The 57,671-nt window shown below is 50.9% G+C and carries 47 protein-coding genes, 1 tRNA gene and 2 pseudogenes (1 of these 50 cut by a window edge); 27 read left to right on the top strand and 23 right to left on the bottom strand.

What is annotated here, in order from left to right; translation table 11 throughout:
* Positions 1 to 9: 9 nt before the first annotated feature.
* The 10 genes from ACJHW7_RS00835 to ACJHW7_RS00880 all read left to right on the top strand — a co-directional run bounded on the left by ACJHW7_RS00835 (position 10) and on the right by ACJHW7_RS00880 (position 10,156).
* On the top strand, positions 10 to 486 hold the full coding sequence (locus tag ACJHW7_RS00835; RefSeq protein ID WP_000203025.1) for a YbjN domain-containing protein: 477 nt from the start codon (positions 10 to 12) through the stop codon (positions 484 to 486).
* Positions 487 to 836: 350 nt separating this feature from the next.
* The gene (gene potF / locus ACJHW7_RS00840) at positions 837 to 1,949 is read left to right on the top strand and encodes a spermidine/putrescine ABC transporter substrate-binding protein PotF (protein WP_000126069.1); all 1,113 of its coding nucleotides are present in this window, start codon (positions 837 to 839) and stop codon (positions 1,947 to 1,949) included.
* 94 nt (positions 1,950 to 2,043) lie between these two features.
* Positions 2,044 to 3,177 (top strand): putrescine ABC transporter ATP-binding subunit PotG, encoded by a 1,134-nt coding sequence (potG, locus tag ACJHW7_RS00845; protein ID WP_000996007.1) that lies wholly within the window; start codon positions 2,044 to 2,046, stop codon positions 3,175 to 3,177.
* A gap of 9 nt (positions 3,178 to 3,186) precedes the next feature.
* Positions 3,187 to 4,140, top strand: coding sequence for a putrescine ABC transporter permease PotH (gene potH / locus ACJHW7_RS00850; RefSeq protein ID WP_040234632.1), 954 nt, complete (start codon positions 3,187 to 3,189; stop codon positions 4,138 to 4,140).
* Positions 4,137 to 4,982: a putrescine ABC transporter permease PotI gene (potI, locus tag ACJHW7_RS00855; RefSeq protein ID WP_001061658.1), complete on the top strand. Its 846-nt coding sequence runs from the start codon at positions 4,137 to 4,139 to the stop codon at positions 4,980 to 4,982. The genes potH and potI overlap by 4 nt, the downstream gene beginning before the upstream one ends.
* 59 nt (positions 4,983 to 5,041) lie before the next feature.
* Positions 5,042 to 5,530, top strand: a complete 489-nt coding sequence (locus tag ACJHW7_RS00860; protein ID WP_000389260.1) for a YbjO family protein — start codon at positions 5,042 to 5,044, stop codon at positions 5,528 to 5,530.
* Positions 5,531 to 5,570: 40 nt separating this feature from the next.
* Positions 5,571 to 6,698 (top strand): 23S rRNA (uracil(747)-C(5))-methyltransferase RlmC, encoded by a 1,128-nt coding sequence (gene rlmC, locus ACJHW7_RS00865; protein WP_040234633.1) that lies wholly within the window; start codon positions 5,571 to 5,573, stop codon positions 6,696 to 6,698.
* Between the two features lie 279 nt (positions 6,699 to 6,977).
* A complete protein-coding gene (locus ACJHW7_RS00870) occupies positions 6,978 to 8,321 on the top strand; it encodes a PTS sugar transporter subunit IIC (protein WP_000399304.1) in 1,344 nt (447 codons plus the stop codon).
* A 21-nt stretch (positions 8,322 to 8,342) separates the two neighbouring features.
* Positions 8,343 to 8,663 (top strand): PTS sugar transporter subunit IIB, encoded by a 321-nt coding sequence (locus tag ACJHW7_RS00875; protein WP_000655511.1) that lies wholly within the window; start codon positions 8,343 to 8,345, stop codon positions 8,661 to 8,663.
* 11 nt (positions 8,664 to 8,674) lie between these two features.
* Complete coding sequence (locus tag ACJHW7_RS00880) at positions 8,675 to 10,156, top strand: sulfatase (protein ID WP_040234635.1); 1,482 nt, start codon at positions 8,675 to 8,677, stop codon at positions 10,154 to 10,156.
* Positions 10,157 to 10,206: 50 nt separating this feature from the next.
* Here ACJHW7_RS00880 and artJ read toward each other — a convergent pair whose 3' ends face one another.
* The 6 genes from artJ to ACJHW7_RS00910 all read right to left on the bottom strand — a co-directional run bounded on the left by artJ (position 10,207) and on the right by ACJHW7_RS00910 (position 14,830).
* Positions 10,207 to 10,938, bottom strand: coding sequence for an arginine ABC transporter substrate-binding protein ArtJ (gene artJ / locus ACJHW7_RS00885; RefSeq protein WP_021556635.1), 732 nt, complete (start codon positions 10,936 to 10,938; stop codon positions 10,207 to 10,209).
* Positions 10,939 to 11,228: 290 nt separating this feature from the next.
* Entirely contained in the window at positions 11,229 to 11,897 is a 669-nt protein-coding gene (artM, locus tag ACJHW7_RS00890; protein WP_000464491.1) for an arginine ABC transporter permease ArtM, read from the bottom strand.
* Entirely contained in the window at positions 11,897 to 12,613 is a 717-nt protein-coding gene (gene artQ / locus ACJHW7_RS00895; RefSeq protein ID WP_001001688.1) for an arginine ABC transporter permease ArtQ, read from the bottom strand. The genes artM and artQ overlap by 1 nt, the downstream gene beginning before the upstream one ends.
* Before the next feature lie 6 nt (positions 12,614 to 12,619).
* Positions 12,620 to 13,351, bottom strand: a complete 732-nt coding sequence (gene artI / locus ACJHW7_RS00900) for an arginine ABC transporter substrate-binding protein ArtI (RefSeq protein ID WP_000756569.1) — start codon at positions 13,349 to 13,351, stop codon at positions 12,620 to 12,622.
* A 17-nt stretch (positions 13,352 to 13,368) separates the two neighbouring features.
* Positions 13,369 to 14,097 (bottom strand): arginine ABC transporter ATP-binding protein ArtP, encoded by a 729-nt coding sequence (artP, locus tag ACJHW7_RS00905; RefSeq protein ID WP_000027205.1) that lies wholly within the window; start codon positions 14,095 to 14,097, stop codon positions 13,369 to 13,371.
* A 217-nt stretch (positions 14,098 to 14,314) separates the two neighbouring features.
* Positions 14,315 to 14,830 (bottom strand): lipoprotein, encoded by a 516-nt coding sequence (locus ACJHW7_RS00910; protein WP_021556636.1) that lies wholly within the window; start codon positions 14,828 to 14,830, stop codon positions 14,315 to 14,317.
* Between the two features lie 623 nt (positions 14,831 to 15,453).
* Between ACJHW7_RS00910 and ACJHW7_RS00915 the strand changes: the two are divergent.
* From ACJHW7_RS00915 to amiD, 3 genes and pseudogenes are all read left to right on the top strand, one after another.
* Positions 15,454 to 16,689 (top strand): annotated as a pseudogene (locus ACJHW7_RS00915) (pentapeptide repeat-containing protein); the annotation flags it as partial.
* 774 nt (positions 16,690 to 17,463) lie between these two features.
* The gene (locus ACJHW7_RS00920; RefSeq protein ID WP_001160737.1) at positions 17,464 to 17,787 is read left to right on the top strand and encodes a heavy metal-binding domain-containing protein; all 324 of its coding nucleotides are present in this window, start codon (positions 17,464 to 17,466) and stop codon (positions 17,785 to 17,787) included.
* Positions 17,784 to 18,614 (top strand): N-acetylmuramoyl-L-alanine amidase AmiD, encoded by an 831-nt coding sequence (gene amiD, locus ACJHW7_RS00925; RefSeq protein WP_021556638.1) that lies wholly within the window; start codon positions 17,784 to 17,786, stop codon positions 18,612 to 18,614. Before ACJHW7_RS00920 ends, amiD begins: the two co-directional genes overlap by 4 nt.
* On the opposite strand, the gene ACJHW7_RS00930 is transcribed toward amiD, so the two are convergent.
* The 8 genes from ACJHW7_RS00930 to aqpZ form a co-directional block, all read right to left on the bottom strand.
* Positions 18,611 to 19,624 (bottom strand): NAD-dependent epimerase/dehydratase family protein, encoded by a 1,014-nt coding sequence (locus ACJHW7_RS00930; protein ID WP_001338420.1) that lies wholly within the window; start codon positions 19,622 to 19,624, stop codon positions 18,611 to 18,613. The genes amiD and ACJHW7_RS00930 overlap by 4 nt on opposite strands.
* Before the next feature lie 98 nt (positions 19,625 to 19,722).
* Positions 19,723 to 21,153: an SDR family oxidoreductase gene (locus ACJHW7_RS00935; RefSeq protein ID WP_021556639.1), complete on the bottom strand. Its 1,431-nt coding sequence runs from the start codon at positions 21,151 to 21,153 to the stop codon at positions 19,723 to 19,725.
* 10 nt (positions 21,154 to 21,163) lie between these two features.
* Positions 21,164 to 22,165, bottom strand: coding sequence for a low-specificity L-threonine aldolase (ltaE, locus tag ACJHW7_RS00940; RefSeq protein ID WP_021556640.1), 1,002 nt, complete (start codon positions 22,163 to 22,165; stop codon positions 21,164 to 21,166).
* A 36-nt stretch (positions 22,166 to 22,201) separates the two neighbouring features.
* Positions 22,202 to 23,920 (bottom strand): ubiquinone-dependent pyruvate dehydrogenase, encoded by a 1,719-nt coding sequence (poxB, locus tag ACJHW7_RS00945; protein WP_000815359.1) that lies wholly within the window; start codon positions 23,918 to 23,920, stop codon positions 22,202 to 22,204.
* A gap of 132 nt (positions 23,921 to 24,052) precedes the next feature.
* Entirely contained in the window at positions 24,053 to 25,021 is a 969-nt protein-coding gene (gene hcr / locus ACJHW7_RS00950) for an NADH oxidoreductase (RefSeq protein ID WP_021556641.1), read from the bottom strand.
* An 11-nt stretch (positions 25,022 to 25,032) separates the two neighbouring features.
* Positions 25,033 to 26,685 (bottom strand): hydroxylamine reductase, encoded by a 1,653-nt coding sequence (gene hcp, locus ACJHW7_RS00955; protein ID WP_000458817.1) that lies wholly within the window; start codon positions 26,683 to 26,685, stop codon positions 25,033 to 25,035.
* A 143-nt stretch (positions 26,686 to 26,828) separates the two neighbouring features.
* Positions 26,829 to 27,728, bottom strand: coding sequence for an L-lysine exporter LysO (gene lysO / locus ACJHW7_RS00960; RefSeq protein WP_040234636.1), 900 nt, complete (start codon positions 27,726 to 27,728; stop codon positions 26,829 to 26,831).
* A 484-nt stretch (positions 27,729 to 28,212) separates the two neighbouring features.
* Positions 28,213 to 28,908, bottom strand: a complete 696-nt coding sequence (aqpZ, locus tag ACJHW7_RS00965; RefSeq protein WP_000488716.1) for an aquaporin Z — start codon at positions 28,906 to 28,908, stop codon at positions 28,213 to 28,215.
* 425 nt (positions 28,909 to 29,333) lie between these two features.
* On the opposite strand from aqpZ, the gene ACJHW7_RS00970 reads away from it, so the two are divergent.
* A complete protein-coding gene (locus ACJHW7_RS00970; protein WP_021556642.1) occupies positions 29,334 to 30,992 on the top strand; it encodes an ATP-dependent endonuclease in 1,659 nt (552 codons plus the stop codon).
* Here the strand turns inward: ACJHW7_RS00970 and ACJHW7_RS00975 are convergent.
* Complete coding sequence (locus ACJHW7_RS00975; RefSeq protein WP_001355621.1) at positions 30,989 to 31,945, bottom strand: VirK/YbjX family protein; 957 nt, start codon at positions 31,943 to 31,945, stop codon at positions 30,989 to 30,991. The two genes, ACJHW7_RS00970 and ACJHW7_RS00975, sit on opposite strands and share 4 nt — an antisense overlap.
* A 150-nt stretch (positions 31,946 to 32,095) precedes the next feature.
* Between ACJHW7_RS00975 and macA the strand changes: the two genes are divergently transcribed.
* Both macA and macB read left to right on the top strand, forming a co-directional pair.
* The gene (macA, locus tag ACJHW7_RS00980) at positions 32,096 to 33,211 is read left to right on the top strand and encodes a macrolide transporter subunit MacA (RefSeq protein WP_000746439.1); all 1,116 of its coding nucleotides are present in this window, start codon (positions 32,096 to 32,098) and stop codon (positions 33,209 to 33,211) included.
* Positions 33,208 to 35,154, top strand: coding sequence for a macrolide ABC transporter ATP-binding protein/permease MacB (gene macB / locus ACJHW7_RS00985; RefSeq protein ID WP_021556644.1), 1,947 nt, complete (start codon positions 33,208 to 33,210; stop codon positions 35,152 to 35,154). Before macA ends, macB begins: the two co-directional genes overlap by 4 nt.
* 72 nt (positions 35,155 to 35,226) lie before the next feature.
* On the opposite strand, the gene cspD is transcribed toward macB, so the two are convergent.
* Positions 35,227 to 35,451: a cold shock-like protein CspD gene (gene cspD / locus ACJHW7_RS00990; protein ID WP_000410785.1), complete on the bottom strand. Its 225-nt coding sequence runs from the start codon at positions 35,449 to 35,451 to the stop codon at positions 35,227 to 35,229.
* A 149-nt stretch (positions 35,452 to 35,600) separates the two neighbouring features.
* On the opposite strand from cspD, the gene yljB reads away from it, so the two are divergent.
* From yljB to clpA, 3 genes are all read left to right on the top strand, one after another.
* Positions 35,601 to 35,675, top strand: a complete 75-nt coding sequence (yljB, locus tag ACJHW7_RS00995) for a protein YljB (protein WP_001406719.1) — start codon at positions 35,601 to 35,603, stop codon at positions 35,673 to 35,675.
* A gap of 98 nt (positions 35,676 to 35,773) precedes the next feature.
* Positions 35,774 to 36,094: an ATP-dependent Clp protease adapter ClpS gene (gene clpS, locus ACJHW7_RS01000; protein WP_000520781.1), complete on the top strand. Its 321-nt coding sequence runs from the start codon at positions 35,774 to 35,776 to the stop codon at positions 36,092 to 36,094.
* Between the two features lie 30 nt (positions 36,095 to 36,124).
* Positions 36,125 to 38,401 carry an ATP-dependent Clp protease ATP-binding subunit ClpA gene (clpA, locus tag ACJHW7_RS01005; protein WP_000934041.1) on the top strand — a complete coding sequence of 759 codons (2,277 nt, stop codon included), beginning with the start codon at positions 36,125 to 36,127 and terminating at the stop codon, positions 38,399 to 38,401.
* Between the two features lie 404 nt (positions 38,402 to 38,805).
* Here clpA and ACJHW7_RS01010 read toward each other — a convergent pair.
* The 7 genes and pseudogenes from ACJHW7_RS01010 to trxB all read right to left on the bottom strand — a co-directional run bounded on the left by ACJHW7_RS01010 (position 38,806) and on the right by trxB (position 44,972).
* A tRNA-Ser gene (locus ACJHW7_RS01010) sits at positions 38,806 to 38,893 on the bottom strand.
* Between the two features lie 253 nt (positions 38,894 to 39,146).
* Positions 39,147 to 39,365, bottom strand: a complete 219-nt coding sequence (infA, locus tag ACJHW7_RS01015) for a translation initiation factor IF-1 (RefSeq protein WP_001040187.1) — start codon at positions 39,363 to 39,365, stop codon at positions 39,147 to 39,149.
* A pseudogene (locus ACJHW7_RS01020) lies at positions 39,293 to 39,445 on the bottom strand (hypothetical protein); the annotation flags it as partial. The pseudogene ACJHW7_RS01020 and the gene infA, both read right to left, overlap by 73 nt.
* Before the next feature lie 204 nt (positions 39,446 to 39,649).
* Positions 39,650 to 40,354 (bottom strand): leucyl/phenylalanyl-tRNA--protein transferase, encoded by a 705-nt coding sequence (gene aat, locus ACJHW7_RS01025; protein ID WP_001241678.1) that lies wholly within the window; start codon positions 40,352 to 40,354, stop codon positions 39,650 to 39,652.
* A gap of 41 nt (positions 40,355 to 40,395) precedes the next feature.
* The gene (gene cydC, locus ACJHW7_RS01030) at positions 40,396 to 42,117 is read right to left on the bottom strand and encodes a heme ABC transporter ATP-binding protein/permease CydC (RefSeq protein ID WP_021556645.1); all 1,722 of its coding nucleotides are present in this window, start codon (positions 42,115 to 42,117) and stop codon (positions 40,396 to 40,398) included.
* The gene (gene cydD, locus ACJHW7_RS01035; protein WP_021556646.1) at positions 42,118 to 43,884 is read right to left on the bottom strand and encodes a heme ABC transporter permease/ATP-binding protein CydD; all 1,767 of its coding nucleotides are present in this window, start codon (positions 43,882 to 43,884) and stop codon (positions 42,118 to 42,120) included.
* Positions 43,885 to 44,006: 122 nt separating this feature from the next.
* Entirely contained in the window at positions 44,007 to 44,972 is a 966-nt protein-coding gene (trxB, locus tag ACJHW7_RS01040) for a thioredoxin-disulfide reductase (RefSeq protein ID WP_000537418.1), read from the bottom strand.
* 544 nt (positions 44,973 to 45,516) lie between these two features.
* Here trxB and lrp point away from each other — a divergent pair.
* The 8 genes from lrp to dmsC form a co-directional block, all read left to right on the top strand.
* Positions 45,517 to 46,011 carry a leucine-responsive transcriptional regulator Lrp gene (lrp, locus tag ACJHW7_RS01045; RefSeq protein WP_000228473.1) on the top strand — a complete coding sequence of 165 codons (495 nt, stop codon included), beginning with the start codon at positions 45,517 to 45,519 and terminating at the stop codon, positions 46,009 to 46,011.
* Positions 46,012 to 46,145: 134 nt separating this feature from the next.
* Entirely contained in the window at positions 46,146 to 50,252 is a 4,107-nt protein-coding gene (gene ftsK, locus ACJHW7_RS01050; RefSeq protein ID WP_021556647.1) for a DNA translocase FtsK, read from the top strand.
* A 154-nt stretch (positions 50,253 to 50,406) separates the two neighbouring features.
* Positions 50,407 to 51,018 (top strand): outer membrane lipoprotein chaperone LolA, encoded by a 612-nt coding sequence (gene lolA, locus ACJHW7_RS01055; RefSeq protein WP_040234638.1) that lies wholly within the window; start codon positions 50,407 to 50,409, stop codon positions 51,016 to 51,018.
* Positions 51,019 to 51,028: 10 nt separating this feature from the next.
* A complete protein-coding gene (rarA, locus tag ACJHW7_RS01060) occupies positions 51,029 to 52,372 on the top strand; it encodes a replication-associated recombination protein RarA (RefSeq protein WP_021556648.1) in 1,344 nt (447 codons plus the stop codon).
* Between the two features lie 90 nt (positions 52,373 to 52,462).
* Positions 52,463 to 53,755, top strand: a complete 1,293-nt coding sequence (gene serS, locus ACJHW7_RS01065; RefSeq protein WP_000886683.1) for a serine--tRNA ligase — start codon at positions 52,463 to 52,465, stop codon at positions 53,753 to 53,755.
* A 238-nt stretch (positions 53,756 to 53,993) separates the two neighbouring features.
* Positions 53,994 to 56,438, top strand: coding sequence for a dimethylsulfoxide reductase subunit A (gene dmsA / locus ACJHW7_RS01070; RefSeq protein WP_000850303.1), 2,445 nt, complete (start codon positions 53,994 to 53,996; stop codon positions 56,436 to 56,438).
* 10 nt (positions 56,439 to 56,448) lie between these two features.
* Complete coding sequence (gene dmsB / locus ACJHW7_RS01075; RefSeq protein WP_000213098.1) at positions 56,449 to 57,066, top strand: dimethylsulfoxide reductase iron-sulfur subunit DmsB; 618 nt, start codon at positions 56,449 to 56,451, stop codon at positions 57,064 to 57,066.
* Position 57,067: 1 nt separating this feature from the next.
* Positions 57,068 to 57,671, top strand: the 5' portion of a protein-coding gene (gene dmsC, locus ACJHW7_RS01080) for a dimethyl sulfoxide reductase anchor subunit DmsC (protein ID WP_000534647.1). It continues 260 nt past the right edge of the window; the window shows 604 of its 864 coding nt (coding positions 1-604); the start codon lies at positions 57,068 to 57,070; the stop codon falls past the right edge of the window.

Consider the following 57,671-nt stretch of genomic DNA (forward strand, 5'->3'; position numbering starts at 1 on the left):
TACAAAATTATGACATCGCTGGTCGTTCCTGGTCTGGATACGCTGCGTCAATGGCTCGATGACCTGGGGATGAGTTTTTTTGAATGTGATAACTGTCAGGCTCTGCATCTGCCCCATATGCAGAATTTCGACGGTGTCTTTGATGCCAAAATCGATCTGATCGATAACACGATCCTGTTTTCTGCCATGGCGGAAGTCCGACCTTCAGCCGTATTGCCGCTGGCGGCGGATTTATCTGCCATCAATGCCAGTTCGCTGACCGTGAAGGCATTTCTTGATATGCAGGATGATAATCTGCCAAAGCTGGTGGTTTGCCAGTCTTTATCCGTTATGCAGGGCGTAACCTATGAGCAGTTTGCATGGTTCGTGCGTCAGAGCGAAGAGCAGATTTCGATGGTCATTCTTGAAGCTAATGCCCATCAACTGCTGTTACCGACTGACGATGAAGGGCAAAACAACGTTACTGAAAACTATTTCCTCCACTGATAACTCCTTTCGAGCACGCAGTCGCTGCCGCAGTGACTGCGCGCTGCAAAATTATCTGCTGTTTTTAACCTTTTCTTAAAGATTATTTCACTTATCTTGTGTCGATTTGGCTTTATCACATAGAGCAAATACGCATAAAAATTTGTTAAATACCGTTTTTTAATCCGAGCTATAGTCTCAAACCCTGGCTAAAGTTATTCTTGCGATGCTTTTATATAGCGAGCAGTGCTGGCCGGGAGAGAGTTCTCTTTTCTTACACCGCGCCGATAAAAAATATGCACGTTTATTGCATATCTTTCAGTGTGACAACTTTTGTTCGTTTGTTAACGAACTTTCAGAAGGAAAGAGATATGACCGCCTTAAATAAAAAATGGCTTTCGGGTCTGGTTGCGGGTGCTCTGATGGCCGTCTCTGTCGGCACGCTCGCGGCTGAACAAAAAACACTCCACATTTATAACTGGTCTGATTATATCGCCCCCGACACGGTGGCTAACTTTGAAAAAGAAACCGGTATTAAAGTCGTCTACGATGTTTTCGACTCTAACGAAGTACTGGAAGGCAAATTAATGGCCGGGAGCACCGGCTTTGACCTGGTGGTGCCGTCAGCAAGCTTTCTTGAACGCCAGCTGACAGCGGGAGTTTTCCAGCCGCTGGATAAAAGCAAATTGCCGGAGTGGAAGAATCTCGACCCGGAACTGCTGAAGTTGGTCGCCAAACACGATCCCGACAATAAATTTGCTATGCCCTATATGTGGGCGACGACCGGGATTGGCTATAACGTCGATAAAGTCAAAGCGGTGCTGGGCGAAAACGCGCCCGTCGATAGCTGGGACTTGATCCTCAAGCCTGAAAATCTGGAAAAACTGAAAAGCTGCGGTGTATCTTTCCTCGATGCGCCAGAAGAAGTTTTTGCTACCGTGCTGAATTATCTCGGCAAAGATCCCAACAGCACTAAAGCGGATGATTACACCGGACCGGCTACCGATCTGCTGTTAAAGCTGCGCCCGAACATTCGTTATTTCCATTCATCTCAATACATTAACGACCTGGCAAACGGCGATATTTGCGTCGCTATCGGCTGGGCAGGTGATGTCTGGCAGGCGTCAAACCGCGCGAAGGAAGCGAAGAATGGCGTGAATGTCTCGTTCTCGATTCCAAAAGAAGGGGCGATGGCGTTCTTTGATGTATTCGCCATGCCTGCGGATGCCAAAAATAAAGACGAAGCCTATCAGTTCCTGAATTACCTGCTGCGTCCTGATGTGGTGGCACATATCTCTGACCATGTGTTCTATGCTAACGCCAATAAAGCAGCCACGCCGCTGGTAAGTGCGGAAGTCCGTGATAACCCGGGTATTTATCCGCCTGCGGATGTCCGCGCGAAGTTGTTCACTCTGAAAGTACAGGATCCGAAAATCGACCGTGTGCGCACCCGCGCGTGGACCAAAGTGAAGAGCGGAAAATAATCCGCAGTCGTAGATGCCGGACGGGCGCACCACACCCGCCGGCAATTCGCACCATCATGGTGCGCTTGCACACATTCAATGCCGGAGAGCAGCCGTGAATGACGCTATCCCTCGCCCGCAGGCGAAAACCCGTAAGGCGCTGACGCCGCTATTAGAAATCCGCAACCTGACCAAATCCTACGATGGTCAACATGCGGTGGATGATGTCAGCCTGACCATCTACAAAGGTGAAATCTTCGCGCTGCTGGGCGCATCCGGCTGTGGCAAGTCCACGCTGCTGCGTATGCTGGCAGGTTTCGAACAACCTTCTGCCGGACAGATAATGCTTGATGGCGTCGATTTGTCACAGGTTCCGCCTTACCTGCGCCCCATCAATATGATGTTTCAGTCTTACGCGCTGTTTCCGCATATGACCGTGGAACAGAACATCGCTTTTGGCCTGAAACAGGACAAACTACCGAAAGCGGAAATTGCCAGTCGGGTCAATGAGATGCTCGGCCTGGTGCATATGCAGGAGTTCGCCAAACGCAAACCGCATCAGCTTTCCGGTGGTCAGCGACAGCGTGTGGCACTGGCCCGAAGCCTTGCCAAGCGCCCGAAACTATTACTGCTCGACGAGCCGATGGGCGCGCTGGATAAAAAGCTGCGTGACCGGATGCAGCTTGAAGTGGTGGATATTCTGGAGCGCGTCGGTGTGACTTGTGTGATGGTCACCCACGATCAGGAAGAGGCGATGACCATGGCGGGGCGCATCGCCATTATGAATCGTGGGAAATTTGTCCAGATTGGCGAACCAGAAGAGATCTACGAGCATCCGACCACCCGCTATAGCGCTGAATTTATCGGTTCGGTTAATGTCTTTGAAGGTGTACTCAAAGAGCGTCAGGAAGATGGTCTGGTGCTTTATTCGCCGGGGCTGGTGCATCCACTGAAAGTCGATGCGGATGCTTCAGTAGTCGATAACGTGCCGGTACACGTAGCGCTGCGTCCGGAAAAAATCATGCTTTGCGAAGAGCCGCCCGCCAATGGTTGTAACTTCGCGGTGGGGGAGGTGATACACATTGCCTATCTCGGCGATCTTTCGGTGTATCACGTTCGTCTGAAAAGTGGGCAGATGATCAGCGCCCAGCTACAAAACGCCCATCGTCATCGTAAAGGGTTACCGACCTGGGGCGACGAAGTGCGCTTGTGCTGGGAAGTGGACAGCTGTGTGGTGCTTACGGTTTAAGGAGCAAAGATGAGTACACTTGAACCTGCTGCCCAGTCGAAACCGCCGGGCGGATTTAAGCTGTGGTTGTCGCAGTTGCAAATGAAGCATGGGCGCAAACTGGTCATTGCGTTGCCGTATATCTGGTTGATCTTGCTGTTTCTGCTGCCATTTCTGATTGTCTTTAAAATAAGCCTGGCAGAGATGGCGCGCGCTATTCCACCTTATACCGAACTGATGGAGTGGGCTGAGGGGCAACTTTCCATCACTCTTAATCTCGGTAATTTTCTGCAACTGACCGACGATCCGCTCTATTTTGATGCTTATCTCCAGTCGTTACAGGTGGCGGCGATTTCGACTATTTGCTGTTTACTGATCGGCTATCCGCTGGCGTGGGCGGTGGCGCACAGTAAGCCTTCGACCCGTAATATCTTATTACTACTGGTGATCCTGCCGTCGTGGACCTCGTTTCTGATTCGTGTCTACGCCTGGATGGGAATATTAAAAAACAACGGTGTGCTGAATAATTTTCTGCTGTGGCTGGGGGTTATCGATCAACCGCTGACCATTCTTCATACCAATCTGGCAGTTTATATTGGCATTGTTTACGCTTACGTGCCGTTTATGGTACTGCCGATTTATACTGCGTTGATTCGTATTGATTATTCGCTGGTGGAAGCAGCGCTGGATCTCGGTGCACGACCGCTGAAAACGTTCTTTACTGTGATCGTGCCGCTGACTAAAGGTGGGATTATTGCCGGATCGATGCTGGTGTTTATCCCGGCTGTGGGCGAGTTTGTGATCCCGGAACTGCTCGGTGGCCCGGACAGCATCATGATCGGGCGCGTGCTGTGGCAGGAGTTCTTTAACAACCGCGACTGGCCGGTGGCCTCGGCGGTAGCGATCATCATGTTGCTGCTGCTAATTGTGCCGATAATGTGGTTCCACAAACACCAGCAAAAAAGCGTGGGAGAACACGGATGAATAATTTACCGGTAGTTCGTTCGCCCTGGCGGATTGTGATTTTGCTGCTGGGCTTTACCTTTCTCTACGCGCCAATGCTGATGCTGGTTATCTATTCGTTTAACAGCTCGAAGCTGGTGACGGTGTGGGCCGGCTGGTCAACGCGCTGGTATGGTGAGTTATTGCGCGATGACGCGATGATGAGTGCGGTTGGTTTAAGCCTGACAATTGCTGCCTGTGCGGCAACGGCGGCGGCGATCCTCGGGACTATTGCGGCGGTGGTGCTGGTGCGCTTTGGCAGGTTTCGCGGATCAAATGGCTTTGCCTTTATGATCACCGCGCCGCTGGTAATGCCAGATGTCATCACGGGCTTGTCGCTGTTGTTATTATTCGTCGCGCTTGCTCATGCCATTGGCTGGCCTGCGGACCGCGGTATGCTCACCATCTGGCTGGCGCATGTCACTTTTTGTACGGCTTATGTGGCGGTCGTTATTTCTTCAAGATTGCGGGAACTGGATCGCTCGATAGAAGAAGCAGCGATGGATCTCGGTGCGACGCCGCTGAAAGTGTTTTTCGTCATTACGCTACCGATGATCATGCCCGCGATCATTTCTGGCTGGTTACTGGCTTTTACTTTGTCGCTTGATGATCTGGTGATCGCCAGCTTTGTATCCGGGCCGGGAGCCACCACGTTACCGATGCTGGTCTTTTCCAGCGTGCGGATGGGGGTGAATCCGGAAATCAACGCCCTGGCAACATTGATCCTTGGTGCGGTCGGAATTGTCGGATTTATCGCCTGGTATCTGATGGCTCGCGCAGAAAAACAGCGGATACGCGACATCCAGCGTGCAAGACGTGGCTGAAGACACTAAAATTTGCCAACCTGGCTACATAATGCCGCGCATGTCGCGGCATTGTTTTCATGGAAGACGAAACGTTGGGATTTTTTAAGAAAACATCTTCATCTCATGCTCGCCTGAATGTGCCTGCACTGGTGCAGGTGGCGGCGCTCGCCATTATTATGATCCGTGGCCTCGACGTGCTGATGATTTTCAATACGCTGGGCGTGCGCGGTATTGGCGAGTTCATTCATCGCAGCGTACAAACCTGGAGTTTAACGCTGGTCTTTTTAAGCAGTCTGGTGCTGGTTTTCATTGAGATCTGGTGTGCGTTTTCACTGGTGAAAGGGCGTCGCTGGGCTCGATGGCTATATCTGCTGACACAAATCACCGCCGCAAGTTACTTGTGGGCAGCTTCGCTGGGGTATGGTTATCCGGAGCTGTTCAGCATTCCCGGTGAATCAAAACGTGAAATCTTCCATAGCCTGATGCTGCAGAAGCTGCCGGATATGCTCATCCTGATGCTGCTGTTCGTTCCCTCGACCAGTCGGCGGTTCTTCCAGTTGCAATAATGTGTATAATCGTCGCCCTTGATGATGTGAAGGTCAATGTATGCAGTGCGCACTTTACGACGCGGGTCGCTGTCGTTCCTGTCAGTGGATAACGCAGCCGATTCCAGAGCAACTCTCCGCTAAAACCGCCGATCTTAAAAATCTGCTCGCCGACTTTCCGGTTGAGGAATGGTGCGCGCCAGTGTCAGGCCCGGAACAAGGGTTTCGTAATAAAGCCAAAATGGTGGTGAGTGGTAGCGTTGAAAAACCACTGCTCGGTATGCTGCATCGCGACGGCACACCAGAAGACCTTTGTGACTGCCCGCTTTATCCTGCCTCATTTGCGCCCGTTTTTGCGGCGCTAAAACCGTTTATCGCCCGAGCGGGGTTAACGCCCTACAACGTGGCGCGTAAGCGTGGCGAACTGAAATACATTCTGCTGACTGAAAGCCAGAGTGATGGCGGCATGATGCTGCGCTTTGTACTGCGTTCTGATACCAAGCTGGCGCAACTGCGTAAGGCGTTGCCGTGGTTACACGAACAACTACCGCAGCTGAAAGTTATTACCGTCAATATTCAGCCGGTACATATGGCGATTATGGAAGGGGAGACGGAGATCTACCTGACCGAACAACAGGCACTGGTAGAGCGTTTTAATGACGTACCGCTGTGGATCCGTCCGCAAAGTTTCTTCCAGACTAATCCGGCGGTCGCCAGCCAGCTGTACGCTACCGCGCGCGACTGGGTACGACAACTGCCGGTTACACATATGTGGGATCTGTTCTGCGGTGTGGGTGGCTTTGGTTTACACTGCGCGACGCCTGACATGCAGTTAACCGGGATCGAAATTGCGCCAGAGGCCATTGCCTGTGCAAAGCAGTCAGCCGCTGAACTGGGCTTAACGCGTTTGCAATTTCAGGCGCTGGACTCCACTCAGTTTGCCACCGCTCAGGGGGAGGTGCCGGAGCTGGTGCTGGTTAACCCGCCGCGCCGCGGCATTGGTAAACCGCTGTGTGATTATCTCTCAACGATGGCACCGCGTTTTATTATCTACTCCAGCTGTAACGCCCAAACTATGGCGAAAGATATCCGAGAACTGCCTGGTTATCGCATTGAACGGGTGCAGCTTTTCGATATGTTCCCTCACACCGCGCATTATGAAGTGTTGACGCTGCTGGTAAAAATTTAAATACATCACGGCAGTAAATTTTTCGGCAACAACTATTCACTCAAAATAATAATCGTGATCGATCGATTAATAATAACCGATCGATCACGGTTATATATTGCTCTATTTTTGCAAATCAAATCACAAATAATCAAATAAGATCTTTAATTGAACTGTTTTGATTACTACAGTGCACTTACCGAATACATACAGAGGCATTGCTTAGCGAAACACAAAATTTCCTGAGACATTATTAACGTCAGCAGAAGGTTCATGCATTGACAACGGAAATGTACGCTTATGGAGGGCGTTCCGACGATGTTTGCCAAATTCATAGATGTTATTCAAACGTTTTTAACTGAACCGGCAATTTTAATTGGTTTGCTGGTGGGTATTGGTTATGCCCTTGATAAGAAATCGCCAATAAAAATTATTACCGGCATGGTCAGCGCCATGGTGGGATTAATGATGGTGTTATTTGGTGGTTTCCAGTTTTCCGCAACATTTAAACCGGTAGCAGAAGCCGTAAGTAAAGCCTATGGTGTTCACGGATATTTAATGGATTCCTACGCAATGAAAGCGGCAACGCAAATTGCATTGGGGGATAATTTTGGTTATGTCGGGTATGTATTTGTACTGGCGTTTTTTACCAACCTGCTGCTGGTATTATTTGGTCGGTATACTGGTGCCAAAGGGATATTTTTGACAGGGAATACCGGTGTTTCACATTCTCAGGCGGTATTATGGTTGATTGTCTTTTGGCTGGGTTTTAGCTGGACTACATCCATTATTATTGCCGGAATATTAACGGGTGTATTCTGGGCGTTCTCCACCACGCTCATTGTTAAGCCCATTGCCAAAGTTACCAAAGATGCTGGTTTTACCATTGCTCATAACCAGATGTTGGGATTGTGGTTTTTCTCCAAATTCGCCCATAAATTTGGTGACCCCGAAAAGCACGATGCTGAAAACCTGAAACTCCCCGGGTGGCTGGCGATTTTTAACCATAACGTAACGGCTATCGCCATTGTGATGACGCTGTTTGTCGGTGGTTTCTTGCTATCAACGGGTATCGATAATGTCCAGTTAATGGCGAAAGGCAAGCCCTGGTACATCTATATCATCAACCTTGGCTTACAGTTCTCCATGTATATGGTCATTCTGCTGCAGGGTGTGCGCATGATGGTGGGCGAAATTAACGGTTCGTTTAAAGGCTGGCAGGATCGCTTTATTCCTAATGCCATTCCCGCCGTCGATGTCGCCGCGCTGTTGCCTTTTTCACCCAATGCCGCAACGTTAGGCTTCGTCTTCTGTACTTTTGGCACCATTTTTTCGATGGGGATCTTATTACTGGTTCACAGCCCAATTATGGTATTGCCTGGCTTTGTACCTCTGTTTTTCTCTGGCGGTCCAATTGGCGTATTAGCAAACCGCATGGGCGGATACCGTTCCGTAATTATCTGTACGTTCTTGCTGGGTATTATTCAGACCTTCGGTACGGTGTGGGCTATTCCGTTAACCGGGCTTGCTGAAAATGGCGTCGGCTGGACAGGAATATTTGACTGGGCAACCGTATGGCCTGCTATTTGTGAAGTTCTGAAATTTATCGCTGCAACATTCCATCTTGGTCCTTACGCGGGTTAATTAAATATTAAGGGTTTAAAAATGAAAGATACAATTAATATTCTGTTTGTCTGTGGTTACGGTGTAGGCAGTAGCGTTATGTTACAAACGGTCGTTAAAAAAGCGCTGACCAAATATGATTTCAAAGTTGAAATGGAACATACCGCCGCAGGTGAAGTAGGAGGATTTACCGACTGGGCGGATATTTTTGCAATTTCCAAAAAATTACTCGATGTGGTTAGTCTTGACCCGAAACAAGGGCAATATCTGATCCCGATAGAGAATATTATGGACGGTGAAACTATTGGTCAGCAAATTTATGAAGTGGTTCAGCAACATTATCCGCATTTAATTAATCAATAAGGTAGGGCGTAATGAGAGCGATTATTCTGCTGTTCGATAGTCTGAATAAACGTTATCTGCCACCTTATGGCGATGCGTTAACCAAAGCGCCTAATTTCCAACGTCTGGCGGCTCATGCCGCCACCTTTGAAAACAGTTACGTCGGCAGTATGCCGTGTATGCCTGCCCGGCGGGAGTTGCATACCGGGCGATGTAACTTCCTGCATCGGGAGTGGGGGCCGTTAGAACCGTTTGACGATTCCATGCCGGAGCTGCTTAAAAAGGCGGGGATCTATACCCACCTGATAAGCGATCATTTGCATTACTGGGAAGATGGCGGCGGGAATTATCATAATCGCTACAGTTCGTGGGAGATTGTGCGCGGACAGGAAGGCGATCACTGGCATGCAAGCGTTGCGCAACCGCCTATTCCCGAGGTGCTACGGGTGCCGCAAAAGCAGACCGGTGGCGGTGTTTCTGGTCTGTGGCGCCATGACTGGGCAAACCGGGAATATATTCAGCAGGAAGCGGATTTTCCACAAACTAAAGTGTTTGATGCAGGCTGTGCCTTTATCCACAAAAATCACGCGGAAGATAACTGGTTATTGCAGGTCGAAACGTTTGATCCGCACGAGCCGTTTCACACAACGGAAGAGTATCTTTCCTTGTATGAAGATAACTGGGATGGACCGCATTATGACTGGCCGCGTGGCCGGGTGCAGGAAAGCGACGAGGCCGTGGAGCACATCCGTTGCCGGTATCGTTCGTTGGTGTCGATGTGCGATCGCAACCTGGGGCGCATTCTCGACCTGATGGATGAGCACGATCTGTGGCGAGATACCATGCTGATTGTCGGCACTGACCACGGCTTTTTACTCGGTGAGCATGGCTGGTGGGCGAAAAACCAGATGCCTTATTACAACGAAGTTGCCAATAATCCGTTGTTTATCTGGGACCCGCGCAGTGGTGTAAAAGGAGAGCGGCGACAGGCACTGGTACAAATGATCGACTGGGCGCCAACGTTGTATGACTTTTTTCAACAGCCAGTGCCGCCCGATGTGCAGGGGCAACCGCTGGCGAAAACGGTCAGTCACGATGAACCAGTACGCAGCTCGGCGATGTTTGGTGTCTTCAGTGGTCATGTTAACGTAACCGATGGGCGTTTTGTCTATATGCGTGCAGCGCTGCCGGGGCGTGAGGATGATATTGCCAACTACACGTTGATGTCCTGCAAAATGAACAGCCGCTATCCGGTGGATGAGATGCGGGCTTTATCGCTGGCCCCACCGTTTCGTTTTACCAAAGGGTTACAGGTATTACGCATCCCGGCACAGGAAAAATATAAGGGGTTGAATCAGTTTGGTCATTTGCTGTTTGATCTGCAAAACGATCCGCAGCAGCTACATCCGATTCATGATGATGTGATCGAGTCCCGGATGATCGCGTTGCTGATTCAGTTGATGAAAGATAATGATGCGCCGCCAGAGCAGTTTCAGCGCCTGGGATTAGCGTAGAGAAGTGATTTTGCCGGAGTGGGTGTTCGCCCACTCCGGCAAATGAATAATTATTGCGGGAACCACTGATCGCTGATTTTCTGATATGTACCGTCAGCTTTAATTGCTGCCAGCGCGTTATTCAGTTTTTCCAGCAGAGCTTTGTTATCCGGACGTACAGCGATACCCAGACCGGTGCCAAAGTATTGCGGATCGGTCACTTTTTCAGTAGCAACGCCCAGTTGCGGATTGGTTTTCAGCCATTCATTAACCACCGCAGTGTCACCAAATACGCCATCAATACGGCCATTTTTCAGATCGATAAAGGCATTTTGATAACTGTCATAGGAGACCGTTTTCACTTCCGGGTGCTGATCCTGAATATATTTCTGGTGCGTAGTACCGTTTTCCATCCCAATGCGTTTGCCTTTCAGGTCGGCAAACGTTTTGTAGGTATCTTTTTTGGCAATCACGACGGCTGAGTTTTCGTAATAGGGCGTGGTGAACGATACCTGCTTGCTACGATCTGGTGTGATATCCATACCGGAGATTACGGCGTCATATTTCCTGAATTTCAGTGACGGGATCAGGCTGTCGAAAGCGTGATTAGTAAAAGTACATTCTGCCTGCATTTGTTTGCACAAGGCTTTTGCCAGGTCGATATCAAAGCCGACAATCTCATTATTAGCACCTATAGATTCAAAGGGTGGATAGGTGGCTGAAACGCCAAAATTGATTTTCTCTGCGGCAGAAGCACCGAAAGTAAAGGAAGCAAGTAATGCGGCAAGAACTAACTTTTTCATGATGGAACTCCCGTCTGTCAATCTTATGATTTTTGGCCGTGTCTGCGGCATGGGATAACAATGCCATCAAGTGAATTTATATGCAATAAATATGATTAAATAATTTGCATGAAATGAAAAAAGACGGACAACTTAGTGAGTTGTCCGTCTTCATTATAAGAATTTATGCACTATGTAGGCCGGATAAGGCGTCCACGCCGCATCCGGCACAGGCACCGTGCTGATGTCTGATGCGACACTGGCGCGTCTTATCAGACCTACAAAACCCCCGGCGAATGTACGCAGCCACATTAATTCCTTCGCTCAAACGCCAGTGCTTTGCGCTCGATCAGACGCATCATCAGCGTCAGCAGGCCGTTAACGACCAGATAAATAATCCCTGCCGCGCCGAACACCATTACATCGTAGGTGCGTCCGTACAACAACTGGCTGTATCCCATCACTTCCATCAGCGTAATGGTGTAAGCCAGAGAGGTACTTTTGAACACCAGCACCACTTCGTTGGAATAAGAAGAGAGCGAGCGTTTAAAGGCATACGGCAGCAGGATCGCCAGCGTATCTTTTTTGCTCATTCCCAGGGCGCTACAGGACTGCCACTGACCTTCCGGGATCGCACGAATTGCACCGTAAAACAGCTGCGTGGTATACGCCGCACTGTTCAGCGACAACGCAATCAGCGCACATAACCACGGTTCTGACAACAAATGCCACAGTGCCGGATACTCCTGCAACGTCGGGAACTGACCCGGCCCGTAATAAATCAGGAAGATCTGCACCAGCAGCGGTGTACCGGTAAACAGCGTGATATAACCCCGTACCAGCCACACCAGCACCGGCGTTTTCAGCGTCAGGATGATGGTAAAAATCAACGCCAGAATCAGTGCCACAATCAGCGAGGCAACGGTTAGCGTCAGGCTGGTGTGCAGCCCTTTCATCAGTTCGGGTAAATACTCAAACATTAGCTGGGCCTCCGCTCAAAACGTGTCGCGCGCAGGTCAATGCGTTTGAGAATGTACTGACTGAGCAGGGTGATCACCAGGTAAATCGCCGCCGCCACAATGTACCAGGTAAATGGTTCCTGGGTACGAGTAGCGATGCTTTTGGTTTGCAGCATTAAATCATTCACACTAATCAAACTGACCAGCGCGGTATCTTTCAGCAGCACCAGCCACTGGTTACCGAGGCCAGGCAGCGCATGACGCCACATCTGCGGCATCACCAGACGGAAAAAGATAGCCGATTTCGACAGCCCCAGCGCCTGGCCGGATTCCCACTGACCCATCGGCACCGCTTTCAACGCGCCGCGCAGCGTTTGCGAGGCATAGGCGGCATACAGCAGTGACAGAGCGATGACACCACAAAGGAACGGGCTAACGTCGAAGTTCTCAATGTCCATCTGCACTGGGATCTGCACGAACCCAAGATTGATAGTGAAGCCATCCGAAAGCGTCAGCAGCAGCTGCGAGGAGCCAAAATAGATAAACAGCACCACCAGAATTTCTGGCAGGCCACGCAGAATGGTTACCAGCGCTGAACCTGCCCACGCGACAGGACGCCATTTTGCCGACTCCCATACCGCAAAGAACATCGCCAGCGCCAGTCCGACAATCAATGCACAAACGGCAAGGCCGACGGTCATCCCGGCGGCGCTTGCTAAAGGAAAAAATTCATTCATCAGGAATTACTTCTGGAACCATTTGTTGTAGATGGTTTCGTAAGTGCCATCTTTCTTCACTTTTTCCAGCGCAGTGTTGAGTTTCTGCTGCAGCTCAGTGTTGCCCTGACGTACCGCGATGCCGAGGCCAGTGCCGAAGTAATCTTTATCGGTCACTTTGTCGCCCACCGCCGCCAGTTTCGGGTTATCTTTCAGCCACTCAGTGACCACTGCGGTGTCACCGAAGACGCCGTCGATACGCCCGTTTTGCAGATCCAGTTTTGCGTTCTGGTAGCTGTCATACGGAACGGTAGTGATTTCCGGGTGCTTATCCATAATGAATTTCTGGTGTGTCGTCCCGTTCTGTACGCCGACTTTTTTGCCTTTCAGCTGATCAACACTGGTGTATTTGCCTTGCTGACCCACAAACAGGGCAGAGTTGTCATAGTACGGGGTGGTAAACAGCACCTGCTTTTCACGTTCTGGGGTGATATCCATCCCGGCCATCACCGCTTCCACGCGACGGAATTTCAGGCTTGGGATCAGGCTGTCAAATGCCTGGTTAGAGAAAGTACAGGTCGCATCAATCTCTTTACACAGCGCCTGTGCCAGGTCGACGTCAAAACCAACGATCTGGTTGTTTGCATCAATCGATTCAAACGGAGGATAGGAGGCTTCGGTAGCAAAACGAATGGTTTCGGCAGCTGTGGCGGAAAGACTAAAACCTGCAATTAACGCGGCAATCAGAACTTTTTTCATTGTTGTTATCCCGAATCTTAGTGAGAGAGATAGTTTTTAAATGCTTCGGTTTGCGGCTCGGTAAAGCAGCTCGCGTCGCCTTGTTCTACGATATGACCATTTTCCATATACACCACTCGGCTGGCGGTTTTACGCGCCACTTCAACTTCGTGGGTGACGATCACCTGGGTAATATTCGTTTCTGCCAGCTCACGAATGATGCTGACGATTTGTGCCGTAATTTCCGGGTCCAGTGCGGCGGTCGGTTCATCAAACAGCAGTACCTGCGGTTCCATCATTAACGCACGGGCAATAGCAACACGCTGCTGCTGACCACCAGAAAGATGCAGCGGGTAACGATCGCTATAAGGTTTGAGACGCAGACGTTCCAGCAGTTTTTCTGCACGGGCCAGCGCCTGATCTTTACTCAACCCCAGTACACGGCAGGGCGCTTCAATCAGGTTTTGCTGCACGGTCAGATGCGGCCACAGGTTGTATTGCTGAAACACCATGCCAACGTTACGACGCAAATCGCGAATCGCTTTGTCAGAGGGTGTTTTAGTGAAATCGAAATGGTTGCCTGCAATGTTGAGCGTACCGGAGCGCGGCATCTCAAGCAGATTGAGTACACGCAGCAGCGAGCTTTTACCCGCGCCGCTGGGGCCAAGTAACACCAGCGTTTCGCCCTGTGGGCAATCCAGCGTGATATCGAACAGCGCCTGATGCGCGCCGTAGAAGCAATTAATGCCGTTTAATTGAATACTCATTGACACTCGTATACTGGCAGTCTGATAGCTATTGAGGTCGAAGATAGTACCTTTGACAGAATAATTATGCAATATTTCTGCTTTAAAAGTTAAAAGCAAAGCGCATTATTCAATAAACATAGCACAAAATAACGGGGGCGGTGGTCGGCGAGCATAAATGTCGGCATTCCTCACGAAATGCCGGACAATTTACGGGGTTTATTGGTTGATCAAGGCGTTAGCGATTCTCGATGGACTGACGGAGCGTACCCGCCGTGGCATGAACGCTACCGCCTAAGTAGCGCACATCGTCGATCACCCAACACTGGCCTTCCTGAATCATTAACACTTCATCCTGCCAGCCCTGGTCACCCTGCTTGAGATCCACGCGCAATGGAATGTTACGGGCATCACGATTCGGGATAGTCGATGCACTGGCAACGTGGGCGCTGTCTGGCAAGGTGGTTCGACTGGAGAACGGATCGCTGCTTAACAATTCACGATGACTATTATCGCGGCTGGCATCGCTAAGTAGGGTTGCCAGTTTGTCACTCAAATAGGGGCGCAGGGCGATAATGTCATTGCTGCGATGTTGAATGCGGTAGTCATAGAATTGTTGGGCCACGCTGTCAGGCCCCCCCTGGACACAGGAACCGGTGCGGGGACCGTTATCTTTATAAGCTGGCGTGACGGTGGTACAGGCACTCAGCAGCAGTGCACATGGAATAAGTAGAGATAGTGAACGGTAGCGCATAATCATTTCCTTATTAGCTTGCTGTCTGCGTCACACTACGACCAAACGCTATCAGATTATTTAATACATTGTTTTTAATACAATTCTGAAACAATCTGAACACCTGATTGGGTTTGAGTCCATTGCTGGCTACCCACTCAAGGTTGCTCGTAGCTGACTTACTTAAATTACCCAAACAATAGACAGTGTAAACCATTTGTGAGGTTGAGCGTGTTATATGGCTGAAATGATCATTTAAGGTAAATATGATAGTTCTGAAATGGTGGTATAAATCCTCCTGTAGAGGTTAAGAGCATCTGCAAGAAGCCAGTTTCACATTTATAACGCGTGATAAATGAACGCGGTTATTGTCTAATCATTACAAATTTTTCACATGCGATAAGAGATCCTGCTATTAAGATGATTGCCAAAATTACGTTGTATTTTTGAAAATGAGCGAAATTTGATAGTCCCAGCTTTGACTTTTGATAATATTATTTATGCTACAGTTGTGGGTATAAAATATAATCTTTTTGGACAAGTGAATTTGAGCGAAGAATAAATCAAGTTGTTTCAGTGTTTCGTTAATTAATATGAGTATAAAAGGTGTTGTGCTTTTACAATAATAAAGCGCGAGGAGTTCGGTGGATTATCGTTTTTCTTGGGTGATTTTTAATATGATAAACAATATATCTGATCAAGCGTCATCATTTTCATGCACACAATTGAATCAAAGTGATAATTTCCTCGATTCACTGAGGGAATTTTTCGCGATATTAAATTCCAGTCGTAAGGGTGAGTTGTCTACATGGGATACCATCTACTTGCATCTGATATTAGCAATAAATGCTGACAGTGATCTCATAAAAAATGATGTGTTGCTCGCGGAAAATATTCCAACAGCGGATTATCAATTTAATACATTTTTTAGTAATGCTTTCGAGACTGATGTTAAAAAATATCTTGGTAAATCAGAAGATAACGAAGTTGAAATAAAAACGGGTAATGAAAGAATCTCTATTGGAATACGTAACAGATCGAATGAAAAACTTGAAAGACAAAAGTTTCTTTTCCCACTGGACTATGAGAATAAATTACAACATCAATTAGACAAGCATTTTACGATTGAATCGCACCCATTATTATACAGGCATACTATGGGTAGTAAGATTGCGAATGTGATTTTTGAAAAATTATACAGTCGTATTGACTTTAACAAAGAACAATATATATCCTTTATAAAGGACGCGTTTCTTCATTTTTATGATTATAGCAGGCGATATGCAATTAATGAAAATATTGCAAAAGACGCTGTAACAAACAATATCGCATTGATGAGCACTTTTTATGACAGTGATAATACGTCAGGTGAGGTTTTAAATAATGATTTTACAGAAGAGTCATTTGAAACTGCGTTAGATGTAGAGCATACAATAGTGCTTGGATTTGCTGATGATAATTTTGAAACAAAACCTGTTCATTATCAGGATTTATTAACACGATTTAGTGCCTTTCAAGATACCGTGTTTAATCTGTTCCCTGAAATGCGCTCTTCGCATTACAACGATATTTGTAGCGTAAGTGTGGATATGACAAAGGGAACGCAATGCATGATTCACTTGATGGTGAATGAAGAAGTTTTCATGTCTCTGCCTGTTCCAGTTGCCACGATGGTACGTGAAGATGCAAGTAATTTAGTCAATCTTAAAACACTACTCAATGATGGTTGCTTTATTAAATATAGTCATTTTAATGACGTGGCATTAATAAAGCAAAACATAAACAATCTCCATTTATCACATACTGTTGTGAATGAAAGTATATTGAAGAAGTGTTGCTTTGAAAACGGCAGTTTAGGTGATGTTAAAATAACAAATAGCAATGTAATAAACAGTGTATTCAAAAATATTTCGTTTAGATCTGTTAAAATTAACAACGTAAATACTCATTCTTTAAAATTTATTAACTGCCATTTTTTCAATGTTGATATGATAAGAGTTAATTTCAGTAAATGTCTTTTTCATGACTGTAGTATGCATGGTGTCAAGATAAAACCATGGTTGCCAGTAAAATGGACAAAAGAATTAATAAATGATTATTTGTATGGCTGTTTACTTTCACTGTATTCTATCTGCGTAAGAGATATATTTAATATGAACGCGGGGAGTAACGTAAAGATTGCAGCGGATGCTTTCCTTGACATTCTTTTCTCTCTTAAAAATAAATATTGCATTAAACTATTAAGCGCTCAGGATCGGGCGTTTATATACGAGTTTGCAAGAATGATCTTTGCATATATTAATGACAAAAACATTGAGAACTTATTGCTTTCTTGTTTTGCCGAGGTCGATCAAAAAGCAATCCAGAGGTATGTTCCTCAGCCACAAGATGCGGAAAAATTTTGGAGTAATTTACAGTATAAGTTGAGTATTTCCGCTCATTAATGTTGTTGGTACAACATAATAAGACAGGTAAGCGGTACCCTATAATGAAACCAATATCGGGTTATGCAACGGATAATCGTAAAGACTTAAGTGGGTGTTTTTGACACAATGAGATGATTTCCTAAACTGATCAAAACCTTCTTTCCAACATGGCATATCAGTCCGATAATGCTTTAGAGATCGAAGGCTTAACAAACAAGGAGATCGATCATGCAATTTTCTACAACCCCTACTCTGGAAGGCCAGACCATCGTTGAATATTGCGGTGTGGTGACCGGCGAAGCGATTTTAGGTGCCAATATTTTCCGTGATTTCTTTGCCGGTATCCGCGATATCGTTGGCGGACGTTCCGGTGCGTATGAAAAAGAACTGCGTAAAGCACGGGAGATCGCCTTTGAGGAATTAGGCTCCCAGGCGCGGGCGCTGGGGGCCGATGCCGTAGTTGGTATTGATATCGACTACGAAACGGTCGGGCAAAACGGCAGTATGCTGATGGTTAGCGTCAGCGGTACGGCGGTGAAAACGCGTCGATGAGAAGAGTCTTCTGGCTGGTCGCTGCCGCTCTGTTACTGGCAGGGTGTGCAGGCGAAAAAGGCATTGTCGAGAAAGAGGGATACCAGCTTGATACCCGACGCCAGGCGCAGGCGGCGTATCCGCGCATTAAAGTGCTGGTGATCCACTACACCGCAGATGATTTTGATAGCTCGCTGGCGACACTGACCGATAAGCAGGTCAGCTCGCATTATCTGGTCCCTGCGGTACCACCGCGATACAACGGTAAACCGCGCATCTGGCAACTGGTGCCGGAACAAGAACTGGCCTGGCATGCGGGGATTAGCACCTGGCGCGGGGCAACGCGCCTTAACGACACCTCTATTGGCATTGAGCTGGAAAACCGTGGCTGGCAAAAATCGGCCGGAGTGAAATATTTTGCCCCGTTTGAACCGGCACAGATTCAGGCGCTTATTCCACTGGCGAAAGATATTATTGCCCGTTATCACATCAAGCCGGAAAACGTAGTGGCACATGCGGATATCGCACCGCAGCGCAAAGACGATCCGGGGCCATTATTTCCCTGGCAGCAACTGGCGCAGCAGGGGATTGGTGCCTGGCCGGATGCGCAGCGGGTGAACTTTTACCTTGCCGGGCGCGCGCCGCACACACCGGTAGATACCGCGTCATTGCTGGAGCTTTTGGCGCGCTACGGTTATGACGTTAAACCTGATATGAGACCGCGCGAGCAGCGGCGCGTGATTATGGCGTTCCAGATGCATTTCCGCCCGACGTTATACAACGGCGAAGCGGATGCAGAAACTCAGGCAATTGCCGAAGCGTTGCTGGAGAAATACGGGCAGGATTAGCGCGGCAGTTTTCCGTGGTCGCGTAGCCAGGCGGCAGTTTTCTCGATACCTTCATCCAGGGTGATGACCGGCTGATAACCTAATTCTTCCTGTGCACGCGTAATATCCAGCGTAAAGTCAAAATTAAGCTTCGAGACGCCGTAGTGGGTCAGCGGCGGCTCTTTTGCTGACTTGCGGCCTAAACGCTCCATGCTGCGGGCGATCATATCCAGCATCGGGTAGGGGACGGAACGAATACGACAGTCAATATTCAACTCGTCGATCAGCTTCTGCACGATGCTGCGCAGTGTGCGATGCTCGCCGTTGGTAATGTTGTACACACGCCCGGAAGGTAGCTTATCGCAGGCTTCCTGGCTTGCCAGCCACATGGCGTGCACTGCATTTTCATAGTAGGTCATATCGACCAGCGCACTTCCGCCGTGCGGTAACAGAATGCTGCCGTAGTGGTGCATCATATGCGCAAGACGGGGGATAAAGACTTTATCGTGCGGTCCGAACAGACTTTGTGGGCGCAGAATAGTAAAGCGCGTTTGTGGATTCGCCTGCGAAAGCATATTGATCACTTCTTCGCTGGCTGCTTTGCTGCGGGCAAACTCGTTGGCGAAGCGGTGAGGGCGAAAATCTTCTTTAATATCGCGATGGTGGTGATAATCGAAGTACAGGGAGGGAGAAGAGATATGAATAAAGTTACGCACACCCCAGGCGACAGCCCATTCACCCAGGCGGCGAGTGGCGCGAACGTTAGCCAGATCGAAAGCCTGTTGTGTCCCCCAGGGAGAGGTAAAGCTGGAGCAGTGCCACAGCGTATCAATGCCCGCGAGCATCACTTTAGCTTGTGATGAGACCAGCTCGGTCAGATCCGCCGGAACAAACTCTGCGCCCATTTTTTCCAGCAATTTACCCATTGCCTCGTTGCGACCGGTCGCTCGCACGCTGATGCCTTTCTGGCATAAAAACTCTACCGCGTTTCGACCTAAGCCGCTGGTGGCGCCGGTAACCAGTACCTTCATATCAATCCACTGTTGTTGAGAAAATGACGTGCGCATTCTTCCGTGATTTCCCCCATGATGCAATGGGAAACATGAAAGAATAACGCAGGTTTTGTCGATTAATCTGTGCTTTGTTCTGCCAGTCTGGCGATTTGTTTTGCCATTCCGCGAAAAATAAACAGATGCGCGGGGATCATCAATAACCAGTAAAACAGCCCCGGCATACCGTGCGGATGCCAGAAAGCGCGGACATCGATAGTACGATAGTCGCCTTTATCTTCCAGGGTAAAACACAGTCGTCCCAGCCCCGGTGCTTTCATGCCAAATAACAACGAAAGTTGCTTTTTCGGTTCAACGACAATGACTTTCCAGCTATCCACCGCATCGCCAGTTTGCAAATATTCGCGCTCCGGACGGCCTTTCGCTAATTTATGACCGATCGCACGGTCCATCAACGCCCGTGTCTGCCACAAAATATTGCCAAAGAAATAACGCTCTTTACCGCCGATTTGGTTCACTACCTGCCATAAAGCCGCAAGGCTGGCGGACGTTTTAACGGTAAACCCCGCCTGTTTGGCGAAATAACCGTACTCAGGTCGCCAGCGGGCAAAGGCCTGAGCGTCGTAGCCCCAGTCGCTGGAGTTGACCAGTTTTTCTTCCTCTTTCAACGTGCTACGTACCGCGTCATCGAAAGCGATCAGCCGTTGTGGGATGAGTGCACGTAGCGCGGTGTCATCCGCCAGCAGATCGTGTTTCAGCCCCTGAATCAACGCCCTGGCGGTGGTGGGCGGTACGGAAGTAATCACATTAAGAAACCACACCGAAATCCAGCGAGTGGGGAGGGGGATGGGGATCAACCAGCGGCGCTTACCGCTCACCGCCATAAAATGTTCAAACTGTTGCTGATAACTGAGCACCTCTGGTCCGGCGGCTTCGAAGATGCGGTGTTCGCTGGCCGGATGATCTAACAGCGCCACCAGATAGTGCAGCAAGTTTTCCAGCGCGATGGGCGTGGTGCGTGAACGAACCCAGCGTGGCGGCGTTAACACTGGCAGATTGTAGACCATATCGCGCATGACTTCGAACGCTGCTGAACCTGCGCCAACGATAATTCCGGCCCGCAGTTCGGTCACCGGGACACCTGCTTCACGAAGAATATCCGCCGTAGCCTGACGAGCACGCAGATGATCCGACTGCTCATGTGGCGGGGCCTGTAACGAACTGAGAAAGATTAATTGCTTAACTGGTACTTCACGTAGCGCATCGCGGACGTTGAGAGCCACCTGGCGCTCCTGAGCGATAAAATCGCCGCTTTCGCCCATGCTGTGCACCAGAAAATAGACGGTATCGATATCCTGTAACAGGGCCGGAAGGTTATCCGGCCAGCTGAGATCGACTTTATGGCAACTGACGTTTGCCAGTTGCAGCTTTGCAAGCCTGTCGACATGACGTGCCGCCGCCAGGATCTGATGCCCTTGCTGGCTGAGTGTGCGCACCAGATGCTGACCAATGTAGCCACTGGCACCGAGAACTAAAATGCGTTGCGGCACGTTTCTCTCCTTAACGCGCCAGGAATGCGCGCCAGTGGGCGGCGACTTCCGCCAGCTGTTCGCGCGAGACGTCAAGATGCGTCACCAGGCGGACAATCGGCGAGGCGTTAATCAGCACGTTTCTCGCTTTCATGTATTCGCCTAACGCGGCAGCATTTTCTTCCCCGACGCGAACAAACAGCATATTAGTGTCCTGACGCATCACATCCGCGCCTGCTTCACGCAGCTGCTCCGCCATCCAGGCAGCGTTGTCGTGGTCTTCCTGCAAGCGCGCAACATTATTTTTCAGGGCATATATCCCGGCGGCAGCCAGAATGCCGGACTGGCGCATCCCGCCACCTGTCATTTTCCGCCAGCGAATGGCACGTTTAATGTAATCACGATTACCGACGAGTAATGAACCGACTGGCGTCCCAAGACCTTTCGACAGGCAAATGGTGAACGAATCACAATATTGCGTGATCTCTTTCAGTTCGCAGCCGTAAGCCACCACGGCATTAAAGATGCGCGCACCGTCAACATGCAGCGCCAGATTGCGCTCGCGGGTAAATTCCCATGCATCTTTAAGGTATTCACGCGGCAACACTTTGCCGTTGTGGGTGTTTTCCAGACTGAGTAATTTGGTGCGGGCGAAATGGATATCGTCGGGTTTGATTTTCATCGCCACTTTATTCAGCGGTAGCGTGCCGTCGGCAGCCGCGTCGATGGGTTGCGGCTGAATACTGCCCAGCACCGCTGCGCCACCGGCTTCAAACAGATAGTTATGCGCGGCCTGACCGACAATATACTCTTCGCCGCGTTCGCAGTGACTGAGCAGAGCGACCAGGTTGGCCTGAGTGCCGGTAGGCAGAAAAATGGCGGCTTCTTTACCGGAAAGCTCTGCTGCATAGTCCTGCAGAGCATTAACGGTAGGGTCGTCTCCGTAAACGTCGTCCCCAACCGGGGCGGCCATCATCGCTTCGAGCATGGCGCGGCTCGGTCGGGTTACGGTATCACTGCGTAAATCAATCATGGCATGTCCTTATTATGACGGGAAATGCCACCCTTTTTACCTTAGCCAGTTCGTTTTCGCCAGTTCGATCACTTCATCGCCGCGTCCGCTGATGATTGCGCGCAGCATATACAGGCTGAAACCTTTGGCCTGTTCGAGTTTGATCTGCGGTGGAATGGCTAACTCTTCTTTGGCGACCACCACATCCACCAATACCGGACCGTCGATGGAGAAGGCGCGTTGCAGGGCTTCATCAACTTCAGACGCTTTTTCTACACGGATACCCGTAATGCCGCATGCTTCGGCAATGCGGGCAAAGTTGGTGTCGTGCAGCTCAGTACCGTCTGTCAGGTAGCCTCCGGCTTTCATCTCCATCGCCACAAAGCCCAGCACGCTGTTATTAAAGACGATAATTTTCACCGGCAGTTTCATCTGCACTACCGAGAGGAAATCGCCCATCAACATGCTAAAACCGCCATCGCCGCACATGGCGACCACCTGACGTTCCGGCTCGGTTGCCTGCGCGCCCAGCGCCTGCGGCATGGCGTTAGCCATCGAACCGTGGTTAAACGAACCTAACAGGCGACGCTTGCCGTTCATTTTCAGATAACGCGCTGCCCACACCGTTGGCGTACCAACGTCACAGGTGAAAATGGCGTCATCGGCGGCAAAATGACTAATTTGCTGCGCCAGATATTGCGGGTGAATGGCTTTCTCGCTCGGTTTAGCTAAATCGTCCAGCCCTTTGCGGGCATCGCGGTAATCTTCCAGCGCTTTATCCAGAAATTTGCGATCGGCTTTTTCTTCCACCAGTGGCAGCAATGCACGCAGGGTTGATTTGATATCGCCGACCAGTGCCATATCCACCTTGCTGTGAGCGCCGATGCTGGCTGGATTGATATCAATCTGAATAATTTTGGCATCGGTCGGGTAGAACGCACGGTAGGGGAACTGAGTACCGAGTAGCACTAACGTGTCGGCGTTCATCATGGTATGGAAACCTGACGAGAATCCGATTAACCCGGTCATTCCAACATCATACGGATTATCGTATTCGACATGCTCTTTACCGCGTAGGGCATGAACAATAGGTGCTTTAATTTTCCCGGCAAACTCAACTAACTCTTTATGCGCCCCCGCGCAGCCGCTGCCACACATCAGAGCGATATTGCTGGAATAACGCAGCAGTTGCGCCAGTTTGCGTAACTCTTCTTCTTCCGGCGTCACAACTGGCTGTGGCGCATGATACCAGTGCGTGGTTGCCCCTTCTGGCGCAGGTTTTAACGCCACGTCACCCGGTAACACGACAACGGAAACGCCACGGTTAAGCACCGCTTTGCGCATAGCAATTGCCAGCACTTGTGGGATCTGCTCCGGGCTGGAAACCAGCTCGCAATAGTGACTACATTCGCGGAATAGCTCTTGTGGGTGGGTTTCCTGGAAATAGCCGCTGCCTATTTCGCTGGAGGGAATATGAGCGGCAATCGCCAGTACCGGAACGTGATTGCGGTGGCAATCGAACAGGCCGTTGATTAAGTGCAGGTTGCCGGGGCCGCACGATCCGGCACAGACCGCCAGTTCTCCTGAAAGTTGTGCTTCAGCGCCAGCGGCAAACGCCGCCACTTCTTCATGGCGGGTGGACATCCACTCGATGGTGCCCATGCGATTAAGACTGTCGCTAAGACCGTTCAGAGAGTCGCCCGTGACTCCCCAGATGCGTTTCACGCCTGCCGATTCGAGTGTTTTGGCGATATAAGCTGCAACCGTTTGTTTCATGGTTCTCCATCTCCTGAATGTGATAACGGTAACAAGTTTAGTTCATCTGACGGAGGGGGAAGGGATGGGAGAAAAAGGAGGCACTAACGGTTAAATAGCCCGATGAAATGAATATCATCGGGCATAAGGCGATTATGCGAGAACCAAATCCCCCTGCGGATGGCAGGAGCAGGCCAGTACGTAACCTTCAGCGATTTCGGCGTCGGTCAGCGTCATTGTGCTGCTCACCGTATATTCACCGGAAACCACTTTTGTCTTACAGCAGCCGCAAACACCCGCACGGCAGGCAGCGACAACCGGAACGTTATTGCTTTCCAGCGCCTCCAGTAGCGTAGTGCCAACCGGGGCGTAAAATTCTCGTGCCGGTTGCAGTTTGGTGAATTTCAGACCGCTGGTCGCCGCTTCCGCTACTGGGGTGAAGAATTTCTCTTTAAAGAAACGCGTCACGCCGAGCGCTTTCACTTCCTGCTCTACCCAATCCATATACGGTGCTGGACCACAAGTCATCACGGTACGTGAAGCTAAGTCAGGAACGCGAGTCAGGAGTTCGCGAGTGAGACGACCAGTGATAAAGCCTTCGGTAACGTTATTTTCCGCCACCAGCGTTACCGGATAGTTACGCCACTCATCGGCGAAAATAACATCCTGCGGCGTACGCACGTTGTAGATCACCTGTACATCGGCCTGTGGACGATTCTTCGCCAGCCAGCGACGCATCGACATAATCGGCGTGACGCCGCAGCCTGCAGCCAGCAACAGGAATTTATCTTCTGCTTTATCGTCGCAGGTAAATTCCCCCATCGCGTCCGAAAGCCAGAGATAATCACCGCGTTTTACATCGCGGGTCAGCCACTGGGAGCCGACACCGTCATCAATCCGCCGCACGGTCAGGGTGATATATTCACTCACGCCTGGCGTGGAGGAAATGGTGTAAGCACGCAGCGTTTCCGCTGAGTTACGCACGCTGACCAGTGCATATTGCCCGGCGCGGTATGGGTAGTAATCGTGGCAAATCAGGGAAATCGTCCACACATCCGGCGTTTCTTGCTTAATGTGATGAACCTGCATCCGCCACGGGCATTGATTCGTTGGCATCGTCATCGACAAACTCCTTACGCGCTCAACAGTTGCTTCATGTCTTCTTCAACAGTGGTGATAGAACGCAGGCCGAATTTCTCGTTCAGCACCGCCAGCAGATCTGGTGTCAGGAAACCAGGTGCAGTCGGGCCGGTGACGATATTTTTCACGCCCAGAGAAAGCAGCGTCAGCAGAATGACGATCGCTTTCTGTTCAAACCAGGAGAGCACCAGCGACAGCGGCAGATCGTTGACACCGCAGCCCAGTTTCTCTGCCAGCGTAACCGCCAGAATAATCGCTGAGTAAGCATCGTTACACTGACCGGCATCTACCAGACGCGGCAGACCTTCGATATCGCCAAACTCAAGTTTGTTAAAGCGATATTTACCACAGGCGAGGGTCAGGATCAGGCAGTCATCCGGCACGCTGGTGGCGAAATCGGTGAAGTAGTGGCGCTCGCCGCGTGCGCCGTCACAGCCACCAAGCAGGAAGATATGACGCAGTTTTTCACGGCTCACCAGATCAATCAGCGTATCCGCTGCGCCAAGCAGCGTCTGGCGGCCAAAGCCCACGGTGATCAGGTGCGGAATTTCGCTGTACGGGAAGCCCGCCATTTGTTGCGCCTGGGCAATGACCGCAGAGAAATCTTCGCCATCCAGATGACGCACACCCGGCCAGCCAACGATGCTGCGGGTCCAGATACGATCGTCATAAGCGCCTACGGTTGGGTCGATGATGCAGTTCGAGGTCATCACGATGGGGCCAGGGAAACGAGCGAACTCCACTTGCTGATTCTGCCAGCCGCTGCCGTAGTTACCGACCAGATGCTTGAATTTACGCAGCTCCGGGTAGCCATGCGCAGGCAGCATTTCGCCGTGGGTGTAGACATTAACACCCGTGCCTTCGGTCTGTTCCAGAAGGTTGTAGAGATCTTTGAGATCGTGACCGGAAATCAGAATGCATTTACCCGCCGTCGCTTTGACGTTGACCTGGGTTGGCGTCGGGTGACCGTATTTACCGGTTTCGCCTGCATCCAGAATGCTCATCACTTTGAAGTTCATCTGGCCGATTTCCATTGAACACTCAAGAAGCGCGTTCATATCGGCAGGCCAGGTCCCCAGCCACGCCATGATTTTATGGTACTGGGCATAAATATCATTGTCGTATTGACCGAGAACGTGTGCGTGTTCCATATAGGCCGCCGCACCTTTCAGGCCATACAGGCACAGCAGACGCAGGCCGAGAATGTTTTCGCCAATCGCCGCTTTATCTTTGTTAGGGGTAAATTCTGCTGCCTGACGTTGCAGTTCGCCGAGATCGTCGCTCACCAGTTGCAGGTCAGCCATCGGGTTATCGACGCGGGCGTTGGCATCTACAGCCAGGCATTGTGCTTTCAGCGCCTCGCGCAAGGCAATCGCTTCACGAGCGTAGCCGACAATACGCGGAGAATCGAAGTTAACGTTGGTCAGGGTTGAGAAAAATGCGCGTGGCGCAAAGCTGTCTACATCGTGGTTGATGATGCCGTATTCACGCGCTTTTACCGCCCAGGCCGAAAGCCCTTGCAGCGCCGCGATGAGTAAATCCTGAAGGTCAGAGGTTTCCGCCGTTTTACCACACATCCCCTGCGCGTATGAGCAGCCGTTTCCTGCCGGAGTACGGATAGTTTGTTCACATTGCACACAAAACATGATCACACCTTTTAAAGTTATATTTAATATACATCTTTAAGGTTAAGACGCTTAACGCGGGGATAAAAGGGATTTTTCATGCAACTTTAAGGGAGATTGATTTAGCGCAATTTTGGCGGCAGGGATCTACCGCCAGAGAGGTATTACGCAGAGAAAAAGGCGATGAGGATCGGCACTAACAGGCTAAGAATAAAACCGTGAACAATTGCCGCCGGGACCATATCCAGCCCGCCAGTACGTTGAAGAACGGGCAGGGTGAAATCCATCGACGTCGCACCGCATAAGCCCAGTGCGGTAGAGCGGCTGCGGCGAATCAGCCCAGGGATCAACATAATTGCAATCAGCTCACGGGCCAGATCATTAAAAAACGCCGCGCTCCCGATTACCGGACCAAAAGATTCGGTCAATAAAATACCGGAAAGAGAATACCAGCCGAAACCAGAGGCCATTGCCAGCGCGGTATTGATGGGTAGATCAAGAATAAAGGCGTTAATTAAACCACCAATTAATGAACTGGCAACCACCACCACGGCGACAATCATTCCCCGGCGATTAAGGACAATCTGCTTTAAGGTCATGCCATTATTGCGCAACTGAATACCGACGAGGAAAAGTAGCAGAATTAAGGTGTATTCACTGGCTTCGGTCGCGTGTTGTAAGAAAGCCAGTCCACTCAGGCCAATGGCAAAACCAATCACTACTACGCCGCACAGTTTTAGCGACTCAAGCGCCATCGCAATACGCGACGGGAGTTTTTCTTGCTGATGGTGGTTGCGCCACGGCAGACCGCGCTCCAGCCACATAAGGGCGGCAATATTACACAGTAAAATAACGGTAATACTGTCGGCAGAATAATGCAGAATCGCCAACAGGTTACTGGCGAGGTTATCGAGAAACGCCAGACTGATACCCATAAAAAAGAGAATAAGGTAAACCATCCAGCTTAGTAGCTGATTAATAACTTTTAACGCAGCTTGTTGGCGAAGCGGAATGAGGTAACCCACAATCAGGGGAACCAGAATGATTAACAACCCAGAAAACATGAAAACCCAGCCCTTGCAAAGAAAGAAGTCGAAATGCGCGATGACACACTACTGAAAGCGGAAGGACGAGTAAAGTTGCAATTAAAAGGAAATGTTATGCATAAGGATCGGTAGGGTATTCATTTTCATTTAAAGATATTCTTGCTCTTTAATTACAAACCGCACCGGTGTTGGTGGCGTCAAAATCGCCGAGGCGTTCCCTGAAGGCCGGGGCAGCCCACATGGATGTGGGCTGAGGGCGCGTTTTACAGGGATGTTACCTCGCGCCCGACCCGGTAGCCGCAAGGGATAAGCTGAGGGTACCGCGCAGCGGCGATTTTGTTCGCCAGAGCCCGGGGGTGCAGGGGGCGGCGGCGATTGGCCGCCCCCTGCGCGCTCCCTGCGCCAGTGACTATATGTGGCTTAACACATCAAGGAGCGCAACAGGAAGATGAATCAATATATTTAAAAAAGGCCTGACATTGCGCCAGGCCTTCTGCGTTAATTAATTACGTTTTTCCAGCAGGGTCCGGTAAATCAGACCACCGATAATGCCGCCGACAATTGGCACCACCCAGAAGAACCACAGTTGTTCTAATGCCCAGCCGCCCTGGAAGATGGCAACCGCGGTGCTGCGCGCCGGGTTAACAGAAGTGTTAGTCACCGGAATACTGATTAAGTGAATCAGGGTTAAGGCCAGACCAATAGCGATCGGCGCAAAACCTGCCGGAGCGAATTTGTCGGTTGCGCCGTGGATCACCAACAGGAAACCTGCACTCAATACCAGTTCAACTACCAGCGCGGAAAGCATGGAATAACCGCCTGGTGAATGCTCGCCATAACCGTTAGAAGCAAAACCGCTGGCTGCCGCGTCAAAACCCGTTTTACCACTGGCAATTAAATACAGCAGCGCCGCTGCAACAATACCGCCGACAACCTGGGCAATTACGTAGCCAACGACTTCTTTTGCCGGAAAACGTCCGCCAGCCCATAAACCAATAGTGACCGCCGGGTTAAAATGACCACCAGAAATATGACCAACAGCGAAGGCCATCGTCAGAACGGTCAAACCGAATGCCAGCGCCACGCCGGCAAAACCAATGCCTAATTCCGGGAAGCCTGCGGCCAGTACAGCACTACCACAGCCACCAAAAACAAGCCAGAAAGTACCAAAACATTCAGCTGCTAATTTTCTGAACATATCCACCTCAATTAAAAATTGACCCTGTGAAAAATATGGTCGTTTTATAGGGTCGTCGTAAAAAAGTGACGACGGAAATAATGCGCGGCTATTTTAAAAACGAAGGCGAGTCATTCACCAGATAAATAAATCCAGTAAATTTGATTTAGGGCAACAGCGGGTTGCCCCATATAGTCATTTGTCTGATTGACAGTGTAGTGCAAGCAAAAGATTTAATCCTTTAGGCGTAATAAAAAATAATTTATCATGCTAATTATTTGATTTTGTTGTTTTTGCAGACTTATCAGCAAGAGGGAGTATAACGCGATTATTCGCTCATTTTTCAGACATTTGCCATGCTTAAATGTGATGTCATCACGTATTAGCAAGGCCTTTCCCGTTATACTGCCAGCGTAAAGGATAAGTCACATATTTCTGGAGGGGATATGATTCTTGAGCGCGTTGAAATTGTGGGTTTTCGCGGTATCAACCGTTTGTCGTTGATGCTGGAACAAAACAACGTCCTGATTGGGGAGAACGCGTGGGGTAAATCCAGCTTGCTGGACGCCTTAACCCTGCTGCTATCGCCAGAATCAGATCTCTACCATTTTGAGCGCGACGATTTCTGGTTCCCGCCGGGAGATATCAACGGGCGAGAACATCATCTGCATATTATTTTGACCTTCCGCGAATCGCTGCCAGGCCGACATCGGGTTCGCCGTTATCGGCCGCTGGAAGCGTGCTGGACGCCATGCGCCGATGGCTATCACCGTATTTTTTATCGTCTGGAAGGGGAGAGTGCGGAAGACGGCAGCGTGATGACACTGCGCAGTTTTCTCGATAAAGACGGACATCCGATTGATGTTGAGGATATTAACGATCAGGCACGCCATCTGGTGCGTTTAATGCCGGTGCTGCGCTTGCGTGATGCCCGTTTTATGCGCCGTATTCGTAACGGCACGGTGCCAAATGTCCCCAATGTGGAAGTCACCGCGCGCCAGCTCGATTTCCTCGCCCGTGAGTTGTCCTCACATCCGCAAAATCTCTCTGATGGACAGATTCGTCAGGGACTTTCCGCAATGGTGCAGCTGCTTGAGCATTATTTCTCTGAGCAGGGGGCTGGACAGGCGCGATATCGTTTAATGCGGCGGCGGGCCAGCAATGAGCAACGAAGCTGGCGCTATCTGGACATCATCAACCGGATGATTGACCGACCTGGAGGGCGCTCGTATCGGGTTATTTTGCTCGGCCTGTTTGCTACTTTATTGCAGGCAAAAGGCACATTGCGACTGGATAAAGACGCCCGTCCATTGTTGCTGATCGAAGATCCAGAAACGCGTTTACACCCCATTATGCTTTCAGTTGCCTGGCATCTGTTGAATCTTTTGCCTTTACAACGTATTGCTACCACCAACTCTGGCGAGCTGCTTTCGTTAACTCCAGTGGAACATGTTTGCCGCCTGGTGCGTGAATCTTCTCGTGTTGCCGCCTGGCGTCTGGGGCCAAGTGGCTTGAGCACCGAAGACAGCCGCCGCATCTCTTTTCACATTCGTTTTAATCGTCCGTCATCGCTGTTTGCTCGCTGCTGGTTGCTGGTGGAAGGGGAAACGGAAACCTGGGTTATCAATGAACTGGCGCGTCAGTGCGGACATCATTTTGATGCCGAAGGGATCAAGGTCATTGAGTTTGCCCAGTCCGGGCTAAAGCCACTGGTTAAATTTGCCCGCCGAATGGGGATTGAATGGCATGTGCTGGTCGATGGCGATGAAGCAGGGAAGAAATATGCCGCTACGGTACGCAGCCTGTTGAATAATGATCGGGAAGCCGAACGAGAACATTTAACGGCGTTACCGGCGCTGGATATGGAACATTTTATGTATCGCCAGGGATTTTCCGATGTGTTCCACCGCGTGGCGCAAATCCCGGAAAATGTACCGATGAATCTGCGCAAAATTATCTCGAAAGCGATCCATCGCTCTTCCAAACCCGATCTTGCCATTGAAGTGGCAATGGAGGCCGGACGTCGTGGTGTGGACTCCGTACCGACGCTGCTGAAAAAAATGTTCTCACGCGTGCTGTGGCTGGCGCGCGGTCGCGCGGATTAACCGCGAAACATCGTGGCCATTTGTGGCTGAATAGCGTCGAGCATCTCATAGCGCCGACGGTATTCAGCCCGTTTTTTACTGGCGATTTCGGCAATCTCTTTTCGTGCTATCTGTGCTGGAAGGCGGTAATGGCGTTCAGCATCACATACGCCGCCAACCGATTCCCAGAAAGCGTTGTAATCGGCATGGATCTTGCCTTCTTTATCGCGATAACGCAGGCTGCGGTAAATATGCGTTTCATTGCTGACGGCAATAATCTGCTCTACCTGCAAACGTTGGGCAAACAGACAGGCCGCTTCCATCACGAGGCGTTTGGGAAATAGCCCGTGGCAGGCTTTCGTCGCATTCTGGATTTCCTGATGTGGGATTTCCCATTTTGCGCCTTGCAGTCCGCCAATAAACATCGTTCTTTTCCCCTGATATTCACACAGGGTAAACGTGATCTCTGCCAGAGGAATACCTTCGCTGTTGCGGAACAGGATTGTGCTGTCACCTTCTTTATCCATTGAGATCATCATGGTCAGCTCAAGCGTGAACTGCTCGCCGTTTTTGCCTTCCAGCTTCGCCAGTTGCAGCCCGGGGGTATTCAAATATAAGCTGAATTCTTCCGCCGACATACACCCGCGGAGTAACGCATAATGGTAACGTAACGCCTCCAGCAATTGCTTACGGCTAAGATTCGCCGCAAGGTAAGGGCGATGCAGACGTACAGGCAGTCGCGGCTGGCGCGTTAACAATACATTGAGATTAGGCCAGTGGGAAAGTTCGTTCATCCACTCAACGCTTAAACGCGGCATAATCAACGAGCGCAGCAAAAATTTCTGGCGAAAACTACGGCGATGCCAGAATTTACCCGGCCGACACTGTCCACGTGCCAGACTAAGAAAAAGTGACAGGCTGCTGAGAGATTCAGATGGCGTAAAGGTCCGTTCAGTTAGCTGCGACATATTCATGAAATCAATGGTTATACATGACGTCGATTTCACCATTGCGTATCTTAACCAAACATCAATAGTGTGATTACTAACGTAAATTTTAGGGTTTTGTTGATATTTCGTTGAAGTTAATGACCCGGATTGGCATATGGAGTATTCAGAATATTTATGAAAAAGCGGAAAACCGTGAAGAAGCGTTACGTTATTGCGCTGGTGATAGCCATCGCCGGACTGATTACGTTATGGAGAATTCTTAACGCACCCGTGCCGACTTATCAGACACTGATTGTGCGCCCCGGTGATTTACAGCAAAGCGTGCTGGCGACCGGAAAGCTGGACGCGCTGCGTAAGGTTGATGTGGGCGCGCAGGTCAGCGGTCAGTTGAAAACACTGTCGGTGGCGATTGGCGATAAAGTAAAAAAAGACCAGCTTTTAGGGGTCATTGATCCTGAACAGGCTGAAAACCAGATCAAGGAGGTCGAAGCAACGCTGATGGAGCTACGCGCGCAGCGGCAGCAGGCGGAAGCGGAGCTGAAACTGGCGCGGGTGACGTATTCCCGTCAGCAACGTCTGGCACAAACGCAGGCGGTTTCACAGCAGGATCTCGACACCGCCGCGACGGAGATGGCTGTGAAACAGGCGCAAATTGGCACCATTGACGCGCAAATCAAGCGCAATCAGGCTTCTCTCGATACGGCTAAAACCAATCTCGATTACACTCGCATCGTTGCCCCGATGGCCGGGGAAGTCACGCAAATCACCACTCTGCAAGGCCAGACGGTGATTGCCGCACAACAAGCACCGAACATTCTGACGCTGGCAGATATGAGCACCATGCTGGTAAAAGCGCAGGTTTCTGAAGCGGATGTAATCCACCTGAAGCCGGGGCAAAAAGCCTGGTTTACGGTACTTGGCGATCCACTGACGCGCTACGAGGGGCAAATCAAGGATGTACTACCGACGCCGGAAAAGGTTAACGACGCTATTTTCTATTACGCCCGTTTTGAAGTCCCCAACCCCAATGGTTTACTGCGGCTGGATATGACTGCGCAAGTGCATATTCAGCTCACCGATGTGAAAAATGTGCTGACGATCCCTCTGTCGGCGTTAGGCGATCCGGTTGGCGATAATCGTTATAAAGTCAAATTGTTGCGTAATGGTGAAACACGCGAGCGTGAAGTGACGATTGGCGCACGTAACGATACCGATGTTGAGATTGTCAAAGGGCTGGAAGCGGGCGATGAAGTGGTGATTGGTGAGGCCAAACCAGGAGCTGCACAATGACGCCTTTGCTCGAATTAAAGGATATTCGTCGCAGCTATCCTGCCGGTGATGAGCAGGTTGAGGTGTTGAAGGGCATCACCCTCGATATTTATGCTGGTGAGATGGTGGCGATTGTTGGCGCTTCGGGTTCCGGTAAATCGACCCTGATGAATATTCTCGGCTGTCTGGATAAGGCCACCAGCGGCACCTATCGCGTCGCCGGTCAGGATGTTGCCACGCTGGACGCCGATGCGCTGGCGCAACTGCGCCGCGAGCATTTCGGCTTTATTTTCCAGCGTTACCATTTGCTTTCGCATTTAACCGCCGAGCAGAACGTTGAAGTACCCGCCGTCTATGCTGGTCTTGAGCGGAAACAGCGGTTGCTTCGCGCCCAGGAGTTGCTGCAACGACTGGGGCTGGAAGACCGTACAGAGTATTATCCGGCACAGCTTTCGGGTGGTCAGCAACAGCGCGTCAGCATCGCGCGGGCATTGATGAACGGCGGTCAGGTAATTCTTGCCGATGAACCGACCGGCGCACTGGACAGCCATTCTGGCGAAGAGGTGATGGCGATCCTGCATCAGCTGCGCGACCGCGGGCATACAGTGATTATCGTCACCCACGATCCGCAGGTCGCTGCTCAGGCCGAGCGGGTGATCGAAATTCGCGACGGCGAAATTGTGCGCAATCCTCCCGCCATTGAAAAAGTGAATGTTGCTGGCGGGACGGTACCTGTTGTCAACATGGCGTCTGGCTGGCGTCAGTTTGCCAGCGGTTTTAACGAGGCGCTGACGATGGCATGGCGGGCGCTGGCAGCGAATAAAATGCGTACTTTACTGACCATGCTGGGGATTATTATCGGTATTGCGTCGGTGGTTTCCATTGTCGTAGTAGGTGACGCCGCCAAACAAATGGTGCTGGCGGATATTCGTTCTATTGGTACGAATACTATTGACGTCTACCCCGGGAAAGATTTTGGCGATGACGATCCGCAATATCAGCAGGCGCTGAAGTACGACGACTTAATCGCCATCCAAAAACAACCGTGGGTCGCTTCAGCCACACCTGCCGTCTCGCAAAACCTGCGCCTGCGTTACAATAATGTTGATGTTGCTGCCAGTGCCAATGGCGTGAGCGGCGATTATTTTAATGTCTATGGCATGACCTTCAGTGAAGGAAACACCTTTAACCAGGAACAGCTGAACGGTCGTGCGCAGGTCGTGGTTCTCGACAGTAATACTCGCCGCCAGCTTTTCCCCCATAAAGCAGATGTGGTTGGCGAGGTGATTCTGGTCGGCAATATGCCCGCCAGAGTCATTGGTGTGGCGGAAGAAAAACAGTCGATGTTTGGTAGCAGTAAAGTGCTGCGTGTCTGGCTACCTTACAGCACGATGTCCGGGCGAGTTATGGGCCAGTCGTGGCTGAACTCCATTACTGTCAGGGTGAAAGAAGGATTTGACAGCGCCGAGGCGGAACAGCAACTCACGCGTTTACTTTCACTGCGCCACGGTAAGAAGGATTTCTTTACCTGGAACATGGACGGCGTCTTGAAAACCGTTGAAAAGACCACACGTACTTTACAACTGTTTCTGACGCTGGTGGCGGTGATTTCGCTGGTGGTGGGCGGTATTGGTGTAATGAATATTATGCTGGTGTCAGTGACCGAGCGGACGCGGGAAATTGGCATTCGCATGGCTGTAGGTGCGCGAGCAAGCGATGTTTTGCAACAGTTCCTGATCGAAGCCGTACTGGTTTGCCTGGTCGGTGGCGCGTTGGGAATAACACTGTCACTGTTAATTGCTTTCACCTTGCAGCTTTTCTTACCCGGTTGGGAGATTGGTTTTTCACCGTTGGCACTGCTGCTGGCGTTTCTCTGCTCGACGGCCACCGGGATTTTATTTGGCTGGTTACCCGCACGAAATGCGGCACGACTGGATCCAGTAGATGCTCTGGCACGAGAGTAATTTTTGAGATAAAAATGCCAGCCGATCGGGCTGGCATTTTGCCTTTAGGATGTACACAATGAGACAGAAGAGCTATGCGACTGCCGCTTCTACTTCGACGGGCACAATAACACTGGCGTGATTGCCTTTTGGCCCCTGGTGGACATCAAACTGAACGGATTGTCCAGCTTTTAGCGTTCTGTAACCATCCATCTGAATGGTGGAATAATGAGCGAAAATATCTTCGCCGCCGCCTTCAGGGCAGATGAAACCAAACCCTTTGGCATTGTTGAACCACTTAACAGTACCCTTTTCCATGCTTCGACATCCTTCGCAAATCTTATACAAGTAAGATGGAATAAACCGGGGTCAGAGAGGGGGCTGTTCAAAACCTCGCCAACTCTAGAAATACAATTTAGAGAATTAGGGCGAGCCGTCAAGCATTTGACAGGGGACAAGGGGCAGGTATGAATCAAAAATTTGAAGCAGTTAACGCTATTGACAGGAATGTGACAGATGTCGCTGATGCCAACGATAGATGATAGTTATCTATCATGTGGAGTAGATTGGTCAGGCAAATAAGCTCTTGTCAGCGGCAGGGCGTTCTGCCGATAACCGTAACCGAAGATGATAACTGACAATGGGTAAAACGAACGACTGGCTGGACTTTGATCAACTGGCGGAAGAAAAAGTTCGCGACGCGCTAAAACCGCCATCTATGTATAAAGTGATATTAGTCAATGATGATTACACTCCGATGGAGTTTGTTATTGACGTGTTACAAAAATTCTTTTCTTATGATGTAGAACGTGCAACGCAATTGATGCTCGCTGTTCACTACCAGGGGAAGGCCATTTGCGGAGTCTTTACCGCCGAGGTTGCAGAAACCAAAGTGGCGATGGTGAACAAGTACGCGAGGGAGAATGAGCATCCATTGCTGTGTACGCTAGAAAAAGCCTGAATGCAGGCATAAAAATTGGGGGAGGTGCCTATGCTCAATCAAGAACTGGAACTCAGTTTAAATATGGCTTTCGCCAGAGCGCGCGAGCACCGTCATGAGTTTATGACCGTCGAGCACTTGTTACTGGCGCTGCTCAGTAACCCATCTGCCCGGGAGGCGCTGGAAGCGTGTTCTGTGGATTTGGTTGCGCTCCGTCAGGAACTGGAAGCCTTTATTGAACAAACCACACCCGTTCTGCCTGCCAGTGAAGAGGAGCGCGACACACAGCCGACGCTGAGTTTTCAGCGTGTACTGCAACGTGCGGTCTTCCATGTCCAGTCCTCCGGTCGCAATGAGGTTACCGGTGCAAACGTTCTGGTCGCTATCTTTAGCGAACAGGAGTCGCAGGCGGCATATCTGTTGCGTAAACATGAAGTCAGCCGTCTCGATGTGGTGAACTTTATCTCTCATGGCACGCGTAAAGACGAGCCGACACAGTCTTCTGATCCTGGCAGCCAGCCAAACAGCGAAGAACAAGCTGGTGGGGAGGAACGTATGGAGAATTTCACGACGAACCTGAATCAGCTTGCGCGTGTGGGCGGAATCGACCCACTGATTGGTCGTGAGAAGGAGCTTGAGCGTGCTATTCAGGTTCTCTGCCGTCGCCGTAAAAACAACCCGCTGCTGGTGGGGGAATCTGGTGTTGGTAAAACTGCGATTGCGGAAGGTCTTGCCTGGCGAATTGTTCAGGGTGATGTGCCGGAAGTGATGGCTGACTGTACGATTTACTCTCTCGATATCGGTTCTCTGTTAGCGGGCACAAAATATCGCGGCGACTTTGAAAAACGTTTTAAAGCGTTGCTCAAGCAGCTGGAGCAGGACACTAACAGCATCCTGTTTATTGATGAGATCCACACCATTATCGGTGCGGGTGCAGCGTCTGGTGGTCAGGTCGATGCGGCTAACCTAATCAAACCGTTGCTCTCCAGCGGTAAAATTCGCGTAATTGGTTCGACAACCTATCAGGAGTTCAGCAACATTTTCGAGAAAGACCGTGCTCTGGCGCGTCGCTTCCAGAAAATTGATATTACTGAACCGTCGATCGAAGAAACTGTTCAAATCATCAATGGCCTGAAACCGAAGTATGAAGCGCACCACGACGTGCGTTATACCGCAAAAGCGGTGCGTGCGGCGGTAGAGCTGGCGGTGAAATACATTAACGATCGTCATCTGCCGGATAAAGCGATTGATGTTATCGACGAAGCGGGCGCTCGCGCACGCCTGATGCCGGTAAGCAAACGCAAGAAAACCGTTAATGTGGCGGATATTGAGTCCGTGGTGGCCCGTATTGCACGCATTCCAGAGAAGAGTGTTTCTCAGAGTGATCGTGATACCCTGAAAAACCTCGGCGATCGCCTGAAAATGCTGGTCTTCGGTCAGGATAAAGCCATTGAGGCGCTGACTGAAGCCATTAAGATGGCGCGTGCAGGTTTAGGTCACGAACATAAACCGGTCGGTTCGTTCCTGTTTGCCGGTCCTACCGGGGTCGGGAAAACAGAGGTGACGGTACAGCTTTCGAAAGCGTTGGGCATTGAGCTTCTGCGCTTTGATATGTCCGAGTATATGGAACGCCATACCGTCAGCCGTCTGATTGGTGCGCCTCCGGGATACGTTGGTTTTGATCAGGGCGGTTTGCTGACCGATGCGGTAATCAAGCATCCACATGCGGTGCTGCTGCTGGACGAAATCGAGAAAGCGCATCCAGACGTGTTCAATATTCTGTTGCAGGTGATGGACAACGGTACGCTGACCGATAACAACGGACGCAAAGCGGACTTCCGTAACGTGGTGCTGGTGATGACCACTAACGCCGGGGTACGGGAAACTGAGCGCAAATCCATTGGTCTTATCCACCAGGATAACAGCACCGATGCGATGGAAGAGATCAAGAAGATCTTTACACCGGAATTCCGTAACCGTCTCGACAACATTATCTGGTTCGATCATCTGTCAACTGACGTGATCCATCAGGTGGTGGATAAATTCATCGTCGAGTTGCAGGTTCAGCTGGATCAGAAAGGTGTTTCTCTGGAAGTGAGCCAGGAAGCGCGTAACTGGCTGGCCGAGAAAGGTTACGACCGGGCAATGGGCGCACGTCCGATGGCGCGTGTCATCCAGGACAACCTGAAAAAACCGCTTGCCAACGAACTGCTGTTTGGTTCGCTGGTGGACGGCGGTCAGGTCACCGTCGCGCTGGATAAAGAGAAAAATGAGCTGACTTACGGATTCCAGAGTGCACAAAAGCACAAGGCGGAAGCAGCGCATTAATCTGATTGTCAGGTAGGTTGGTGAAGTCCGTAATCTCGTCAGGGGTTACGGACTTTTTATTTATGGGGTGGAACGGTGAAAACCCTATTTTTGGAGGTGAAGGTAAGTTGTTGATAATTAGTGCTGCTGGAAGGTAAGGATAAAAAAGGGTGCTGCAGGAGAATGGGATGGTTTTGCTTTATTAACAACGGGCTAAACGTGTAGTATTTGAGTTCACTGCCGTACAGGCAGCTTAGAAAAACCTACCGTCTTGGCTAGCGGTTGCAGCGAACGTTCACTGCCGTACAGGCAGCTTAGAAATTCACTGGTAACATACTCCACCCGCCCACCATGTTCACTGCCGTACAGGCAGATAAAATGCGAAAAAAAAAGCTCGCACTTTCGTACGAGCTCTTCTTTAAATATGGCGGTGAGGGGGGGATTCGAACCCCCGATACGTTGCCGTATACACACTTTCCAGGCGTGCTCCTTCAGCCACTCGGACACCTCACCAAATTGTTTTGTTGCCTGACCTCATGGGGGGCAACGGGGCGCTACTATAGGGAGTTGGAGTAAAACGGTCAAGAAGAATTTTAATGATAATTATTGTTTGCTCATACTGTAAACAAGTTGTGCAGTATATCTACATCGAGACAAGTTACGGACTTATACTTCCAAAGTACTTCATACATATCACAAAATAAAAAGGCCGGTTAAACCGACCTTTTACTCGTTCTTTCTCTTCGCCCATCAGGCGGTAAAACAATCAGCGACTACGGAAGACAATGCGGCCTTTGCTCAGGTCGTACGGGGTCAGTTCAACAGTCACTTTGTCGCCCGTCAGGATGCGGATGTAGTTTTTGCGCATTTTACCGGAGATGTGTGCAGTAACCACGTGACCGTTTTCTAACTCTACGCGGAACATGGTATTAGGCAACGTTTCAAGAACGGTACCTTGCATTTCAATATTGTCTTCTTTGGCCATCTAATCCTCTGGGGTATCACTACCGTAATTTGAACCGGCAAGATAATGCCGAAGTTCTGTAAATAAGTAAAGATTTGCGCGCTAAATCGCAACAAACAGGTTCGGCACATTACCCCGAAAACACACGGCTAAGCCGCACCAAAAGCGCAACGTATAAGGGAGCGGTGAGATAAACGATGGGCGTTACCTGACGCGAAAAATTCCTTATCGGCAGCGGGGTAATGAGCGTAACCAACTCTGCGACCGCAATTATAACACTCTGGGGAGAAATGTGCCGAAAACATTCATTCTTGTGGTGAAAACAAGCATCGTGGTACCCAGAAATTATTCGGCAATCGTCCGAGGCGCATTTGATTGAGATAATTCAGATAATCCCGACGGGGAATTTCGCAGGCACCAAGCGATGCTGTGTGATCGTTAAGGACCTGGCAGTCGATAAGCTTACCGCCATGACCGATAAATTCCTCACAGAATACCAGAAGCGCCGTTTTAGACGCATTTTCCATCCGGCTGAACATGGACTCGCCACAAAATAGCGTTCCCTGGGCCACGCCGTACATACCGCCGACAAGCTCATCTTCACGCCAGACTTCAATGGAGTGGGCATGACCGAGTTCGTGAAGGCGATGGTAGGCTTCGACCACGCCACGCGTGATCCAGGTTCCTTCTTCGCGATCGCTGGCACAGCCTTCAATGACCTGACCAAAAGCGTAATTCATCGTGACACGATAGGGCGAGCGTTTATGAAATCGCTTCATACTACGGCTGATATGCAGTGATTCTGGCCATAGCACCGCGCGGGGATCGGGCGACCACCAGAGGATGGGGTCGCCCGGAGAAAACCACGGAAAAATACCACGCTGGTAAGCCATTAACAGGCGCGCAGGGCTAAGATCGCCCCCAAGTGCCAGCAGGCCGTTAGGCTCACGTAATGCGCCTTCCGGGGAAGGGAAGGCTATTGAATGGCGAGAAAGCTGAACCAGGCGCATGACCGCAAAACTCCACGCAAGTCGGATCGTTCAATAATAGCTTACAAACCCTGCTTGAACTGGTAATAACGCCCCTGTCTGGCAAGCAGTTCTGCGTGAGTACCTTGCTCAATAATTTGCCCGTTGTCCATCACTATTATTTGTTGGAAACGAGAGAGCCCGCGAAGTCGATGGGTGACCATTAACACCGTTTTCTCACGCATCATTTCTGCAAGCAATTCAAGGATCTGGCTTTCGGTTGTGGCATCTAAGCCTTCGGTAGGTTCATCCAGCAACACCAGTGGCGCATCATGTAACAGCGCACGGGCGATAGCCAGACGGCGCAGTTCACCACCGGAGAGCTGGCGTCCGCCTTCACCTAACCAACTGTTGAGACCTGCATCCTCGAGCAGCTTCTCCAGACCAACGCGACGCAAGATCACCGCCAGAGCCTCATCACTACTGCCAGGCGAGGCGAGTAACAGATTATCACGCAGCGTGGCGCTAAACAGATGCACTCGCTGAGGAACAACGCTGATGGTCTGTCGTAGAGCCGCTTCATTCAGGCTGGCTATGGGGCTATCGTTAAGCAAAATCTCGCCCTGTTGCGGGTCCCATGCGCGGGTCAGCAGTTGTAACAGTGTTGATTTGCCGCATCCGGTTCGCCCGAGAATCGCAATATGTTCTCCGGTGTTTACCTGAAGAGAAATCCCTTTAAGTGCCTGTTGGGATTGCTCCGGATAAGTGAACTGAACATCCCGTAACGTCAGCGAAACGCGATCGGCAACACGAGTTTGGGTATCAGGGAAGGTGACCTCCGGTTTTTGATCCGTTAAGTCAGTGATCCGAACGGCAGAGGCAATGACTTGCCCCAGATGCTGAAATGCACCTGTTACTGGTGCCAGTGCTTCAAACGCGGCTAACGCGCAGAAGACAAACAGGGCAATTAACGCGCCAGGTTGAGCATTGCCGCCAACGCCGCCAGACGCCATCCACAGCATCAGGATCACCGCTAACGCGCCAATGAGCAGCATTATCGCTTGCGACAATGCGGTCAGTTCAGATTGACGGCGTTGCGCTTCCAGCCATTGAATTTCTGTATTCTCTAGTTGCGTGCGATAACGATCGCTGGCACCAAAAATGGTCAGCTCAGCTTGCCCTTGCAGCCAGGCCGTCAGTTGTTGGCGATACTGTCCGCGAAGATGAGTCAGATTTTGCCCGGTGCTTTTTCCCGCACGATAAAACAGCGGTGGCATCAGGAAAAGCGTCAGTAACATAATGCCGCCCAGCGTAAAGGCGAGGGTGAAATCAAGGAAACTTAACCCGATTGTCACCACCATAATCACCACAAAAGCGCCCACCAGCGGCGAGATAACGCGCAGGTAAAGATGATCGAGCGTATCAACATCCGCCACCACGCGATTGAGCAATTCGCCCTGACGATAGCGCGCCAGTCCGGCAGGGGAGAGGGGCAACAATTTGCTGAAGGTGTAAATGCGCAGATGCTGCAACACGCGGAAAGTCGCGTCGTGACTTACCAGACGTTCAAAATAACGCCCGGCAGTACGGGTGATTGCTGCACCACGCACGCCCGCAGCGGGTAGCATATAGTTGAAGCTGTACAGTCCGGCAACCCCCGCAACCGCTGAGGCCGAGAGGAACCAGCCGGAAAGTGTCAACAGACCGATACTGGCGAGCAGCGTCACAATTGCCAGCACAATACCAAGACTTAACATCCATTTATGACGTTTATACAGTGCCAGATAGGGTAGCAAAGCGCGCATTTAAATCTCCTCCTGACGATGGGCCAGTAATGTGGCGAATGGGCCACCAGCCACACTTAATTCCGCGTAACGTCCTTGCTCAATAATCCGGCCATCCTGCATAACCCAAATGACATCCCAGTCAGCAAGATCTTCTAACTGGTGGGTGACCATTAACGTTGTCTGGCGCAGAGAGGTGGCATTCAGCGCCTCCATTACGCGCTGTTCACTGTGAGCATCAAGGCTGGCAGCGGGTTCATCCAACAGTAATAGCGAACAGGGATTTAGTAACGCACGGGCCACCGCCACGCGCTGCGCCTGCCCCACGGAAAGGCGGGCAGCCTGGTCGCCAACAGGCGTATCAACGCCTTGTGGCAGGAGCGGTAGAAACTCGCTGACCCAGGCGTTATCCAGCGCTGCTTGTAATTCTTGTTCGCTGGCATCAGGTCGCGCCAGTAGTACGTTATCCCGCAATGTTGCTGCCGGTAATTGTGGGTTTTGCCCAACCCAGGAGAGATGTTTACGCCATGATTCTGGTGATAAATCGCGTAATTCTATCCCGTTGATTCGTAATGATCCCTGATATGAGAGAAAACCAGAAAGCGCGTTCAGCAGTGAGCTTTTACCTGAACCGCTGCGACCAACCAACACTGCACGTTGGCCTGCTGGCAAAGTAAAGTTCAGCGGTCCGGCCAGCGTTTTACCTTCCGGCGACGTGATAAACAGATCCTCGGCCTCAATGGTCAGCGGATCGGTCAATGCTAATTCCGCCTCACCGCGCTGCGGATGGGCGAGCGGGGTTTCCATAAACGTTTTCAGACTATCAGCTGCACCAACAGCCTGGGCTTTAGCATGATAAAACGTACCGAGATCGCGTAATGGCTGGAAAAACTCTGGCGCAAGGATCAGGGCCAGAAAACCCGCAGCCAGCGTCACGCCAGTATCGTAGTGACCAAAATCCAGCTCGCCGAGATAGGAAAAACCAAAGTAGACCGCCACCAGAGCAATTGACAGCGAGGTAAAAAATTCGAGAATGCCGGAGGATAAAAACGCCAGTCGTAGCACTTCCATTGTCCGTTGGCGGAAATCTTCCGAAGCAGAACGAATACTTTCAATTTCAGCTTCACCACGACCAAAAATACGCAATGTTTCCATGCCGCGCAGGCGATCGAGGAAATGCCCACTTAAGCGAGCAAGAGCGAGAAAGTTACGTCGGTTAGCATCGGCAGCCCCCATCCCAACCAGCGCCATAAACAACGGAATTAACGGTGCAGTGCCCAGCAGAATGAGCGCCGCAGCCCAGTTAGAGGGGAAGATCGCCACCACAATCAGCAACGGCACCGACACTGCCAGCGCCATTTGCGGCAGGTAGCGTGCATAGTAATCATGCATATCGTCAATTTGCTCGAGTACCAGCGTCGCCCAGCTCCCCGCAGGTTTACCCTGAATCCACGCTGGCCCTGCTTGTTGCAGACGGTCGAGAACCTGACGGCGGATGGCAAAGCGGATATGCTGCCCGGCGTGATAACCCACCCGTTCGCGTAACCAGACCACCCATGCTCGCAGTACAAAGGTCAGAACCAGTAACGTAAAGGGAAGCAGCAGGGCTTCACGGGGAATATTCTCCATAATCATATGTTGCAGAATTCGCGCCATGAACCAGGCCTGGGCAATGATCAATATGCCGCTTACAAAGCCCAGCAGACGAGAAATATTCAGCCAACGTTGGGAGATGACGCTTTGCTGTTTTAACCAGCGGGTTAACTCTTTTTGACGAGATTTATTCATTGCACGCTTAGCAGGTGAGTTATCAGAATTATTTGCAGAGCAATGTTACAACGGGGAAAAAATAAAGGCGACCCATAGTCGCAAGGTGTCGCCTTCTTTACTTTTGTTACTGATTTGTAAAATTATTTTGCGTCAGCTAAACCATCGAGGTAGCGTTCCGCATCAAGTGCTGCCATGCAGCCAGTACCGGCCGAAGTAATGGCCTGGCGATAAATGTGATCCATCACGTCGCCTGCGGCAAAGACGCCAGGAATGCTGGTCTGGGTGGCATTACCATGAATACCCGACTGTACTTTGATGTAGCCGTTTTCCAGTTCCAGCTGCCCTTCGAAAATCGCAGTATTCGGGCTGTGACCGATAGCAACAAACAGACCGGCAACGTCGAGTGACTCGATGTTGTCGCTGTTTTGCGTATCGCGCAGACGAACGCCAGTGACACCCATTTGATCGCCGGTCACTTCTTCCAGCGTACGGTTGGTGTGCAGAATGATGTTGCCGTTCTCCACTTTATCCATCAGACGCTTAATAAGGATTTTTTCCGCGCGGAAACCGTCACGGCGGTGAATCAGATGCACTTCCGAAGCGATGTTAGACAGATACAGCGCCTCTTCAACCGCGGTATTGCCGCCGCCGATGACCGCAACTTTCTGGTTGCGATAGAAGAAACCGTCGCAGGTTGCACAAGCAGAAACTCCACGGCCTTTAAAGGCTTCTTCAGAGGGCAGGCCGAGATAGCGTGCAGAAGCTCCGGTGGCAATAATCAGCGCGTCGCAAGTGTATTCGCCGTTATCGCCATTCAGACGGAACGGACGGTTTTGCAGATCCACCTTGTTGATATGATCAAAAATGATCTCAGTTTCAAACTTGGTGGCATGTTCGTGCATGCGCTCCATTAATAACGGACCGGTCAGATCGTTTGGATCGCCAGGCCAGTTTTCCACTTCCGTGGTGGTGGTCAGTTGGCCGCCTTTTTCCATGCCGGTAATCAGCACAGGTTGCAGGTTGGCGCGCGCCGCGTAGACAGCAGCGGTGTATCCCGCCGGGCCTGAACCCAGGATAAGCAGTTTACTGTGTTTGGTCGTGCCCATGAGATCCCCATAGTTGTTGGCAGACAATGGGCAGGATTGTAGGGAATTTACAGACGTAAAAAAAGAGTATGACGATTTTGTTAACAATTTGTGCAATCGGCAGCATCGATAAGCAGGTCAAATTCTCCCGTCATTATCACCTCTGCTACTTAAATTTCCCGCTTTATAAGCCGATTAAATGATGAATAAACGCCCCTGTTAATGAATATCTGGCATGTTGTACTAAAAATCGATGTTTTGCTTTGACAATCCCCTGGTGTTTTGCGAAAACATTCGAGGAAGAAAAAAAACAGTATTCTTATATGCGCATAACCATGCATGTAAATACCATGTTTACCGTGCTAGTGAAATCTACGTATGGCGTGGACAGACGCCATTCGTGATGTCGATAGCTGCCACAAGGCAACGGTCTTCTCACCGTAGACCCAGGCATTGCGCGCCGTGAATCTTCATGATTTCGGTCTATCGTGACGGGTAGCGACTCTGAACAGTGATGTTTCAGGGTCAGACAGGAGTAGGGAAGGAATACAGAGAGACAATAATAATGGTAGATAGCAAGAAGCGCCCTGGCAAAGATCTCGACCGTATCGATCGTAACATTCTTAATGAGTTGCAAAAGGATGGGCGTATTTCTAACGTCGAGCTTTCTAAACGTGTGGGACTTTCCCCAACGCCGTGCCTTGAGCGTGTGCGTCGGCTGGAAAGACAAGGGTTTATTCAGGGCTATACGGCGCTGCTGAACCCCCATTATCTGGATGCATCACTTCTGGTATTCGTTGAGATTACTCTGAATCGTGGCGCACCGGATGTGTTTGAACAATTCAATACCGCTGTACAAAAACTTGAAGAAATTCAGGAGTGTCATTTAGTATCCGGTGATTTCGACTACCTGTTGAAAACACGCGTGCCGGATATGTCAGCCTACCGTAAGTTGCTGGGGGAAACCCTGCTGCGTCTGCCTGGCGTCAATGACACACGGACATACGTTGTTATGGAAGAAGTCAAGCAGAGTAATCGTCTGGTTATTAAGACGCGCTAACACGGAACAGGTGCAAAATCGGCGTATTTTGATTACACTCCTGTTAATCCATACAGCAACAGTACTGGGGTAACCTGGTACTGTTGTCCGTTTTAGCATCGGGCAGGAAAAGCCTGTAACCTGGAGAGCCTTTCTTGAGCCAGGAATACACTGAAGACAAAGAAGTCACATTGACAAAGTTAAGTAGCGGCCGCCGCCTTCTGGAGGCGTTGCTGATCCTTATTGTCCTGTTTGCCGTCTGGTTGATGGCTGCCTTACTAAGCTTTAACCCTTCGGACCCCAGCTGGTCGCAAACGGCCTGGCATGAACCTATCCATAATTTAGGTGGGATGCCCGGTGCGTGGTTGGCAGATACGCTGTTCTTTATTTTTGGCGTGATGGCTTACACCATTCCCGTCATTATTGTCGGCGGTTGTTGGTTTGCCTGGCGTCATCAGTCCAGCGACGAATACATTGATTATTTTGCCGTTTCGCTACGCATCATTGGCGTTTTGGCGCTCATCCTTACCTCCTGTGGTCTGGCGGCAATCAACGCTGACGATATCTGGTATTTTGCCTCCGGTGGCGTCATTGGCAGCTTACTAAGCACTACGCTACAACCACTGCTACACAGTAGCGGGGGAACTATTGCGCTGCTCTGCGTTTGGGCAGCGGGCCTGACGTTGTTCACCGGTTGGTCATGGGTGACCATTGCTGAAAAACTCGGCGGCTGGATTTTAAACATTCTCACCTTCGCCAGTAATCGTACCCGTCGCGATGATACCTGGGTCGATGAAGATGAATATGAAGATGACGAAGAGTATGAAGATGAAAACCACGGCAAACAGCATGAATCACGCCGTGCCCGTATTCTTCGCGGCGCGCTAGCGCGTCGTAAACGGTTGGCGGAAAAATTCATTAATCCGATGGGGCGGCAAACAGATGCTGCGCTGTTCTCCGGTAAGCGGATGGATGATGAAGAAGATATTACCTACACTGCACGCGGTGTGGCTGCCGACCCTGACGACGTCCTATTTTCGGGCAATCGTGCAACGCAGCCAGAATATGACGAATACGATCCATTATTAAATGGTGCGCCAATTACCGAACCTGTCGCTGTAGCAGCTGCTGCTACCACGGCGACACAAAGCTGGGCTGCGCCGGTTGAACCTGTGACTCAGACGCCGCCTGTTGCCTCTGTTGATGTTCCACCTTCGCAACCTACAGTAGCCTGGCAGCCTGTACCGGGTCCACAAACGGGAGAGCCGGTTATTGCTCCTGCACCGGAAGGTTACCCACAGCAGTCACAATATGCGCAGCCTGCAGTGCAATATAATGAGCCGCTGCAACAACCAGTACAGCCGCAGCAGCCGTATTATGCACCTGCAGCTGAACAACCTGCGCAACAACCTTACTACGCTCCTGCGGCGGAACAACCTGTTCAGCAACCGTATTACGCAACTGCGCCGGAACAGCCTGCGCAACAGCCGTATTATGCCCCTGCGCCAGAACAACCGGTGGCAGGTAACGCCTGGCAAGCCGAAGAGCAGCAATCCACTTTTGCTCCACAGTCTACATACCAGACTGAGCAAACTTATCAGCAGCCAGCCGCTCAGGAGCCGTTGTACCAACAGCCGCAACCTGTTGAACAGCAGCCTGTTGTGGAGCCTGAACCCGTTGTAGAAGAGACAAAACCCGCGCGTCCGCCGCTTTACTACTTTGAAGAAGTGGAAGAGAAGCGAGCCCGTGAACGTGAACAACTTGCGGCCTGGTATCAACCGATTCCAGAACCGGTTAAAGAACCAGAACCGATCAAATCTTCGCTGAAAGCACCTTCTGTTGCAGCAGTACCTCCAGTAGAAGCCGCTGCCGCTGTTTCTCCGCTGGCATCTGGCGTGAAAAAAGCGACACTGGCGACGGGGGCTGCCGCAACCGTTGCCGCGCCAGTCTTCAGTCTGGCAAATAGCGGTGGACCGCGTCCGCAGGTCAAAGAGGGGATTGGCCCGCAGTTGCCACGACCGAAACGTATCCGCGTGCCAACTCGTCGTGAATTGGCGTCTTACGGTATTAAGCTGCCCTCACAGCGTGCGGCGGAAGAAAAAGCCCGTGAAGCCCAGCGCAATCAGTACGATTCTGGCGATCAGTACAACGATGATGAAATCGATGCGATGCAGCAGGATGAACTGGCACGTCAGTTCGCCCAGACACAGCAGCAACGCTATGGCGAACAGTATCAACATGATGTGCCCGTAAACGCAGAAGATGCAGATGCTGCGGCAGAGGCTGAACTGGCTCGTCAGTTTGCGCAAACTCAACAACAACGTTATTCCGGCGAACAACCGGCTGGGGCGAATCCGTTCTCGCTGGATGATTTTGAATTTTCGCCAATGAAAGCGTTGCTGGATGATGGTCCACACGAACCGTTGTTTACGCCAATTGTTGAACCTGTACAGCAGCCGCAACAACCGGTTGCACCGCAGCCGCAGTATCAGCAGCCGCAACAGCCGGTTGCACCGCAGCAGCAGTATCAGCAGCCACAACAGCCGGTTGCGCCACAGCAGCAATATCAGCAGCCGCAACAGCCGGTTGCACCGCAGCCGCAGTATCAACAGCCGCAACAACCAGTTGCGCCGCAGCCGCAGTATCAACAGCCGCAACAACCGGTTGCACCGCAGCCGCAGTATCAGCAGCCACAACAGCCAGTTGCGCCACAGCCGCAGGATACCCTGCTTCATCCGCTGTTGATGCGTAATGGCGACAGCCGTCCGTTGCACAAACCGACGACGCCGCTGCCTTCTCTGGATTTGCTGACACCGCCGCCGAGCGAAGTGGAGCCGGTAGATACCTTTGCGCTTGAACAAATGGCGCGTCTGGTGGAAGCGCGTCTGGCTGATTTCCGTATTAAAGCCGATGTCGTCAATTACTCTCCGGGGCCAGTTATCACTCGCTTTGAACTTAACCTGGCTCCTGGCGTAAAAGCGGCGCGCATTTCTAACTTGTCACGGGACCTTGCCCGTTCACTTTCGACGGTGGCGGTGCGTGTCGTTGAAGTTATTCCTGGCAAACCCTATGTAGGTCTGGAGTTACCAAATAAAAAACGACAAACCGTTTATCTGCGCGAAGTTTTGGATAACGCCAAATTCCGCGATAATCCGTCGCCATTAACCGTGGTGCTGGGTAAAGATATCGCCGGTGAGCCGGTGGTTGCCGATCTGGCGAAAATGCCGCACTTGTTGGTTGCGGGGACTACCGGTTCCGGTAAATCTGTCGGTGTGAACGCGATGATCCTGAGCATGCTTTATAAAGCACAGCCAGAAGATGTGCGTTTCATCATGATCGACCCGAAAATGCTGGAGCTTTCGGTTTATGAAGGCATTCCGCACCTGTTAACGGAAGTCGTTACTGATATGAAAGATGCCGCCAACGCGCTGCGCTGGTGTGTTAACGAGATGGAGCGTCGGTATAAACTGATGTCTGCGCTGGGTGTGCGTAATCTGGCGGGTTATAACGAAAAAATTGCTGAAGCCGATCGCATGATGCGTCCGATTCCAGACCCGTACTGGAAGCCGGGTGACAGTATGGATGCCCAGCATCCGGTGCTGAAAAAAGAACCATACATTGTGGTGTTGGTGGACGAATTTGCCGACCTGATGATGACAGTAGGTAAAAAAGTGGAAGAGCTGATAGCACGTCTGGCGCAAAAAGCCCGTGCCGCGGGTATCCACCTCGTACTGGCAACTCAGCGTCCATCGGTTGATGTTATTACTGGTCTGATTAAAGCGAATATTCCGACCCGTATCGCCTTTACCGTATCCAGTAAGATTGACTCACGTACCATTCTTGATCAGGCTGGCGCGGAATCACTGCTGGGTATGGGGGATATGCTCTACTCTGGGCCGAACTCCACGTTGCCGGTACGTGTCCATGGTGCTTTTGTTCGCGATCAGGAAGTTCATGCCGTGGTGCAGGACTGGAAAGCGCGTGGTCGCCCACAGTATGTTGATGGCATCACCTCCGACAGCGAAAGCGAAGGTGGTGCGGGTGGTTTCGATGGCGCTGAAGAACTGGATCCGTTGTTCGATCAGGCGGTGCAGTTTGTCACTGAAAAACGCAAAGCGTCAATTTCTGGCGTACAGCGTCAGTTCCGCATTGGTTATAACCGTGCAGCGCGTATTATCGAACAGATGGAAGCGCAGGGGATTGTCAGCGAACAGGGGCACAACGGTAATCGTGAAGTGCTGGCCCCACCGCCGTTCGACTAATTAATGCATTGCCGGATAAGGCGCGGTAGCGTCGCATCCGGCACTCTATCAACTGAAAATTCAGTATTTTCTTCTTTCCTCAAGCTGATTATTAGCCTGGAATAGAGAGTAGAGGGAACTCCCGGTCGGGAGTGACGTAATTTGAGGAATAATGATGAAAAAAATTGCCATCACCTGTGCATTACTCTCAAGCTTAGTAGCAAGCAGCGTTTGGGCTGATGCCGCAAGCGATCTGAAAAGTCGCCTGGATAAAGTCAGCAGCTTCCACGCCAGCTTTACACAAAAAGTGACTGACGGTAGCGGCGCGGCGGTGCAGGAAGGTCAGGGCGATCTGTGGGTGAAACGTCCAAACTTATTCAACTGGCATATGACTCAACCTGATGAAAGCATTCTGGTTTCTGACGGTAAAACACTGTGGTTCTATAACCCGTTCGTTGAGCAAGCTACGGCAACCTGGCTGAAAGATGTCACCGGTAATACACCGTTTATGCTGATTGCCCGCAACCAGTCCAGCGACTGGCAGCAGTACAATATCAAACAGAATGGCGATGACTTTGTCCTGACGCCGAAAGCCAGCAATGGCAATCTGAAGCAGTTCACCATTAACGTGGGACGTGATGGCACAATCCATCAGTTTAGCGCGGTGGAGCAGGACGATCAGCGCAGCAGTTATCAACTGAAATCCCAGCAAAATGGGGCTGTGGATGCAGCGAAATTTACCTTCACCCCGCCGCAAGGCGTCACGGTAGATGATCAACGTAAGTAGAGGCACCTGAGTGAGCAATCTGTCGCTCGATTTTTCGGATAATACTTTTCAACCTCTGGCCGCGCGTATGCGGCCAGAAAATTTAGCACAGTATATCGGTCAGCAACATTTGCTGGCTGCGGGGAAGCCGTTGCCGCGCGCTATCGAAGCCGGGCATTTACATTCTATGATCCTCTGGGGGCCACCGGGTACCGGCAAAACAACCCTCGCTGAAGTGATTGCCCGCTATGCGAACGCTGATGTGGAACGTATTTCTGCCGTCACCTCTGGTGTGAAAGAGATTCGCGAGGCGATCGAGTGCGCCCGGCAAAACCGCAATGCAGGTCGCCGCACTATTCTTTTTGTTGACGAAGTTCACCGTTTCAACAAAAGCCAGCAGGATGCATTTCTGCCACATATTGAAGACGGCACCATCACTTTTATTGGCGCAACCACTGAAAACCCGTCGTTTGAGCTTAATTCGGCACTGCTTTCCCGTGCCCGTGTTTATCTGTTGAAATCCCTGAGTACAGAGGATATTGAGCAAGTACTAACTCAGGCGATGGAAGACAAAACCCGTGGCTATGGTGGTCAGGATATTATTCTGCCAGATGAAACACGACGCGCCATTGCTGAACTGGTGAATGGCGACGCGCGCCGGGCGTTAAATACGCTGGAAATGATGGCGGATATGGCCGAAGTCGATGATAGCGGTAAGCGGGTCCTGAAGCCTGAATTACTGACCGAAATCGCCGGTGAACGTAGCGCCCGCTTTGATAACAAAGGCGATCGCTTTTACGATCTGATTTCCGCACTGCATAAGTCGGTACGTGGTAGCGCACCCGATGCGGCGCTGTACTGGTATGCGCGAATTATTACCGCTGGTGGCGATCCGTTATATGTCGCGCGTCGCTGTCTGGCGATTGCGTCTGAAGACGTCGGTAATGCCGATCCACGGGCGATGCAGGTGGCAATTGCGGCCTGGGATTGCTTTACTCGCGTTGGCCCGGCGGAAGGTGAACGCGCCATTGCTCAGGCGATTGTTTACCTGGCCTGCGCGCCAAAAAGCAACGCTGTCTACACTGCGTTTAAAGCCGCGCTGGCCGATGCTCGCGAACGCCCGGATTATGACGTGCCGGTTCATTTGCGTAATGCGCCGACGAAATTAATGAAGGAAATGGGCTACGGGCAGGAATATCGTTACGCTCATGATGAAGCAAACGCTTATGCTGCCGGTGAGGTTTACTTCCCGCCGGAAATAGCACAAACACGCTATTATTTCCCGACAAACAGGGGCCTTGAAGGCAAGATTGGCGAAAAGCTCGCCTGGCTGGCTGAACAGGATCAAAATAGCCCCATAAAACGCTACCGTTAATGTTATCGTTGCGGTAATGTTGTTACTGTATCCCTGTGGTCGCAGGCTGTGGCCACATCTCCCATTTAATTCGATAAGCACAGGATAAGCATGCTCGATCCCAATCTGCTGCGTAATGAGCCAGACGCAGTCGCTGAAAAACTGGCACGCCGGGGCTTTAAGCTGGATGTAGATAAGCTGGGCGCTCTTGAAGAGCGTCGTAAAGTATTGCAGGTCAAAACGGAAAACCTGCAAGCGGAGCGTAACTCCCGATCGAAATCCATTGGCCAGGCGAAAGCGCGCGGGGAAGATATCGAGCCTTTACGTCTGGAAGTGAACAAACTGGGCGAAGAGCTGGATGCAGCAAAAGCCGAGCTGGATGCTTTACAGGCTGAAATTCGCGATATCGCGCTGACCATCCCTAACCTGCCTGCAGATGAAGTGCCGGTAGGTAAAGACGAAAATGACAACGTTGAAGTCAGCCGCTGGGGTACCCCGCGTGAGTTTGACTTTGAAGTTCGTGACCACGTGACGCTGGGTGAAATGCACTCTGGCCTCGACTTTGCAGCTGCAGTTAAGCTGACTGGTTCCCGCTTTGTGGTAATGAAAGGGCAGATTGCTCGCATGCACCGCGCACTGTCGCAGTTTATGCTGGATCTGCATACCGAACAGCATGGCTACAGTGAGAACTATGTTCCGTACCTGGTTAACCAGGACACGCTGTACGGTACGGGTCAGCTGCCGAAATTTGCTGGCGATCTGTTCCATACTCGTCCGCTGGAAGAAGAAGCAGACACCAGTAACTATGCGCTGATCCCAACGGCAGAAGTTCCGCTGACTAACCTGGTGCGCGGTGAAATCATCGATGAAGATGATCTGCCAATTAAGATGACCGCCCACACCCCATGCTTCCGTTCTGAAGCCGGTTCATATGGTCGTGACACCCGTGGTCTGATCCGTATGCACCAGTTCGACAAAGTTGAAATGGTGCAGATCGTGCGCCCGGAAGACTCAATGGCGGCGCTGGAAGAGATGACTGGTCATGCAGAAAAAGTCCTGCAGTTGCTGGGCCTGCCGTACCGTAAAATCATCCTTTGCACTGGCGACATGGGCTTTGGCGCTTGCAAAACTTACGACCTGGAAGTATGGATCCCGGCACAGAACACCTACCGCGAGATCTCTTCCTGCTCCAACGTTTGGGATTTCCAGGCACGTCGTATGCAGGCACGTTGTCGCAGCAAATCGGACAAGAAAACCCGTCTGGTTCATACCCTGAACGGTTCTGGTCTGGCTGTTGGTCGTACGCTGGTTGCGGTTATGGAAAACTATCAGCAGGCTGATGGTCGTATTGAAGTACCAGAAGTTCTGCGTCCGTATATGAACGGACTGGAATATATTGGCTAATACCTAATTTTTCTGAATCTAAAAAGCGCCTGCGGGCGCTTTTTTTGTCTCCCTTTGATACCGAACAATAATTACTCCTCACTTACACGTAATACTACTTTCGAGTGAAAATCTACCTATCTCTTTGATTTTCAAATTATTCGATGTATACAAGCCTATATAGCGATCTGCTATAGAAATAATTACACAATACGGTTTGTTACTGGAATCAATCGTGAGCAAGCTTGAGTGAGCCATTATGAAAACGAAAATCCCTGATGCGGTATTGGCTGCTGAGGTGAGTCGCCGTGGTTTGGTAAAAACGACAGCGATCGGCGGCCTGGCAATGGCCAGCAGCGCATTAACATTACCTTTTAGTCGGATTGCGCACGCTGTCGATAGCGCCATTCCAACAAAATCAGACGAAAAGGTTATCTGGAGCGCCTGTACAGTTAACTGTGGTAGTCGCTGCCCGCTACGTATGCACGTCGTGGACGGTGAAATCAAATATGTCGAAACGGACAATACCGGCGATGACAATTACGACGGCCTGCACCAGGTTCGCGCCTGTTTGCGTGGGCGTTCCATGCGTCGCCGTGTCTATAATCCGGACCGCCTGAAATATCCGATGAAACGAGTCGGGGCGCGCGGTGAAGGCAAATTCGAGCGCATTAGCTGGGAAGAAGCCTACGACATCATCGCGACCAATATGCAGCGCCTGATCAAAGAGTACGGCAACGAATCCATCTATCTTAACTATGGCACCGGTACGCTGGGTGGCACCATGACCCGCTCCTGGCCGCCGGGAAATACCCTGGTCGCGCGGCTGATGAACTGCTGCGGCGGCTATCTGAACCATTACGGCGACTACTCCTCCGCGCAAATTGCGGAAGGTCTGAACTATACCTACGGCGGCTGGGCAGATGGCAACAGCCCGTCGGATATCGAAAACAGTAAGCTGGTAGTGCTGTTTGGTAATAACCCTGGCGAAACGCGAATGAGTGGCGGTGGGGTGACTTACTATCTTGAACAGGCACGCCAGAAATCTAATGCCCGCATGATCATCATCGATCCGCGCTATACCGACACCGGTGCCGGGCGCGAAGATGAGTGGATCCCTATTCGTCCAGGAACAGATGCCGCACTGGTTAACGGTCTGGCGTACGTCATGATCACCGAAAACCTGGTGGATCAGGCATTCCTCGATAAATATTGCGTTGGCTATGACGAGAAAACCCTGCCAGCCAGTGCGCCGAAAAATGGCCACTATAAAGCTTATATTCTGGGTGAAGGGCCAGATGGCGTGGCTAAAACACCGGAATGGGCCTCGCAAATCACCGGTGTTCCGGCAGACAAAATCATCAAACTGGCTCGTGAAATCGGCAGTACCAAACCGGCGTTTATCAGCCAGGGATGGGGCCCGCAGCGTCACGCTAACGGTGAAATCGCAACCCGTGCTATCTCGATGCTGGCGATTCTGACCGGTAACGTTGGTATTAATGGAGGGAACAGCGGCGCGCGTGAAGGTTCATACAGCTTACCGTTTGTCCGTATGCCGACCTTGGAAAACCCGATCCAGACCAGCATTTCGATGTTTATGTGGACCGATGCCATTGAACGTGGCCCGGAAATGACGGCGCTGCGTGATGGTGTGCGCGGGAAAGATAAGCTGGATGTGCCGATCAAAATGATCTGGAACTATGCCGGTAACTGCCTGATTAACCAGCATTCTGAAATCAACCGTACCCATGAAATCCTTCAGGATGATAAGAAGTGCGAGCTGATTGTGGTTATCGACTGCCACATGACTTCATCGGCGAAATATGCTGACATCCTGCTGCCTGACTGTACCGCTTCCGAACAGATGGACTTTGCACTGGATGCATCCTGCGGGAATATGTCTTACGTGATTTTCAACGATCAGGTGATTAAACCGCGCTTTGAATGTAAGACCATCTATGAAATGACCAGCGAACTGGCAAAACGTCTTGGCGTTGAGCAACAGTTTACTGAAGGCCGTACCCAGGAAGAGTGGATGCGGCATCTGTATGCCCAGTCGCGGGAAGCGATTCCTGAACTGCCAACGTTTGAAGAGTTCCGCAAGCAGGGGATCTTTAAAAAGCGCGACCCACAAGGGCATCACGTTGCTTATAAAGCCTTCCGTGAAGATCCGCAGGCAAATCCACTGACCACGCCATCGGGTAAAATTGAGATTTATTCGCAGGCGCTGGCTGACATTGCCGCTACCTGGGAATTGCCAGAAGGCGATGTGATCGATCCACTGCCGATCTACACGCCGGGCTTTGAAAGTTATCAGGATCCGCTGAACAAACAGTATCCGCTGCAGCTTACAGGTTTCCACTATAAATCTCGCGTTCACTCAACTTACGGCAACGTTGATGTGCTGAAAGCGGCTTGCCGTCAGGAAATGTGGATCAACCCGCTTGATGCCCAAAAACGCGGTATCCACAACGGCGATAAAGTCAGGATCTTTAACGATCGTGGTGAGGTTCATATTGAGGCGAAAGTGACGCCACGAATGATGCCGGGTGTGGTCGCACTGGGTGAAGGTGCCTGGTATGACCCGGATGCAAAACGTGTCGATAAGGGTGGTTGTATTAACGTACTGACCACTCAACGTCCGTCTCCTCTCGCTAAGGGGAATCCGTCACATACAAACCTTGTTCAGGTTGAAAAGGTGTAAGGAGTAACCGATGACAACCCAGTATGGATTTTTTATTGATTCCAGCCGTTGCACCGGTTGCAAAACCTGCGAGCTGGCTTGTAAAGACTACAAAGATTTGACACCAGAAGTCAGCTTCCGCCGCATTTATGAATATGCTGGTGGCGACTGGCAGGAAGATAACGGTGTCTGGCACCAGAACGTGTTTGCCTACTATCTGTCGATTTCGTGCAACCACTGCGAAGATCCGGCTTGTACTAAAGTCTGCCCGAGCGGTGCGATGCATAAACGTGAAGATGGTTTTGTTGTGGTCGATGAAGATGTGTGCATTGGCTGCCGCTACTGCCATATGGCTTGCCCGTATGGCGCACCGCAATATAACGAAACGAAAGGCCATATGACCAAATGCGATGGTTGTTATGACCGTGTTGCGGAGGGTAAAAAGCCGATCTGTGTTGAATCTTGTCCGCTGCGGGCGCTGGATTTCGGCCCTATCGACGAGCTGCGTAAAAAACATGGCGATCTGGCGGCCGTTGCGCCGTTGCCGCGAGCTCACTTTACCAAACCGAATATTGTGATCAAACCCAATGCCAATAGCCGCCCGACCGGGGATACCACTGGCTATCTGGCAAACCCGAAGGAGGTGTGAGATGGGAAGTGGATGGCATGAATGGCCGCTGATGATCTTCACGGTCTTCGGGCAATGTGTAGCGGGTGGTTTTATCGTTCTGGCTTTGGCGCTGCTCAAAGGCGACCTGCGAGCAGAAGCCCAGCAGCGTGTTATCGCCTGCATGTTTGGCTTATGGGTGCTGATGGGCATTGGCTTTATCGCCTCTATGCTCCATCTTGGTTCACCGATGCGCGCCTTTAACTCGCTCAACCGGGTAGGGGCTTCAGCACTCAGTAACGAAATCGCCAGCGGTTCCATCTTTTTTGCCGTAGGCGGCATCGGCTGGTTGCTGGCAATGCTGAAAAAGCTGTCACCGGCATTGCGTACGCTGTGGCTGGTAGTGACGATGGTTCTTGGCGTAGTCTTTGTCTGGATGATGGTGCGTGTCTATAACAGCATTGATACCGTTCCGACCTGGTACAGCATCTGGACGCCGATGGGCTTCTTCCTGACAATGTTTATGGGCGGCCCGTTACTGGGTTACCTGTTGCTGAGTCTGGCTGGCGTCGATGGCTGGGCGATGCGTCTGCTGCCAGCCATTTCTGTACTTGCACTGGTAGTGAGTGGCGTGATGTCAGTGATGC

The organism is Escherichia sp. WS1152 (assembly GCF_046487665.1).
In the GTDB taxonomy this organism is placed as follows: domain Bacteria; phylum Pseudomonadota; class Gammaproteobacteria; order Enterobacterales; family Enterobacteriaceae; genus Escherichia; species Escherichia coli.

What these genes read in the sequence shown, in the direction of transcription:
- ACJHW7_RS00835 (WP_000203025.1), top strand. Translation starts at nt 10, where the DNA reads ATGACATCGCTGGTCGTTCCTGGTCTGGATACGCTGCGTCAATGGCTC.
- potF (WP_000126069.1), top strand. Translation starts at nt 837, where the DNA reads ATGACCGCCTTAAATAAAAAATGGCTTTCGGGTCTGGTTGCGGGTGCT.
- potH (WP_040234632.1), top strand. Translation starts at nt 3,187, where the DNA reads ATGAGTACACTTGAACCTGCTGCCCAGTCGAAACCGCCGGGCGGATTT.
- potI (WP_001061658.1), top strand. Translation starts at nt 4,137, where the DNA reads ATGAATAATTTACCGGTAGTTCGTTCGCCCTGGCGGATTGTGATTTTG.
- ACJHW7_RS00860 (WP_000389260.1), top strand. Translation starts at nt 5,042, where the DNA reads ATGGAAGACGAAACGTTGGGATTTTTTAAGAAAACATCTTCATCTCAT.
- rlmC (WP_040234633.1), top strand. Translation starts at nt 5,571, where the DNA reads ATGCAGTGCGCACTTTACGACGCGGGTCGCTGTCGTTCCTGTCAGTGG.
- ACJHW7_RS00870 (WP_000399304.1), top strand. Translation starts at nt 6,978, where the DNA reads ATGGAGGGCGTTCCGACGATGTTTGCCAAATTCATAGATGTTATTCAA.
- ACJHW7_RS00875 (WP_000655511.1), top strand. Translation starts at nt 8,343, where the DNA reads ATGAAAGATACAATTAATATTCTGTTTGTCTGTGGTTACGGTGTAGGC.
- ACJHW7_RS00880 (WP_040234635.1), top strand. Translation starts at nt 8,675, where the DNA reads ATGAGAGCGATTATTCTGCTGTTCGATAGTCTGAATAAACGTTATCTG.
- artJ (WP_021556635.1), bottom strand. Translation starts at nt 10,938, where the DNA reads ATGAAAAAGTTAGTTCTTGCCGCATTACTTGCTTCCTTTACTTTCGGT.
- artM (WP_000464491.1), bottom strand. Translation starts at nt 11,897, where the DNA reads ATGTTTGAGTATTTACCCGAACTGATGAAAGGGCTGCACACCAGCCTG.
- artQ (WP_001001688.1), bottom strand. Translation starts at nt 12,613, where the DNA reads ATGAATGAATTTTTTCCTTTAGCAAGCGCCGCCGGGATGACCGTCGGC.
- artI (WP_000756569.1), bottom strand. Translation starts at nt 13,351, where the DNA reads ATGAAAAAAGTTCTGATTGCCGCGTTAATTGCAGGTTTTAGTCTTTCC.
- artP (WP_000027205.1), bottom strand. Translation starts at nt 14,097, where the DNA reads ATGAGTATTCAATTAAACGGCATTAATTGCTTCTACGGCGCGCATCAG.
- ACJHW7_RS00910 (WP_021556636.1), bottom strand. Translation starts at nt 14,830, where the DNA reads ATGCGCTACCGTTCACTATCTCTACTTATTCCATGTGCACTGCTGCTG.
- ACJHW7_RS00920 (WP_001160737.1), top strand. Translation starts at nt 17,464, where the DNA reads ATGCAATTTTCTACAACCCCTACTCTGGAAGGCCAGACCATCGTTGAA.
- amiD (WP_021556638.1), top strand. Translation starts at nt 17,784, where the DNA reads ATGAGAAGAGTCTTCTGGCTGGTCGCTGCCGCTCTGTTACTGGCAGGG.
- ACJHW7_RS00930 (WP_001338420.1), bottom strand. Translation starts at nt 19,624, where the DNA reads ATGAAGGTACTGGTTACCGGCGCCACCAGCGGCTTAGGTCGAAACGCG.
- ltaE (WP_021556640.1), bottom strand. Translation starts at nt 22,165, where the DNA reads ATGATTGATTTACGCAGTGATACCGTAACCCGACCGAGCCGCGCCATG.
- poxB (WP_000815359.1), bottom strand. Translation starts at nt 23,920, where the DNA reads ATGAAACAAACGGTTGCAGCTTATATCGCCAAAACACTCGAATCGGCA.
- hcr (WP_021556641.1), bottom strand. Translation starts at nt 25,021, where the DNA reads ATGACGATGCCAACGAATCAATGCCCGTGGCGGATGCAGGTTCATCAC.
- hcp (WP_000458817.1), bottom strand. Translation starts at nt 26,685, where the DNA reads ATGTTTTGTGTGCAATGTGAACAAACTATCCGTACTCCGGCAGGAAAC.
- lysO (WP_040234636.1), bottom strand. Translation starts at nt 27,728, where the DNA reads ATGTTTTCTGGGTTGTTAATCATTCTGGTTCCCCTGATTGTGGGTTAC.
- aqpZ (WP_000488716.1), bottom strand. Translation starts at nt 28,908, where the DNA reads ATGTTCAGAAAATTAGCAGCTGAATGTTTTGGTACTTTCTGGCTTGTT.
- ACJHW7_RS00970 (WP_021556642.1), top strand. Translation starts at nt 29,334, where the DNA reads ATGATTCTTGAGCGCGTTGAAATTGTGGGTTTTCGCGGTATCAACCGT.
- ACJHW7_RS00975 (WP_001355621.1), bottom strand. Translation starts at nt 31,945, where the DNA reads ATGAATATGTCGCAGCTAACTGAACGGACCTTTACGCCATCTGAATCT.
- macA (WP_000746439.1), top strand. Translation starts at nt 32,096, where the DNA reads ATGAAAAAGCGGAAAACCGTGAAGAAGCGTTACGTTATTGCGCTGGTG.
- macB (WP_021556644.1), top strand. Translation starts at nt 33,208, where the DNA reads ATGACGCCTTTGCTCGAATTAAAGGATATTCGTCGCAGCTATCCTGCC.
- cspD (WP_000410785.1), bottom strand. Translation starts at nt 35,451, where the DNA reads ATGGAAAAGGGTACTGTTAAGTGGTTCAACAATGCCAAAGGGTTTGGT.
- clpS (WP_000520781.1), top strand. Translation starts at nt 35,774, where the DNA reads ATGGGTAAAACGAACGACTGGCTGGACTTTGATCAACTGGCGGAAGAA.
- clpA (WP_000934041.1), top strand. Translation starts at nt 36,125, where the DNA reads ATGCTCAATCAAGAACTGGAACTCAGTTTAAATATGGCTTTCGCCAGA.
- infA (WP_001040187.1), bottom strand. Translation starts at nt 39,365, where the DNA reads ATGGCCAAAGAAGACAATATTGAAATGCAAGGTACCGTTCTTGAAACG.
- aat (WP_001241678.1), bottom strand. Translation starts at nt 40,354, where the DNA reads ATGCGCCTGGTTCAGCTTTCTCGCCATTCAATAGCCTTCCCTTCCCCG.
- cydC (WP_021556645.1), bottom strand. Translation starts at nt 42,117, where the DNA reads ATGCGCGCTTTGCTACCCTATCTGGCACTGTATAAACGTCATAAATGG.
- cydD (WP_021556646.1), bottom strand. Translation starts at nt 43,884, where the DNA reads ATGAATAAATCTCGTCAAAAAGAGTTAACCCGCTGGTTAAAACAGCAA.
- trxB (WP_000537418.1), bottom strand. Translation starts at nt 44,972, where the DNA reads ATGGGCACGACCAAACACAGTAAACTGCTTATCCTGGGTTCAGGCCCG.
- lrp (WP_000228473.1), top strand. Translation starts at nt 45,517, where the DNA reads ATGGTAGATAGCAAGAAGCGCCCTGGCAAAGATCTCGACCGTATCGAT.
- lolA (WP_040234638.1), top strand. Translation starts at nt 50,407, where the DNA reads ATGAAAAAAATTGCCATCACCTGTGCATTACTCTCAAGCTTAGTAGCA.
- serS (WP_000886683.1), top strand. Translation starts at nt 52,463, where the DNA reads ATGCTCGATCCCAATCTGCTGCGTAATGAGCCAGACGCAGTCGCTGAA.
- dmsA (WP_000850303.1), top strand. Translation starts at nt 53,994, where the DNA reads ATGAAAACGAAAATCCCTGATGCGGTATTGGCTGCTGAGGTGAGTCGC.
- dmsB (WP_000213098.1), top strand. Translation starts at nt 56,449, where the DNA reads ATGACAACCCAGTATGGATTTTTTATTGATTCCAGCCGTTGCACCGGT.